The following is a 55,462-nucleotide window of genomic DNA, read 5'->3' as shown; positions in this document are numbered from 1 at the left end:
CTGCTCGACAAAACGGACATAAGTTACTTAGAGTTCATTTGTGCGTTTCTTGGTCGCCCTGTTGGGCGCGATCCTCATCCTCGTCACCGCTTCGCCGGCCGACGCCGCGCCGACCGGCCCGGTCGGCGTCGTCCACCAAGATGCCGACACCCGTCCCGCCGCCTGACGGGTGCGGCTCCGGGCCGGTGGCGGTCGCCTGAGAGTCCGGTCCGGTCCGCAAGGGGATGGCGGACCGGACCGGCACCCGCCTCAGGCCAGCGCGGTCTCCGCTGCCGCCAGGAAGGCGTCGTTCTCGGCCGGGGTGCCGATGGTGACCCGGACCCCGTCGCCCGCGAACGGCCGGACGATCACGCCGCGCGCCTCGCACGCCTTGCCGAAGTCCACCGCCCGGTCGCCCAGCGGCAGCCAGACGAAGTTCGCCTGGCTGTCCGGCACGTCCGGGACGAGCTTGCGCAGCGCCTCCGTCACGCGGTCGCGCTCGGTCACCACGAGGGCGCACCGCCGCCGTACCTCGTCCTCCTGGGCCAGCGCGGCGAGCGCGCCCGCCTGCGCGGCCATGTTGCTGGAGAACGGCGTCACGACCTTGCGGATCGCCGCCGCCACCGCCGGCTGGGCGACCAGGAAGCCGATCCGCAGGCCGGCCAGGCCCCAGGCCTTGGAGAGCGTGCGCAGCACGACCACGTTCGGCCGGTCGAGGTAGGTGAGGCCGTCCGGCACGTCCGGGTCGGTGACGAACTCGCGGTACGCCTCGTCGATCACGACCAGCACGTCCTCGCCGACCGTGTCCAGGAACCGGTCCAGCTCCGCCCGGCGCACCGACGTCCCGGTGGGGTTGTTCGGGTTGCAGACCACGATCAGCCGGGTCCGGTCGGTCACCGCCGCCGCCATCGCCGCCAGGTCGTGCCCGTGTGCGGCGTCGTTGGGCACCCGCACGCTGGTCGCGCCGCTGGTCGCCGCGATGATGGGGTACGCCTCGAAGGAGCGCCACGCGTAGAGGAACTCGTCGCCGGGCAGGCAGGTGGCCCGGACGAGGTGCTCGGCCAGCGCCACCGACCCGCAGCCGGTGGCGATCTGGTCGACGTGCACGCCGTACCGCTCGGACAGCGCCTCGCGCAGCGCGAGCGCGCCCATGTCCGGGTAGCGGTGCACCCCGGCGGCGGCACCGGCGACGGCCTCCACGACGCCGGGCAGCGGCCCGTACGGCACCTCGTTGCTGGCCAGCTTGATCGCCTCGGGGAGGCCGAGCTCGCGGGCCAGGTCGGCCGGGCTGCGGCCGGGCACGTAGTTGGGCAGCGCGTCCAGGTCGGGGCGGGTCAGCCGCAGCTCCGGCTGGTGACGTCCGGGGTCGGTCATGGGGTGTCTCCCGAGGGGTCGGTGCGGTCGTCGGGGGTGCGGTCGTCCGTGGTGGTGGGCTCGCGCGTGCTGGTGCGGTCGTCCGGCGTGCCGCGCTCGCCCGTGGTGCCGCGGTTGCCGCGGGGGAGCTGGACCACCACGGTCTGCGCCCGCTTGTCGTGCAGCGCCTGGCGCAGCGGGTGGTCGAAGAGCGGGGAGAGCGCGTCGACGAGCTGGAGCAGCAGGCCCAGGCCGCAGCAGTACCAGAGCAGGGTGGGCAGGCCGAGGGTGTTCCACCGGCGCAGCGCCCGGCCGAAGCCGAGCGGCTCGTCCGCGCTCACCGGCAGCACCTTGACGCCCACCAGCCGCTTGCCGAAGGTCTGCCCGCCCGAGGCCGTCGTCGGCACCTCGTACGCGAGCCAGAGGGCGGTGGCGATCAGCAGGATGACGACCTGGAGGCCGCCGGCCTGCTCGCTGGGCTGCGGCAGGTTGTCGGTGGAGCTGTCGCCCGCCATGGCCCGCCGGAACACCTCCCGCCAGTACGGCGTGACCTCCTCGACCAGCCGCCAGACGAACCAGCCGTTCACCACGGCGTTCAGCGCGAAGACGACCGTGAAGTCGATCAGCCGGGCGACCAGCCGGGCGCCGAACCCTGCCAGCGGGAGCCCGTGCGGGCGCGGCTCCGGCGGCCGTCCGGGCCAGCCACCGGGCGGCCAGCCGGGCGGCGGACCGCCACCGGGCGGCCAGCCGGGCGGCGGTCCCTGCGGGTGGCCCGGCCCTTGCGGGTGGCCGTGCCCCTGCGGCGGCTGCCAGGGGTAGGGCTGCCCCTGCTGCGGCTGCCCGGGGTGTGGCTGACCCGGGAGGGGTTGCCCGCCGGCGGGGGCGCCCGACGCGGGCACCGGGGCCGCGGGTGACGTCGGCTCGGGTGCGGGTGGCGGCTCGGCCGGCGGCGGCCCCTCGGGCGGGGTGGCGTCGACGGGGATCGGTGCGCCGATCCAGCCCTCGCCGTCCCAGTAACGTCGGGTCTCCGGATCAGCCGGGTCGACGTACCATCCCGGTCCGACACTCATGGCCTGGCCTCGCTGCGCTCGCTCACGCAGACACCTTAACGACGACGGTGCCGGCGAACTTGTCGTGGAGGCACTGCTGCCAGGGCTTGTCCCACAACTGCCAGAGCCCGTCGAGGTAGCTGAGGCCGGGCAGGAACATGGCGGCGACGTACTGCACGGCGTACCGCTTGCCGGCGATCCGCCGGTCCAGCGTGGCGGCCGGGTCGAGCGGCACGACCCGCAGCTTCATCACCCGCTTGCCGTACGTCTGCCCGGTGCGCTTCATGTACTCCACGTGGTAGAGCCAGTAGAGCCCGAGCATGACCACCATCAGGCCCAGTTCGAGCAGCAGGATCGGCAGCATGAAGTCGGTCAGGAACGACGCGGGGTCGGGATCGGCGAGGGTGCCGTCCGGGTTGGTCCGGGTCAGGTCGTCCATCATGTTCCAGATCAGGATCAGGAACGGCGGCAGGAAGAGGACCATCGCCACCGCCGTGCTCAGCGCGACGTCGATCAGCGCGGCGAGCAGCCGGTCTCCGAAGCTGGCGAGCGGCTGGCCGCCCGGCCCGAGCGCCGGGGCCGGACGGGGCGGCCCAGCCCAGCCCGGGGGCGGCGGCCTCCAGCCCGGGGGCGGGACCTGACCGGGCGGCGGGGCGTGTTGCGGTGGCACCGCGTACCCCTGACTGGAGGGACCGGAAGGCGGCGCGAAGCCGCCGGCGGCGGGCGGAGGCCCACCGGCCGGCGGCGTCGGGTACGTCGGAGGCTGCGTCACGCTCGTCAGTGTTACAGGTTGCCGCGCGCTTCCTGCTCCCGCTCGATGGCCTCGAAGAGCGCCTTGAAGTTGCCCTTGCCGAAGCCGAGCGAGCCGTGCCGCTCGATCAGCTCGAAGAAGACCGTCGGGCGGTCCTGCACCGGCTTGGTGAAGATCTGGAGCAGGTAGCCGTCCTCGTCCCGGTCCACCAGGATCTTGCGGGCCTTCAGCTCCTCGATCGGCACCCGCACCTGGCCGATCCGGGCGCGCAGCTCCGGGTCGTCGTAGTACGAGTCCGGGGTGTCGAGGAACTCGACGCCGGCGGCGCGCATGGCGTCGACGCTGGCCAGGATGTCGTTGGTGGCCACGGCGATGTGCTGGGCGCCCGGGCCCTGGTAGAACTCCAGGTACTCGTCGATCTGCGACTTCTTGCGGGCGATCGCCGGCTCGTTGAGCGGGAACTTCACCTTGCGGGTGCCGTTCGCGACGACCTTGCTCATCAGCGCCGAGTAGTCGGTGGCGATGTCGTCGCCGATGAACTCGGCCATGTTCGAGAAGCCCATGACGCGCTTGTAGAACTCGACCCACTCGTCCATCCGGCCGAGCTCGACGTTGCCGACCACGTGGTCGACGGCCTGGAAGAAGCGCTTCGGCTGGAGGCCGGCGTCGATCATCGGCTGCCGGTCCACGATCGGCTTGCGGGCCACGAAGCCGGGCAGGAACGGGCCGGTGTAGCGGGAGCGGTCGACGAGCGTGTGCCGGGTGTCGCCGTACGCGGCGATGGAGGCCATCCGGACGGTGCCGTGCTCGTCGCTGACGTCGTGCGGCTCGGTCAGGCCGGTGGCGCCCTGCGCAATGGCGTGCGCGTACGCGGCGTCGACGTCCGGCACCTCCAGCGCGATGTCGGAGACGCCGTCGCTGTGCCTGGTCACGTGCTCGGCGCCCTCGGCGTCCGGGCGGACCGCGCCGGTCAGCACGAACCGCGCCGAGCCGCTGGTCAGCACGTACTGGGCGTGGTCCCGGTAGCCCTGCTCGGGGCCCCGGTACGCCACGCAGGTCATGCCGAACGCGGTGGAGTAGTAGTGCGCGGCCTGCTTGGCGTTGCCCACCAGGAAGTGCACGTGGTCGAGGCCCTTGACCGGGAACGGGTCGCGGCTGATGTCGTGGTCGACGGCGCCGACGAGCACGTCGACGTCGACGTCGTCGGACGCCTGGGGTCGGTCGATCGCCTGGGTCATCGCGGTCTCCCTCAAGTTCCGGTCGGCCCCGTGGCCGCCGCCGTCGGTCATGTGCGTGGTGCGGTGGTGCTGTGGCGAGGATCGCGGGGAAGGGCCGCACTGGGCAACTGTCGCGCCTATGCCTGGTCAGGTTGCGCATTCAGTAGGGTGATATGCCATGAGTACTGGTCAGGGTGTACAGCTCGACGCCCTCGACGCGCGGTTGATCGAACTGCTCGCCGAGGAACCGCGGATCGGGGTGCTGGAGTGCTCACGGCGCCTCGGGGTCGCCCGGGGCACCGTGCAGGCCCGGCTGGACAAGCTCGTCGAGCGGGGCGTCATCTCGGGCTTCGGGCCGGAGATCTCCCCGGCGGCGATCGGGTTCGGGGTGACCAGCTTCGTCACCCTGGAGATCAGCCAGCGGGACGGGCACGACCTGGTCGCCGCGCACCTGGCCGCGATCCCGGAGGTGCTGGAGGCGCACACCATCACCGGCTCCAGCGACCTGCTCTGCCGGATCGTGGCCCGCTCGAACACGGACCTCCAGCGGGTGATCGACCAGATCGTCTCGTACGAGGGCATCCGCCGCGCCTCGACGATCATCGCCCTGGCCGAGCAGATCACCTACCGCACCCTCCCCCTGGTCCGCTCCGCCGCCCAGCGCTGAGCAGGTGAGGGTGCAAGGAAGGGCCCCTTCGTCTACAGAAGGCGATAGGAAGGGGCCCTTCCTTGCACCCGGGGCGCGCGAGAAAGGGCGGCGACACGGCGGCGCGGGACGGCGGCGGCGCGGCGGTCGTCGCTACCGTGTCCGTGTGGCGAAGGCGGGCGGCCTCGGGGGGTGGCGTGGCGGGCTGCTGCTCGCGCTCGTCCTCGTCGTCGCGCTCGCCGCGACCGGAGTGTGGAACCCGTTCCCCGGGATGTGGGACTGGGTGAACCGGAGCCAGCCCATCTCCGAGCCGGACGTGGTCTGGCAGCAGCGCGTCGGCGGCACCCCGCGCAGCGTGACCATCGCCGGCGAGACAGTCGTGGTCGAGCAGCGTACCCGCGTGGAGGCGCGCAGCCTGGCCACCGGCGCCCAGTTGTGGGAGCGCAAGGCCGACTGGGCCGCGGTGGCCGGCGGCGACCGGGACTCCGTCGTCGTCGTGGGCAAGCTGCTGGTCAAGGGCTACGAGGTGCTGGACCCGACGACCGGCGCCACGCGGCGGCGCAACGGCGACGCGGTGGCCGTCTGGACGTACCGCAACATGCTGCTCGACGCCCGTTGCGTCGAGGCCACCGACTGCACGGTGAGCGCCTGGGACGCGCGCGGCACCGCCCCGCTCTGGACTGCCTTCGTGCCCGGGGTGCGCAGCGGGCTGCTCGGCGACAACCCGGGGCTGCTCGACACCCGCCGGCTCGACGCCGTCCGCATCGACGACGAGGTGGCCGGCCCGGAGCCCGTACCGCCGCTGCTCGGCTTCCCCATCGACGGCCGGGTGCACGTCCTCGACACCGCCACCGGGCGGGTGCTCCAGGACGTCGAGCCCGGCCGCGACGAACGGCTGTCCGTGGTCGGCGGCCGGCTGTTGCGGATCACCGCCCGCTCCCAGGACGGCACCTGCTACTTCGCCATCTCCGGCCGGGACGCGGCGACCGGCCAGGAGACGTGGCAGCGGGCCGGGATCAACCTGCGGACCGCCGACAACGCCGGCTGCGTGCAGCGGGAGGACCCGCACGGCGCGCGCAACGTGCTGATCGGGGTGGCCCCGGACGCCCGCGAGGCGGTCCTCGACGGCTACGACGGGCGGCTGCTGCTGGTCACCTCCGCCGGGGAGAAGCTGCTCGCGGTCGACGACCGGTACGCCCTGGTCCGGCCGGCCGACAAGCGCGCGGTGGTCGGCCGGGAGTTGGGCGCCGGGCGCGTCCGGTGGACCCGCCCGACCGGGCCGAAGGCCGGCGCGGCGCTCACCCCGTACGCGGCCGTGATCGCCGACGAGAAGCCGTCCCGGCTGATGGCGCTGGACCCGCGTACCGGGCGGGAACTGGCGAGCCTGCGCACCTCCGCGAACGCCCTCGCGGTCGGCCCGAGCGGCATGATCATCGGCGAGGGGCGGGAGATCGGCTACGTCCGCTTCGGCGGCGCGCGGGGCGCCCCCGTCCCGCCGCGCGACGGCGGCGTACCCGGTCCCGGCGGCACGGCGGGCGTACCCGGGCCGGAGGACAGCTGCGGCCCGAAGCGGGAGCTGTGCCCCGGGTGAGAGCGACGTCCCAGGACCCACCCGGCGGGTGGGACTGATCGACCCTTCTGCCCTAGGCTTTCCGCTCATGAGCAGTGCCGCCGCGTTCTCGTACGCTCCCTTGCTGCCGACCGGCCCGGACCAGACGGAATACCGCCTGGTCACCGACGAGGGCGTCGACGTCGTCAACGGGCCGGGGGGTCGCCGGTTCCTCACCGTGGAGCCGACCGCGCTCACCGCGCTGACCGCCGAGGCGATGCACGACATCGCGCACTACCTGCGCCCCGCGCACCTGGCCCAGCTGCGGGCGATCATCGACGATCCGGCGGCCTCGCCGAACGACCGGTTCGTCGCGCTCGACCTGCTGCGCAACGCCAACATCGCGGCCGGCGGCGTGCTGCCGATGTGCCAGGACACCGGCACCGCCATCGTGATGGGCAAGCGCGGCCGGCACGTGCTCACCGACGGCAGCGACGCCGAGGCCGTCTCGCGCGGCGTCTACCAGGCCTACACCCGGCTCAACCTGCGCTACTCGCAGCTCGCCCCGCTGACCATGTGGGAGGAGCGCAACACCGGCAGCAACCTGCCGGCCCAGGTCGAGCTCTACGCGGAGGACCCGGACGGGCAGCCCGACGCGTACAAGTTCCTCTTCATGGCCAAGGGCGGCGGCTCGGCGAACAAGTCGTACCTCTACCAGGAGACCAAGGCGCTGCTGAACCCCACGCGGATGATGCAGTTCCTGGAGGAGAAGCTGCGGCTGATCGGCACCGCCGCCTGCCCGCCGTACCACCTCGCCATCGTCATCGGCGGCACCTCCGCCGAGTACGCCCTGAAGACCGCCAAGTACGCCAGCGCCAAGTACCTCGACGCGCTGCCCACCTCCGGCTCGATGACCGCGCACGGCTTCCGCGACCTGGAGCTGGAGGCGGAGGTGCTGGAGCTGACCCGCAACTTCGGCATCGGCGCGCAGTTCGGCGGGCGCTACTTCTGCCACGACGTGCGGGTGGTCCGGCTGCCCCGGCACGGCGCCTCCTGCCCGGTGGCGATCGCCGTCTCCTGCTCGGCCGACCGGCAGGCGGTCGCCAAGATCACCCCGTCGGGCGTGTGGCTGGAGCGGCTCGAGACCGACCCGGCGCGCTTCCTGCCCGACGTCACCGACGAGACGCTCGACGCGTCCGAGGTGGTCCGCGTCGACCTCAACCGGCCGATGGACGAGATCCGCGCCGAGCTGTCGAAGTACCCGGTGAAGACCCGGCTGTCGCTGACCGGCCCGCTCGTGGTGGCCCGCGACATCGCGCACGCCAAGATCGCGGAGCGGCTGGACGCCGGCGAGCCGATGCCGCAGTACCTGCGCGACCACGCGGTCTACTACGCCGGCCCCGCCAAGACCCCGGAGGGCTACGCGTCCGGCTCGTTCGGTCCGACCACCGCCGGCCGGATGGACGCGTACGTGGAGAAGTTCCAGGCCGCGGGCGGCTCGCAGGTCATGCTCGCCAAGGGCAACCGTTCCGCCCAGGTCACCCGCTCCTGCCAGCAGCACGGCGGCTTCTACCTCGGCTCGATCGGCGGCCCGGCCGCCCGGCTCGCGCAGGACTGCATCAAGCACGTCGAGGTCCTCGAATACGCGGAGCTGGGCATGGAGGCGGTCTGGAAGATCGAGGTCGAGGACTTCCCGGCCTTCATCGTGGTCGACGACAAGGGCAACGACTTCTTCGCCGAGGTCACCAAGCCGGTGCTGACCGTCGGTCGCCGCTGATCCACGCGTACGCGAAGGGGCGCCGGGCCACTGCCCGGCGCCCCTCGTCGTCTTCCTACGTCAGCTCGCCCGGCTGACGTAGAACGTGCCGCTGAAGGTCTCCGACACGGTCCCGTCGCCGGTCCGCGTGTAGACGGTGACCCGGCGGATTCCGGCGGTCATGGGGGTGTAAGCCACCGACGCCGACCCGTCGGCGCCCGCCGCGACCGTCTCGGCCGGGCGGCCGTCGAGGGAGTAGACGAACTCCGTCGCCCCGGGCATGCCGGCCTCGAAGACGAACGTTCCCGGCGTGCCGGCGACCGCCCCCTGGAACTTGTTGATCGGGTACTCGACCGAGCTGACCGTGGGCTTGGTCGCCAGGTGGAACCGGTAGCTGCCCTCGCCGGACGGCAGGTCACCGGCCGTCCGGCTGCGCACGTACACGGTGGTGTAGCCCGGCTTCGCCGGCGTGATCGTGACCGTGGCCGTGCCGTCAACGGCCGCCGGCACGGTCTGCTCCGGCCCGTCGTCGAGCCGGTACGTGTACTCGACGACGTCTTCCATGCGGGGCGCGAACGTCAGGGTGCGCGGCTGGCCGTACCCGGCCGTCGGGTTGGCGTCGGTGATCGTCGGGCTGGTGGTGCGCACCCGGAACACGTAGCTCGTGGCGGGGGAGCGGTTGCCCGCGAGGTCCATCGCCTCGACGGTGAGCGTCCTGGGTCCGTCCCGGTCCGGGGCGATGGTGACGGCCGCCGAGCCGCCCGGGACGTCGGCCGCCACCTCGGTCGTCGGCTGCCCGGACAGGCTGTAGCGGAACTTCACCGTGTCGGTGTCGCCGCCGGCCGAGAAGGTGAACTGGCCCGGGATGCCGGGACCGCCGTACCAGCCGTCGTCGGCCGGGTAGTCCGTGGAGCTGACCGTCGGCGGGGTGGGGCTGGTGGTGTCGACGGTGAACCGGCACTCCGCCGACCAGGCGGAGGTGTTGCCGACCCCGTCCGTGGCGCGGACGGCGAAGGCGTACCTCCCGTCGGCCATCTGACCGGCCGGAACGTCGTACCGGAAGATCGACCCGGCGGCCTTGGCCGGGGATGTCCACTCGGTCCGCATGGTGGGGTCGTCCACCGGCCACCAGGCAAAGGTGGCGGTCACCGGCTCGGTGTTCGACGGTGCCGCGTCCGGGTCGGTGACCTTCGCCGCCAGGTACGGCGTGGTCGTGCCGATCTGTAACTCGCAGGCGTACGGGTACCCGTTGATTCCCAGCTCGGTCGGTACGTCCGGCGGCGTGTTCGCCTCGATGGAGATGCCGAGTTCCCTGATCCAGCGGCCGTAGGGCAGCTTGCTCTCGTGGTGGCCGGCGATCCGTGTCATGAAGGTGATCGAGGTCTGTCCGGCCTCGACCGCCTGCCGTACCGCCTCGGTGAGCAGCACTTCCAGCTGGCCCTGACAAGGAGCGCTCGGCGCGATGTCAGCGACCTTCTCTCGAACCGCCGGTGACGTCTCCCAGGTCGGTGCGCTGGTCGGTACGTCGGTCCGCCACAGCTCGATCTCGCGTGGCTTCGAGCAGTCGTTGACCGCCGTCTCCTCGGTGACACCGAGGGCACGGATGATGTGCTTGCCCTGGAACGGAGCAAGGTTGTAGGTGAAGTAGGCCCGCGAGGTGTGTTTGTCGTCGCCGGACTTCCAGGTGCCGACCGGCACGGTGCCGTCGGTCTCCACAGTGGCGGTCGACGGCTGGTGGGCGTCGGTCCAACTGCCGCTGGTCGGCAGGATGAACCGGCTCGGCCCGGCGGTTGCCGGCGCGGCCGTCACGACCAGGACGCTGGTGGCGGTGAGCAGGGCGGCGAGGCCGGTGGCCAGGAGCCGGCGCGGAGCGCGCTTGCGGCGTACGGCGGGCACGCCGGTGGAACCCCGTTCTTCGTGCAAGGTGAAAGGCCCTCCGATGGGAGTGGAGTCGATTCCACGATCCTAGGCGTGTGACCACGCGGAACGCGCTCCACTTTCGAGCGCCCGGTACGAGCAGGCCCGGGCGTTGGACGGGATCGCCCGCCGCCTGCGGGCGGACGACCCGGCTGCGGCCCGGTCGCACTGGACCCGGGCGCTCGCGTTGTTCCGGCAGATGGAGGCGCCGGAGCGGCACGAGGTTTCCCGGATGCTGGCCGAGCTGCGCTGACCCGGCTCGCCGCGATCATCTGCACGTCGGCGCGCGGCGCGGCAGGATGGTACGCGTGACGACTCCAGAGGCGACGGGTTACCGGATCGAACGCGACTCGATGGGCGAGGTGGAGGTGCCCGCCGAGGCGCTGTGGCGGGCGCAGACCCAGCGTGCGGTGCAGAACTTCCCGATCTCCGGCCGGGGCATCGAGCCGGCCCAGATCCGGGCGCTGGCCCAGATCAAGGGGGCGGCGGCCGAGGTCAACGGCGAGTTGGGCGTGATCGACGCGAACGTGGCCGCGGCCATCGCCGCCGCCGCCGCGCACGTGGCCGGCGGCGGCTACGACGACCAGTTCCCGATCGACGTGTTCCAGACCGGTTCCGGCACGTCGTCGAACATGAACACCAACGAGGTCATCGCCACGCTGGCCAGCCGGGAGCTGGGCCGGGACGTGCACCCGAACGACGATGTGAACGCCTCGCAGTCCAGCAACGACGTCTTCCCGTCCTCGATCCACCTGGCCGCCACCGAGGCCGTCGCGCGGGACCTGCTGCCCGCGCTGGCCCACCTGGCGGAGGCGCTGGAGGGCAAGGCGGCGGAGTTCGAGACCGTGGTGAAGGCCGGGCGTACGCACCTGATGGACGCCACCCCGGTCACCCTCGGGCAGGAGTTCGGCGGGTACGCCGCCCAGGTCCGCTACGGCATCGAGCGGTTGGAGGGGGCACTGCCCCGGCTGGCCGAGCTGCCGCTGGGCGGCACGGCGGTGGGCACCGGCATCAACACCCCGCTCGGCTTCGCCGCGAAGGTCATCGAGAAGCTGCGTGGCTCGACCGGGCTGCCGCTGACCGAGGCGCGCAACCACTTCGAGGCGCAGGGCGCCCGGGACGCGCTGGTGGAGACCTCCGGGCAGCTGCGTACGGTCGCCGTCGGTCTCTACAAGATCGCCAACGACATCCGCTGGATGGGCTCCGGCCCCCGCGCCGGCCTGCGCGAGCTGCGCATCCCCGACCTCCAGCCCGGCTCGTCGATCATGCCGGGCAAGGTCAACCCGGTGGTCGCCGAGGCGGTGCGGCAGGTCTGCGCCCAGGTCATCGGCAACGACGCCGCCGTCGGGTTCGCCGGCTCCCAGGGCGACTTCGAGCTGAACGTCATGCTCCCCGTGATGGGCCGCAACCTGCTGGAGTCGGTCCGCCTGCTCGCCGCGTCGAGCCGGCTCTTCGCCGACCGACTGGTGGTCGGCCTGGTCGCGGACGCCGAGGTCTGCCTGGCGTACGCGGAGGGCTCGCCGTCGATCGTCACCCCGCTCAACCGCTACCTCGGGTACGACGAGGCCGCCTCCATCGCCAAGGAGGCACTGGCGAAGCAGGTATCGATCCGCGAGGTGGTCGTCTCCCGGGGGCACGTCGACTCGGGCAGGCTGAGCGAGACCCAGCTCGACGAGGCACTCGACCTGCTCCGGATGACCCACCCCTGACCGCGCGCCCGGTGCCGCCGGCTGGTCCGGCCCGGTGGGGTTCGGCACGTCGGCGGCGCTGCGGAAGGCGATGCCGGCGGGGCCGGGCCGAGGCGAGCTGGCGGCGACCTTGATGCCCAGCGGGGCATGCTGCCGCGAGCCTTTGGAGCTGAATCGTCTACGACATCACGGCCCTCGCGTCGCCGACGTGTGGTGCCGTCCGGTGTGCTCTCGCCCTCGGCGCCTGTTGTCGATCCAGCGTGAGTCGTCTGCGACATCAGTTCCACAGGTCGGGGCAGCCGGTCCCGGGCCGTGCCGTAGCCGCCCTCCCACTTGAGCGCGGCGGCGACCATGTCGTCGATGTCGCTGACGAGTCCCCGCTTTCGGTTCAGCGCCCGTCCGCGGCCTTGCGGGCGCGGTAGGCGGTGACGGCGGCGCGGTTGCCGCAGCCCGCGTCGCAGAACCGTCGGGACCGGTTCTTGGACAGGTCGACCAGCACGTTCTCGCAGTCCGGGTGGTCGCAGATCCGCAGCCGGCGCAGCTCGCCGGTGCGTACGAGATCCGCCAGCGCCATCGCCGCCTCGACGGCCATCCGGGTCGCCAGCGGCGCGTCCCGCGGCACGGCGTGGATGTGGTACGGCTCGTCGTCGTGCGTGATGAGCTGGGGCAGCGCGTCGTTTTCGCGCAGCAGCCCGTTGACGATGGCGACGATCCCCTCGGTGTCGGCGTACCAGAGGCGGCGCAGCCGGGGTCGGAGGTCGCGTACCGCCCGCAGTTCGTCCTCGCTGTGCTCGTGCCGCCCGCTGTAGGTGTGGGCGACGAAGAACGCGTCCAGGGCGGCGACGTCGGGCAGGCCCTCACCGGCGCGGCCGTCGGTGTTGACCAGCGCGGCCACGGCAGTCAGGGAACATTCCGTGTCATGGGTGAAGAGCAACTTGACTCCTGTCGTGGCGCCCGCTTAGCGTCATGAGCATAGTGGCAGTTTACCAATGACAGTGGGAGTGGATCGATGCGTCAACCACCCGCCGCCGGGCTCGGTCTCGGCCTCGCCCTGCTCTCCGCAGTCACCTTCGCCACGTCCGGCACGTTCGCCCGGTCCCTCATCGACGCCGGCTGGTCGGCCGAAGCCGCCGTGGCCGCCCGGGTCGGCGTCGCCGCGCTGGTCGTGGCGGTCCCGGCCGTGCTGTCCCTGCGCGGCAGGTGGGGTGTGCTGCGCCGCAACCTCGCCGCGATCGGCGTGTTCGGGCTGCTCGGGGTCGCCACGGCCCAGGTCTGCTTCTTCAACGCGGTCCGCTACCTGCCGGTCGGCGTCGCGCTGCTGCTGGAGTACCTCGGGATCGTCCTGGTGGTGGGCTGGATGTGGCTGGTCCACCGGCAGCGTCCCCGCCGGCTGACCGTCGTCGGCTCGGTGGCGGCCCTCGCCGGCCTGTTCTTCGTCCTGGACCTGACCGGCGCCGGCGGGCTCGACCCGGTGGGCGTGCTCTGGGGGCTCGGGGCGGCGGTCGGCCTCGCCGGCTACTTCGTGCTCGCGGGGCGGGTCGACGAGGAGTTGCCCTCGGTGGCCATGGCCAGCGGCGGCATGGCCGTCGGAGCCGCCATCCTGCTGCTGCTCGGCGCGGTCGGCGCGCTGCCGCTGCGGGTGTCCCTCGGCGAGGTCACCTTCGCCGGGCAGCGCACCAGTTGGCTGGTGCCGGTGATCGGGCTGTCGCTGGTCGCCGCCGTGGTCGCGTACCTCGCCGGGATCGCCGGCACCCGGATCCTCGGCGCCCGGCTGTCGTCGTTCGTCGGGCTGACCGAGGTGATGTTCGCCGTGCTGATCGCCTGGCTGGTGCTGGGCGAACTGCCCACCGTGGTGCAACTGCTCGGCGGCGCTCTGATCGTCGCCGGTGTCGCCCTGGTGCGCGTCGACGAGCTGCGCGCTCCCCGTGCTGACGACCCGCGGCCGGAGGTCGCCGAGCCCGCCCTGCCGTGACTCGAACGGGCCGTCCGACGGCGCCCACCACGGATGAAAGACAGATTCACGCCACAGCCGACGTTGCTATGGCGGAAAGTGCCGCGGTGTTGTCTGATGGCTGCCACGTCCCTCAACGAGAGGATCCGATGTGGTGAGCAAGCGCTTCACCGCCGGTGCCGTCGCGTCCGCGACGGCGCTGGCACTTGCGGTGACAGGCATGAGCGTGCCGGCCAGCGCCGAGCCGAGCAGTGCCCGTACCTTCACCGTCGTCGCCGAGGACGGCGTCTCGGCGGACGCCGCGATCGCCGCCATCCGGTCGGCCGGCGGCACGGTGGTCTCCCGCTCCGACGACGTCGGCATGTTCCGGGTGACCAGCGACCGGGCCGACTTCGCGACGAAGGCCACCGCCGCGACCGCGCTGATCGGCGCCACCGAGCAGAGGGCCATCGGCCGCAAGCCCAAGCTGGACCGGGTCGAGCAGGAGCACCTGCTGGCCGCCGCCGCGGCCAAGGGCGCGGGCGCCAAGCGTGGCAAGAAGATGGATCCGCTGGACGACAAGCTCTGGGGCCTGGAGATGATCCGGGCGGACCAGGCCCGCAAGGTCGAGCCGGGCGACCGCCGGGTCACCGTCGGCGTGCTGGACACCGGCGTCGACGCCAGCAACCCCGACATCGCGCCGAACTTCAACTGGGCGCTGTCCCGCAACTTCGCCCCGGACATGGTGGACGTCGACGGCCCGTGCGAGGTGGCGAGCTGCCTCGACCCGGTCGGCACCGACGACGGCGGGCACGGCACCCACGTGGCCGGCACGATCGGCGCCGCCGCAAACGGCTTCGGCCTCTCCGGCGTCGCCCCGAACATCTCCCTGGTGGAGCTCAAGGGCGGCCAGGACTCCGGCTACTTCTTCCTGGAGCCGGTGGTCAACAGCCTGCTGCACGCCGGCAAGGTCGGCCTGGACGTGGTCAACATGTCCTTCTACGTCGACCCCTGGCTCTACAACTGCACCGCCAACCCGGCCGACTCCCCCGAGGACCAGGCCGAGCAGCGGGCCACCATCAAGGCCATGAAGCGGGCGCTGAACTTCGCCCACGACCGGGGCGTCACGCTGGTCGGCGCGCTGGGCAACAACCACGAGGACCTGGGCGCCCCGCGCACCGACGTGTCGAGCCCGGACTACGGCGACACCGCGCCCTACCCGCGCGAGATCGACAACGACAGCTGCTGGGACCTGCCCACCGAGGGCCCCAACGTGATCAGCGTGTCGGCGGTCGGGCCGTCGGGCAAGAAGTCGGACTTCTCGAACTACGGCACCGAGCAGACCGCCGTGGCGGCACCCGGCGGCTGGTTCCGTGACGGCTTCGGCACGGACACTTTCCGCACCGACGCCAACATGATCCTCTCGACGTACCCGAAGAAGGTGCTCCAGGAGGAGGGCTCGGTCGACGCGAACGGCAACATCGTCGCCGGGTTCGAGGAGACGGTCTTCAAGCAGTGCAAGGCCAACGGTGAGTGCGGGTACTACACCTACCTGCAGGGCACCTCCATGGCGGCCCCGCACGCCTCCGGCGTCGCCGCGCTGATCGTCAGCAAGCACGGCAAGAAGGAGCGGCACGGCGGCTTCGGCATGGCGCCGAAGCTGGTGGAACAGCACCTCTACCGGACGGCGGCCGAGCACGCCTGCCCGGAGCCGCGCCTGCAGTCGTACGCCAACGAGGGCCGGGACGCCGAGTTCGACGCCTACTGCGCCGGAGGGCTGAACTTCAACGGCTTCTACGGTTACGGCATCGTCGACGCGTACGCGGCGGTGAAGACCCCGCTCAAGCCCAACGCCCGCCCGTAGGGCAGGACGGCAGGGGCCCGGCCGACTCGTTCGGCCGGGCCCCTCGCATGTCCGGCGGTGGGCGGCCGACCCGCCGGACGGTGGCGGAAGCGCCCCGGTCACGGGCGCCAGCCCCGGGCCCCGAGCGCGGCGCGAACCTCGCGCAGGACACCGGGAAAGTCCTGACGCAGTCGCCTGCCGGTCACGGGCAGCACGAGCCAGCCGGCACCGACAAGTGTGGCGATCCGGTCGAGGTGCCCGCCACCGGCCTCGGCGTGCTGCCCGTCCTGGGCGACGGCGACGCGGTACGCCGGCCACGCCAGGTCGACGTGCAGCACCAGCCCGGAGGCGACCCGGACGGGGTGCCGGGCGGCGGGGCGCGGCAGCCCGGCCAGCACCAGCCGCACCCGCAACTCGGACTCGGCCGGCGACCGGGCGCCCGGATCCGCCAACCCGAACACCCAGCGCGCCCGGCGGCCGCCGGGCCGGTCGGCGTTGCGGTCGGCGACGTCGGCGAGGGCCTCGCGGCTGGTCGACCCCTGCCGGAGCAGCGAGTCGACGATGCCGACCGCACGGAGCGGTTCCAACCAGACCGCCGTCTCCCACGCCGCCGAGGTCGGATCCGTGGCGACCGGCACGCCGGCGGTCCGCAGGTCCGCCACCCGCAGGCCGCCCGGGGACGGGCGGACCGCGGTGCGCCGGCTGCCCGAGGGCTGACGGACCGCCGGGCCGCCTTCAGGCTGACGGATCGCCGTGCTCGGGCGGCCGTCGGGCGGGCGGGCTGCCGTGCTCAGGCTTCCAGCGGCCGGGCGGACCGGGACGTCCCGGTGGACGGCGGGCTGGCGGACCGCGACGCCCAGGCCGTCTGAGGGCCGGCCGAACGCCGTGCCCAGGCTTCCAGCGGGCTGGCCGACCGCCGGGCCCGGACCGCCGCCCGCCTTTCGGGACCGGGCGGACGCGTACGTCGGCGAGGTGGCCGGGCCCGTGGAGTGCACGCGCAGGCCCCGCTGCGGGCCGAGGCGCATCGCCCTGGGGACGAGGACGTGCACGTCGTCGGCGAAGGAGGCGGCGTGCTCGACGCCGTGCAGGTAGGCCGCCGAAGGGCCGGCGACGACCGCCTCGGGCGGCAGCCGCAGGGCGGCGGCCCGGCAGGCCAGGGCGTGGTCCCGGTCCAGCCGGGCGTCGGCGTAGACGTCGTGGCGCAGGCGCAGCCAGGCCGAGCTGCGCAGCTGGTGCTCGGTGACCAGTCCCTGTCGGATCGCGTCTGAGCCGCGGAAGACCTGCCAGGCCAGAACGCCGGGCCGGTGCGGTGGAGGTGGCATGTGGGCAGCGTGCCCGCCGTCCGGTCCCGCCCGACAGCCCTGTGGACAACCGGGGCCGCCCCGAGGAATGCCGCCTGTGGACAACCGGCACGGCGGGGCGCGGATGTGGTAGGGCACCCGTCCGCGCCCGAGGGCGGGCGGTGGCTCGGAAAGGGCCGGGGGCTCCGAACAGGGCGGTGGCTCAGGACAGAGTGACGGCTCAGGAGAGGGCGGTGGCGATGGCGGTGGCGGCGGTGAGGACCTGCGCGCCGACCACCTCGGCGTCCAGCGGGGCCAGCGCCACCACCCCGACGCTCGCCTCCAGGCCCGGCACGCCGAGCACCGGGGCGGCCACGCCGTACGCCCCGGATTGCAGTTCCCCGGCGGTGCTCACCAGGCCGGCGGCGCCCGCCCGGCCGGCGAGGATGGCCCGCCCGGCCGCCCCGCGCTCCAGCGGGTGCCGCGCCCCCGTCCGGTACGCGACGTGGAACGACGTCCAGCTCGGCTCGACCACGACGAGCGCGACCCCCTCGCCGCCCTCGACCACCGTCAGGTGGGCGGTCGCGCCGGCCTGCTCCGCGAGGCGGCGCAGCGCGGGCAGCGCCCCCTCGGCGAGCAGCGGCTGGGCCCGCCGGGCCAGGTGCAGCACCCCGGCGCCGAGGCGCAGGCGGCCCTCGCCGTCGCGGCGCAGCATGCCGTGCGCGGCGAGCGCGCCGACCAGCCGGTACACCGCCGCCCGGCCGACGCCCAACCGGTTCGCCGCCTCGGTGACCGTCAGCCCGCCCGGCGCGTCGGCGACCAGGTGCAGCAGTCGCAGCCCCCGGTCCAGGGTCTGCGCCGTCTCCCCGCCCCGCGCCGTCGTCTCCACGCCCAGCAGCGTACGACCCGGCTCCGGACAACCCAGGAATGCGGGGACGGCTACCCTTGTACGGTGACGCTACGCCTGTATGACACCGCCACCCGATCGGTGCGGGACTTCGTCCCGCGGGAAGCCGGCAAGGTGGGGGTCTACCTGTGTGGTCTCACCCTCCAGGCCCCGCCGCACATCGGTCACCTTCGCTCCGGCGTCAACTACGACGTGCTGCGCCGCTGGCTGCTCGCCGCCGGCTACGAGGTCACCTTCATCCGCAACGTGACCGACATCGACGACAAGATCCTGGTCAAGGCGATGGAGCGGGGCCAGCCCTTCTGGTCGATCGCGTACACCAACGAGCTGATCCTGGCCGAGTCCTACCGGGCGCTCAACGTGCTGCCCCCGACGTACGAGCCGCGGGCCACCGGGCACATCCCGGAGATGCACGAGCTGATCGCCAAGCTCATCGCCGACGGGCACGCCTACCCGGCCACCGACGACTCCGGCGACGTCTACTTCGACGTCTGCTCCTGGCCGGCATACGGATCCCTGTCGGGGCAGTCGCCGGACGCGATGCAGTCGGCCGGGGACGCGCCCGACCGGGGCAAGCGCGACCCGCGCGACTTCGCGCTCTGGAAGGGCGCCAAGCCCGACGAGCCGGCGGACGCCTACTGGCCGTCGCCGTGGGGGCGTGGCCGGCCGGGCTGGCACATCGAGTGCTCGGCGATGTGCCGGCGGTACCTCGGCGCCGAGTTCGACATCCACGGCGGCGGACTGGACCTCACCTTCCCCCACCACGAGAACGAGATCGCCCAGTCGCAGGCCGCCGGGCTGCCGTTCGCCCGCTACTGGGTGCACCACGGGCTGCTCAGCATCGGCGGCGCCAAGATGGGCAAGTCGCTCGGCAACGCCCTCGACCTGACGTACGTCGACTCGCTCGGGGTGCGCCCGGTGGAGCTGCGTTACTACTACGCCGCCGCGCACTACCGGTCCCGGATCGACTACTCGGAGGACGCGCTGCGCGAGGCCGCCGTCGCGTACCGCCGGATCGAGGGCTTCGTGCAGCGGGCCGTCGAGCGCGTCGGCGCCGGCCAGCTCGGCGAGCTGCCGGGCGCGTTCGCGGCGGCCATGGACGACGACCTGAACACCTCCGCCGCGTTCGCCGTCCTGCACGAGGTGGTCCGCGACGGCAACACCGCGCTGACCGGCGGCGACGATGTGACCGTCCGCACGGCGCTGGCCTCCGCGCGCGCCATGCTGGATATCCTCGGGGTCGACCCCCTCGACCCGGCGTGGACCGGTGGCGGCCGCACGGACGACCTGCGCGGCGTGGTGGACTCGCTGGTCGCGCTGGCCCTGGAGCAGCGCGCACAGGCCCGCGGTCGCAAGGACTGGGCCGCCGCCGACGCCGTACGCGACCAGCTCAAGCAAGCCGGCGTGGTGGTCGAGGACACCCCCCAGGGCCCCCGTTGGACTATTGGAGAGCAGGACTGATGGCCGGCAACTCGCAGCGCCGTGGCCGGCGTCTGACGCCGAAGGCGGGAGCCCCGAAGGGCTCCGGTGGCAAGAACAAGGACTCCCTCGCCGGGCGGGGCAAGACCCTGCCCGCCGACGAGCGGCCCTGGCACAAGGCCTACTCGGGCACCGAGAAGCTGCCCCAGCGCACCGCATGGAAGCAGGACAAGGAGCGCCGGGCGGCGGCCGAGGAGGGGCGCGCCCCCAAGATCGGCCAGCCGGGCAGCAAGGACACCACCTGGGGCAAGGGCGGTGGCCGGGGCGTGCCGACCGGCGGCGGGCGCGGTACGGGCGGCCGGGGCGCCAGGCCCACCGGTCGCGGCGGCCCCCGGGTCGCGCCGGGCCGCAAGTCCAACCCGTCCAAGGACACGCCGGAGCTGCTGGTCGGGCGCAACCCGGTGCTGGAGTCGCTGCGCGCCCAGGTGCCGGCGACCGCGCTCTACACCGCCCAGGGCATCGACGCCGACGACCGGATCAACGAGATCGTCCGGACGGCCGCCGACCGGGGCATCGCGATCCTGGAGGTCAGCCGGGCCGAGCTGGACCGGATGACCGGCGGCGTGCTGCACCAGGGCATCGGACTCCAGGTGCCGGCGTTCGCGTACGAGCCCTTCGAGGACCTCGTCGCGGCGGCGCTGGAGCAGACCGCCCCGCTGCTGGTGGCGCTGGACGGGGTGACCGACCCGCGCAACCTCGGCGCGGTGATCCGGTCCGCCGCCGCCTTCGGCGCGCAGGGTGTCTTCGTACCGGAGCGGCGGGCGGCCGGGATCACCGCGACCGCCTGGCGGACCAGCGCCGGTGCGGCGGCGCGGGTACCGGTCGCCCAGGTGACCAACCTGACCCGGTCGCTGAAGGCCTGTCAGGACGCCGGCTTCCTGGTGGTGGGCCTGGACGCCGACGGCGAGACCGACCTCTACGACCTGGAGGCCGCCGTCGGCCCGCTGGTCGTGGTGGTCGGCTCCGAGGGTCGGGGGCTCTCCCGGCTGGTCGGCGAGACCTGCGACCTGACGGTCAGCATCCCGATGGTCTCCGACGTCGAGTCGCTCAACGCCAGCGTCGCCGCGGCCGTCACCCTCGCCGAGGTGGCGCGCCGCCGGGCCGCCGAGGGCTGATCCACAGACACGAAGAAGGGGCGGTCCGCCGATGGCGGGCCGCCCCTTCGCCTGTCCGGGGGCCTTCAGCCGGAGACGACGATGGGGGCGCCCGCCGATCGGCGGGCACCCCCATCTCGTCGTACGTCAGATGCGGTGGCCGGTGCTCGCGTTGAAGACGTGGCTGCGGCCCTCGCGCGGCTTGACGAACACGGTGTCGCCCATGTTCGGCATGGTGCGCCGGTCGGTACGGACCACGAAGCGCTCGTTGCTGCCCTCGAGCGCGGCGTGGCCGTAGATGTTGGCGTCCGAGCCGAGGTCCTCGACCAGCTCGACGACGACGGGCATGCCGCCCTCGGTCGGGCTGACCAGGTCGCAGTCCTCGGGGCGGAAGCCGACGGTCACCTTGTTGTCGCCGCCGTCGGCGCGGGCCGCCTCGACCTGCTCACGGGTGAGCGGGATGTGGAGGTCGGCGAAGGCGGCGCCCCGCTCGTTCAGCGGCACGGTCTTGATGTTCATGGCGGGGGAGCCCATGAAGCCGGCGACGAAGACGTTGGCCGGGGTGTCGTAGAGCGCCCGCGGGGTGTCCACCTGCTGGAGCTCGCCGTCGAGCATGACCGCCACCCGGTGGCCCATGGTCATGGCCTCGACCTGGTCGTGGGTGACGTAGACGGTGGTGACGCCCAGCTTCGCCTGGAGCGACGCGATCTGGGTACGGGTCTGCACACGCAGCTTCGCGTCGAGGTTCGACAGCGGCTCGTCCATGAGGAAGACCTGCGGCTCGCGGACGATCGCCCGGCCCATGGCCACCCGCTGGCGCTGACCGCCGGAGAGGGCCTTCGGCTTGCGGCCCAGGTACTCCTCCAGCTGGAGCAGCGCCGCCGCCTCCTTGACCCGCCGGTCGATCTCGGCCTTCGAGGTCTTGCGCAGCTTGAGCGCGAACGCCATGTTCTCGTACACCGTCATGTGCGGGTAGAGGGCGTAGTTCTGGAAGACCATCGCGATGTCGCGGGCCTTCGGCGGCAGGTGGGTGACGTCCCGGTCGTCGATGTGGATCGAGCCCTGGTCGACGTCCTCCAGGCCGGCGAGCATGCGCAGGCTGGTGGACTTGCCGCAACCGGAGGGGCCGACCAGGACGAGGAACTCGCCGTCGCCGATCTCCAGGTCGAGCTGGTTGACGGCGGGACGCTCCGTGCCCGGGTAGATCCGGGACGCCTTGGAGTAGGTGACCGTAGCCATGATGGGGTGCTTCCTTTCACCGGCAGGAACGTGCCGGACGATCCGAGTGAAGGAGCGGCCGGCACGGGACGCGCCGGCCCACGGGCAGCCTCTCGGTGATCGAGATGTCGTCCGTGTCACTGCACGGTAAACGGCTTTCCGCCACCTGCCAAGGCGGGGCGCACGGGATGGGACGGACCGCATAGACATTCCGGTCACTCGGGCACGGGCGGACATCAATCGACCGTCAATGTCGGTCCGCCGCAGGAGGGCGGAGACGTTTCCGGTGGTCGGGGGGCCTGCCGCGGCGGAAATCCGGACGTCAGTCGCTATGCTGGCGTCGGCACCACACGCCCCTGTAGCTCAGCTGGCCAGAGCACTCGCCTTGTAAGCGAGATGTCGCCGGTTCGATCCCGGCCGGGGGCTCCAAATTTCATCAGGCATCTCTTGCCGGGCACCGTCGCGAGCCGGCCGGTTGACCGTCGCCGTCGGCGTGCCGTCGGTCTGCGCGGATCTCGCATCAGGGCGTCGTGTCGAAGTGGACCTCCACGTCGTAGATCAGGCGGAGAGGCTTGCCGTTGGTGACGCCGACGAAGACCGGCTCGGCGGCTGGCGTGCGGCCGTGCCGCCAGACCTCGCTGCGGGCGGCGTCCCGGGACTCGTGGTGGTGCTTCCCTGCCCGGTGCAGGGCCAGGACCCGGCGGGCGGTCGTCGGGTCGGTGTCTAGATGGATCCGCATCAGGGGCATGCCCAGGCCTCCTCTGTGGCGCCGTCACCTAACGCGTGTCGAGCAACTTACCACCGTTAAGTCGCCCGAGCACCGTAATAGAGTGGTCGGGTGACCACCAACCGATCCGGCCGGACGCCGCGCGAGGAGCCGGCCGGCCGGCCCGATGCCGTCAGCTCGGTGTGGCTCCGTGCGGAGTCCGCCCGTCCGCGCCGTACGCCGCCGCTGAGCCGGCAACGCATCGTCGACGCCGCAGTGGCCCTGCTCGACGGGCACGGCATGGACGGCCTGACGATGCGTCGCCTCGCCCAGCAACTCGACGTCACGTCCACCGCGCTGTACTGGCACGTGAAGACGAAGGACGACGTGCTCGACCTGGCCGTCGACCAGATCTTCGGCGACGTCCGGCTCCCGCACGAGGTGGGCGACTGGCGGGACGACGTACGCGCGCTGGTCCGGGACTGGCGGACGGCCATCCTCCGGCACCCCTGGGCGGCGAGCCTGATCGGGCGACCCATGCTCGGCCCCAACGTGCTCGCGCGCACCGAGTTCCTCCAGTCGGCACTGGTGCGCGGCGGCTTCTCGGGCCGTCGACTGGCGGTGGCGACCCGCCTGCTCGCCAACTACGTCATCGGCGCCGCGCTCACCGAGGCGACCTGGCGGCGGACCGCTGATCCGCACGCGCGCGGCGAGGCCCGGCGGCACATCACGGCGAATCCCGCCGCCTATCCGACCCTCATCGACTCCGGTCACCTCGACGACGCCCGATGGAGCGACGACGAGCTGTTCGACCAGGGCCTCGACGCGATCCTGGCGACCGCACCGAGGTAGCGGGGTCCGGCGTGACGGCACCCTATGCTGGGCGGTGTGAGCAGGGCGACGGAGGAGTCGAACCGGGCCATGCTGCGCGCCCGGGACGCGATGGACCGCGCGTACGACCAGCCGCTCGACATCCCCGCCCTGGCCCGGATCGCGTACGTCTCCGAGGCGCACTTCATCCGCACCTTCCGGGCGACCTTCGGCGAGACCCCGCACCGCTACCTCCAGCGGCGCCGGGTGGAGCGGGCGATGTACCTGCTGCTGCACACCGGCCGGGACGTCACCGACGTCTGCTACGCGGTCGGCTTCGCCAGCCTGGGCACGTTCAGCCGCACGTTCCGACAGATCGTCGGGGAGTCGCCGTCGGAGTACCGCCGGCGCAAGGCACCGACCGCCGCCGTGCCGGTGTGCTTCACGAAGGCCTGGACCCGGCCCAGCAGCTTCGGACAGCAGAGGTCAGTTTTGGATAAGCAGCAGGTCAGGGGAGCCCCGTAGCGTTCCGGGCATGACGATGAACGCGATCAGCCGCTCCCAGATCTACGTGCTCGACCAGGACGAGGCCCTCGACTTCTATGTGGGCAAGCTCGGCCTGGAGGTCAACACCGACCAGGACCTCGGCTTCATGCGCTGGTTGACGGTGAACCTGCCCGGCGACCCGGAGCGCGAGATCCTGCTGGAGAAGCCGGGCCCGCCGGCGCTGGACCCGGCCACCGCCGAGCAGGTCCGTGAGCTGCTCACCAAGGGGGCGCTGGGCGGGTACCTCTTCATGACCACCGACGACGCGCAGAAGACGTACGAGGACCTCGTCGCCAAGGGCGTCGAGATCACCGACGAGCCGATGGAGCGCCCGTACGGGATCGACTTCGGCATCCGCGACCCGTTCGGCAACAAGATCCGCATCGGCCAGATGTTCCCCAGGGGCTGACCTGGCGGCAGGGAGCCATGATCGGGAGGCGTGCCGCCGGTGGCACGCCTTTCGATCGCGTACGAGGGGGGACGACGTGGGGACCCGCCTGCTCTACCTGGCCCGGCACGGCGAGCAGGACCGTCCGCCGGGCACCCCGCCGGGCGTCGACCCGCCGGAGACCGGCCTGTCCGACCGGGGCCGTCGGCAGGCGACCCTGCTCGGTGAGCGGCTGCGCGGCGTGCCCGTCGACGCCGTCCACCACGGCCCGCTGCGGCGCGCCGTCGAGACCGCCGAGATGGTCGCGGCGTCGCTGCCCGGGATCGGCGTGGACGCCGCCGAGGAGGTCGGCGACCACCTGCCGCACGACACCGATCCGACCGGCCTGCCGCCCGCGTACGCCCGGCTGCTGGCGGGTTTCTCCCCGGCGGAGCGGGCCGACGGGCCGCGACTGACGGCGGCGGCCGTGCGGCGGTTCGCCACCGCCCCGGACGACGGCGAGCGGCGGGATCTGGTCGTCACGCACACGTTCCTGATCGCCTGGTTCGTCCGGCACGCGCTCGACGCGCCGGAGCGGCGCTGGCTGGGCTTCAACGCGCACCACTGCGGGCTGACGGTGATCCGCTACGGCCCGGGCGGTCCGCCGACGCTGCTCGCGGTCAACGACGTCGCCCATCTGCCGCCGGAGCTGCGCGCCACCGGCCTGCCGGAGGACTACCGGTTCTGACCCCGACCGACGGGCCTGTGCTCGCTCAGCCCGTGGCCCCGAGCAGGAGTTCCACGACCGCACGGGTCGCGGCCGGCGCGGCACCGTCGGCCGGGCAGTCCACGTAGCCGGTCTCCACCTCCCCGATCGTCAGCCGGTAGCTGAAGGCGTCCTGGCAGGCGGTGGGCGCCGACGGGCGGCCCGCCTCGGCGGCGAGGGCCGGGTCGACGACGAGCCGGCGCAGCCGGTCGAGATCCGCGCTGGAGAGCCGGCCGGTGCGTGGGGATCCGGTGCGGTCGACGACCGTCCACCGGCCGTCGTGCTCCACCGTCACGGTGTCGCCGCGTCCGGCGAACCCGCCCGACCGGGTCAGCATGATCCGGGCCGCCGTGGCCGCCGGCCCGGGGGAGCGCGGCGCGGTCGTCGGCTGCGGGGACGGCGCGGCGGTCGTCGGTGTGGCCGGCGTCCGCGCCGGACCGGGCGGGACGGCCGGGTCCGCGGGTCCGGTCGGCGCGCAGCCGGCCAGGAGGGTCGCCGCGAGCGCGATCCCGGCGCCGGCCATCGAAGCTGATCTCATGTTCGTCGGACGCTCGGGGTGGCGATCCGGTTCCCACCAGCGTCGATTCCACCGAACGGCCATTGTCTCAAGCGGAAATCCGATCAACCCTTCTCTTTTTGGCTGGCGCATCGTTGTATTTACATGTGTGACTACCCCCGTCACGCATTCCTGTCCAGGAGGGCACGTGAAGAGACCCCTTGCCGCCGTCGGTGCGGCCCTGCTAGCCGGCGGTCTGCTGACCGGCGTCGGTACCCCGACGCTCGCGGCACCTGCTGCCGCCCCCGCCCCGGGCGGCCCCGCCGCCGCGGCGGCGAGCGTCCTGCGGGCCAACCCCGGTGCCGTCCAGGGCACCGGCGCCGAGTCCTACCAGGTGCACAGCACCAAGGTGGACGCCAACGGCGCCGCCCACACCCGCTACACCCGGACCTACCAGGGCCTGCGGGTGTACGGCGGTGACTTCGTCATCCACACGACCCCGAACGGTGGCTACGCCGGCTCCTCGGTCGGTCTGGACGCCCCGCTGACCCTCCCCACCACGGCGAAGGTCTCCTCCGCCGCCGCGAAGAAGGCCGCCCGCGCCGAGTTCTCCGGCACGCTCACCGCGGTGGGCACCCCGGAGCTCTTCGTCGACGCCAGCTCCGGCAAGGGCCGGCTCGCCTGGGAGACCGTCGTCACCGGCTGGCACCCGGACGGGCAGACGCCGTCGCGGTTCCACGTCGTCACCGACGCCACCACGGGCAAGGTCGTCGGCTCGTACGACGAGATCGAGGCCGTCTCCGGCACGGGCAACAGCGTCTACTCGGGCACCGTCACCGTGGACACCACGCTCTCCGGCAGCACGTACCAGATGATCGACCCGCTGCGCGGCAACGGCTCCACGTGCGACATGAACAACGGCACGTCGACGTGCACCACGTTCACCGACGCCGACAACACCTGGGGCACCGGCGCCGCCTCCAACCGGCAGTCCGCCGCCGTGGACGCGCACCACGGCGCCGCCAAGACCTTCGACTACTTCAAGAACGTGCACGGCCGCAACGGCATCTTCGGCGACGGCCGGGGCGTGCCGAGCCGGGTGCACTACGGCAACAACTACGTCAACGCCTTCTGGGACGGCTCCCGGATGACCTACGGCGACGGCAGCGGCAACTCCCGGCCGCTCGTCTCCATCGACGTGGCCGCCCACGAGATGAGCCACGGCGTGACCGAGAACGTCGTCCCCGGCGGCCTGACCTACTCCGGCGAGTCCGGCGGCCTCAACGAGGCCACCAGCGACATCTTCGGCAACATGGTCGAGTTCTACGCCAACAGCTCCGCCGACCCGGGCGACTACCAGGTCGGTGAAAAGATCAACATCAACGGCAACGGTACGCCGCTGCGCTACATGTACAACCCGTCCCTGGACGGTTCGAGCGACAGCTGCTGGTCCACCTCGACCAGGAGCAAGGACGTGCACTACTCGTCCGGTGTTGCCAACCACTTCTTCTTCAACCTCGCCGAGGGCACCGGGGCCACCTCGTACGGCACCTCGCCGGTCTGCGGCTCCGCCCCGGCGGTGACCGGCATCGGCCGCGCCAAGGCCGAGAAGATCTGGTGGCGGGCGCTGGACGCGTACTTCACCTCCAACACCTCGTACGTCAACACCAGCAACCCGGCCAACACCGCCCGGGCGTACAGCCTGCGCGCCGCGACCGACCTGTACGGCAGCTGCTCCACCGAGTACAAGACCGTCCAGGCGGCCTGGACCGCGGTGAACGTGGCCGGCAACGACGCGCCGTGCTCGACCGGCAACGACTTCTCGGTCTCGCTCTCGCCGACCTCCGGCGCGGTGAACCCGGGCAGCTCGGTCTCCACCACCGTGGCCACGGCCACCACCAGCGGGTCGGCGCAGACCGTGACGCTGTCGGCCTCCGGCCTGCCGAGCGGGGCGACCGCCTCGTTCAGCCCGGCCTCGGTGACCTCGGGCGGCTCGTCGACCCTGACCGTCGCCACCACGGCCGCCACGGCGCCCGGCACCTACACGGTCACCGTGAACGGCGCCGGCTCGGTCACCCGCAGCGCCACCTACACGCTGACGGTGAACGGCACCGGCGGCGGCTGCACCAGCCCGGGTCAGAAGCTCGCCAACGCGGGCTTCGAGTCCGGGGTCACCGCCTGGACGCAGTCCTCGGGCGTGATCGGCCAGCACGGCACCGCGCAGCCGGCCCGCACCGGCACGTGGAGCGCGTGGATGAACGGGTACGGGACCACCCGCACCGAGACGCTCTCCCAGTCGGTGAGCCTGCCGGCCGGGTGCACGTCGTACAACTTCAGCTTCTGGCTGCACATCGACTCGGCGGAGACCACCAGCAGCACCGCGTACGACACGCTGCGGGTGCAGGTGCTCAACTCCTCCGGGACGGTGCTGGCGACCCTCGCCACGTACTCGAACCTGAACAAGGCCGCGGGCTACAGCCAGAAGTCGTTCTCGCTGGCCGCGTACAAGGGCCAGACCGTGACCCTGAGGTTCACGGGCACCGAGGACGTGTCGCTCCAGACGTCCTTCGTCGTGGACGACACCGCGCTCAACGTCTCCTGACGTAGCCGTACCGTCGCCGGCCCGGCGACCACCCCGCCAGGGTGGTCGTCGGGCCGGCGCCGTTATGGTCGCCGCACGCGTCGCCGCTCCCGGCGGCCGGGCGGGACGTCGAAGGGGTGGTGACGGTGGCGGACGCGGAACTCCTCGTCGAGGTGGCCGGGCCGGTGGCGACGGTGGTGATCCGTAATCCGGCGCGGCGCAACGCGATGACCACCGCCATGTGGCGACGGCTGCCGGAGCTGCTCGACGGGCTGGAGGCCGACCCGGCCGTCCGGGCGCTGGTGCTCACCGGCGCGGGGGACACCTTCTGCGCCGGCGCGGACCTGGGCGACCTGGACGAGCTGCTGGACGCCGGTGACGCCAGCATCGCGGTGGCCGCCGAGGAGCGGCTCGCCGCCTTCGCCAAGCCCACCGTCGCCGCCGTCCGGGGCGCGTGCGTGGGCGGCGGCTGTCAGCTCGCCGTCGCCTGCGACCTGCGGGTCGCCACCACCGACGCGCGGTTCGGCGTGCCGCCGGCGCGGCTGGGCCTGGTCTATCCGGCGCCGACCACCCGCCGGCTGGCCCGGCTGGTCGGCCCGGCCGCGGCCAAGCACCTGCTCTTCACCGCCGAGCTGATCGACGCCGAGCGGGCGCTGCGGGTGGGCCTGGTCGACGAGGTGCTGCCGGGCGACGGGCTCGCCGCCCGGGTGGACGAGCTCACCGCCGCCGTGGTCGCCCGGTCGCAGCTCAGCGTCGCCGCCGCCAAGGAGATCGTCGACGGGCGGGCGGACGAGGACCGGATCGCCTGGTGGCACGGGCAGGTCCGGGCCAGCGGCGAGGCCCGCGAGGGCGTTGCCGCCTTCCACGAGCGCCGCCCGGCCCGTTTCGGCTGGGCCCCGCCCGCCCGGCCCTGACCGCTCCACCTCCCGTACCGCCAGGCCGGGTGCCGCCCGGCAGGGACACGGCAGGCCGGGACCCGGCGGGTAGGTGCCGAGAGGTGAGGGGCCGACGGGTGCCGCGCCGAGGGCGTACCCCCGACGCGGCCCCCCGTTCCCGCCGGCCGGTCCGTCACCGCCCCGCCAGCGCCGCCCAGCTCGGCACGGCCGGCTCACGCCGCAGCGGCATGCCCGCCTCGGCCGGCGTCCGGTCGCCCTTGTGCTGGTTGCAGCCGTAGCAGGCGGCGGTCGTGTTCCGCCAGGTGTTCCGGCCGCCGCGCGAGCGGGGCAGGATGTGGTCGATGGTGCCGGCCGGCCCCCCGCAGTACGCGCAGCAGCGCCCGTCGCGGCGCAGCACGCCGGCGCGGGACCAGGCCGGGCCGGCGCTGAACCGCCACCGGGTCACCACGTAGCGGACCAGGCGCACCACCCGGGGCATCGGGAACACCCCGATGACCCGGTCCGGCTCGGCCTCGTGGATCTCGGCGACCCGCCGGCAGAGCATCCGGATCGCGTGCTGGACGGTGACCCGGTGCAGCGGGCCGAGGTCGGCGTTGACGACGAGGACGGCGTCCACCGGTGTCTCCCTTCGTGGCGGTGACGATCTGGACGGGCCGGAGCGCGAAAGAGCCGCCCGGTCCGGGTTACGGACGGGCGGCTCGACGTCGTGCGGGCACGCGTCAGTCGGGCCGGCCGCCCCCGGGGTCTTCGGCACGGTGACGACCGCCGCCGGCCGGCGATGCCGGACGCGTGGGCAGGCACGACGGCACACCGGTGACGTGCGACATCGACATGACCAGCTCCCGCGGCGGTGGTTGACCTTGCGCGATCACGGTAGGTCCGCGGGGGACAGAGGGGCAACGGATTTCGATCGAGGCCCCGGCTCGTCGGGGCGACGCTGCCGGCGGGCCCGGCCGGCGGCCCGCGCGGCGGCCAGCGGCCGGTCGATGCGTACGGCCATCCGCGCCGTCAGCTCGCTCTCCAGCAGCGGCCGGTTGACCTCCCCGGCGACCGCGAGCGCCGGCCCCGAGACGGTGCGCCAGATCGCGGCCAGCCCGGCGCCCAGCCCGAGCAGGGCCACGGCGGCCCGGGTCACCGGCGGACCGGCGGCGGCGAGCGCGCTCACCCCCACCACGGCGAACAGCACGGCGAGCAGCGGTACGAGCACCGGCCAGAAGATCCCCCGGACGGCCTGCACCACCAGCCTCCGGTCCCGCACGATCAGGTTCCGGGCGACGATGGCGTAGTCCTCCTCGTCCAGCAGGTCCCTCGGGTGCAGCCCGCCGGTGAGCACGCCCTGCCACAGCTCGCCCTGGTTGCGCAGCTCGCGGGCCAGCTCGGGCAGCCCCGCCTCGGTCGGGTCGCCCACGCCCGCCCTGGTGACCGCCGACGCCCACGCCGACAGCGAGTGGCGGACCACCGCGGCCGAGTACGGGGGCAGCACGCTGGCCAGCTCGCCCAGCCAACGGCCGATCTCGAACTGCCGCCCGCCGAAGCGCTGGGCCACCTGCCCGGCGTCGCCGTTCCGCACGGCGTCGCCGTACCGGACGGTGTCGGCCAGCGAGCGTCCCAGCCGGTACGCCAGCCCCACCCGCTGGTTGGTGGACATCGTCCAGCGCAGCAGTTCCACGTTCAGGTCGTCGAGGGCGAGCAGCAGGGCGTCGGCGGACCCGTCGGCCACCCGGCCCCGCGCGTCGGCGGTGGCGGGCACGGGGCCGACGCGCCGGGTCAGCTCGGCGATCTGGGTGAGGGCGACCTCCACGCCGTCCAGGTACATCTGCATGCGCCGCCGCCCCGACATCTCGGTCAGGTTGGAGAGCTTCGCCGGTGCGCCCGCCGGCCGGTCGGCTCCGGGGTCGCGCAGCTCGGCGGTCCGCGCGTGGTGGTAGGCGTCCGCCATCCACCAGCCGAGCCGCAGGGCGGTCACGACGCAGGCCCGCTCGTCGCGAATCAGCGGGTACGCGTCGTCCCGCGGCACGTCGGCGACGAGCGGGCCGTCGTCCGTGCGCGGCGACAATCCGACCTCCCGGCTCACCCCAGACGATCAGCCTAAGTGAACCGAACGGCCGATTTGCCCGGTTTGCTCCTCGTCGCTGGGCGGGCAGGCCCCGGGCCGGTCAGCCCGCCCGGCGCGCAGACCTCGGACCGGTCAGCCCGCCCGGCGCGCAGACCTCGGACCGGTCAGCCCGCCCGGCGCGCAGACCCCCGGCCGGTCAGCCCCGTCCGGCGAGCAGGCCTCGGGGCCGGATCGAGCAGACCCGTTCCGCCGCGCCGCCCTCGGCCCGCAGGACGTGGTTGGCGGCGATGATCCCGGTCGCCGCCGACCGCTCCATCAACGCGCTCGGGAAGTCCGTCCGGATGCCGTCGCCGGCCAGGTAGAGCCCGTCGGCGTCGGTGCGTACCCCCGGCCGCCAGGCGTGGCTGCCGGGCGTGAACGCCGGCGCCTGCGCCTCCACCCGGGCGCGCAGCTCGCGGACCCGCAGCCGGGCCGCCTCCGGCCAGAGCGCGGTCAGCTCGACCCGCATCCGTTCGGCCAGCTCCTCGGCGGGCACACCCGCGTCGCAGGCGTACGCGTGCAGCTCCACGACCGAGCCGCCGGTGCGCTCGGCCCAGCGGCGGGACTCGTGCTCCAGCCGGTGGTAGAGGGTCACCGAGTCCAGGGTGGGCTGCCGGGACACCCCGCTGAACACCGCCCGGTCGGCGGAGACGTCCCCGTCGCACCAGAAGCGCGCCACCGCGTACGGCGGGCCGGGCCGGCCGAACGCGGGCATCCGCGCCGCCAGCCGGGGCGCGTGGTCCGCCAGGCCGGGCGAGGCGGCGACCAGCGCGGCCAGGGCGGGCGGGTCTACGGCGAGCACCACGTGCCCGGCCGGGTACGACGTGCCGTCGGCGGTCGCCACCCGCCAGCCCCCGCCGTCGCGGGTCACGGCGGTGGCGGCGGCGCCCGTCAGCACCCGGCCGCCGTGCTTCTCCACGTGCCGCGCCAGCGGCTCCCAGATCGCCGTCGCGTAGTCCTCGTCGGGGCAGTCGAAGGCCAGCCCCTCCGGATTGCCCAGCAGGTAGAAGTGGAACTGGGCGATCATCTCCGCCGCCGACATCTCCGCCTCGTGGTTGAAGAACGAGTGGGAGAAGACCTCGAAGAGCATCGCGCGGGCCCGGTCGGGCAGCCGCAGCGAGGCGAGCAGCGCGTCGGCGGTCGTGTCGTCGAACTCGGCGTAGGTGCGCCCCGGGTCGTAGGTGAGCAGCGGCAGCGCGGCGTCCCGGTCCATGCCCCGCAGGTCGCGCAGGCGCAGGCTGGGGCTGCGTAGCAGCAGCGCCAGCAGGTTCATCGGCGGCGCGGGCGGCAGCCTGCCGAACTCCTCGGTGGGCCACTGCTCGCTCAGGATCGGGTAGCCCGGGACCGGCTTGAGGAAGCCCAGCCCCGGGTCCGCGCGGCGCAGGATGGACCGCCAGTTGTAGTACTGCCGGAAGAACGCGTGGAAGCCGTGCTCGTTCATCTGCCGGCTGCCGTCGGCGAGCGTCTCCGGCCAGGCCCCGAGCCGGCCGCCGAGCGTCGGCGCGGCCTCCAGCACCGTCACCGCCACCCCGCGCTCGGCCAGCACCACCGCCGCCGACATGCCGGCGATCCCGCCGCCGACCACCACCGCCTCGACCCGGCCCGGCACGCGGGGGGCGCCACCACCGCCCGGGTCCACCTCGTGCTCGCGTACGCCGATGAGTCGACCGACCACTTTCGACAGCGCCATGTGCACCTTCCCGCCGGGTGGGTCTCCAGTCTGCCCGCTCAGCCATCGCGGGAACCCTTTCTCGCGGGAAGCGCCTGACGTGCCCCGCCATCACTCCGGCGGCGGGAGGCAGCGCCGTTCCCGGTCGGAGGCGGGCCAGACGTACTCCAGGTCGGGCGGGACGTCGTCGCCGAAGAGCGGCCCGTAGTGGCCGGGGTCCTTACGCAGCAGCGACGAGCGGTGGCTCAGGTGCAGGTCGTCGCGGCCCAGCCAGGGCGGCAACTCCCCGGCCTCGGCCAGCTCGACCTGGGTGCGGACCCGGGTCAGGCCGCAGGCGGCGGCGAGGTCGGCGGTCATCGTGGTCGCGCACGTGTCGGCCCGGCCGGGCTCGCACCAGACCGCGCAGACGTCCAACCCGTACCGGGTGAGGGCCTCCTCGTACCCGGCCCACATCTTCACCGCCGGGTGGTTGCGCCAGCCGTACGTGGGCCAGGTCAGCCCGCGCAGCACCTGGATGGTCTCCACCCGCTGCTTGCCCAGCCGCTTCTGGTCCAGCGTCCGGGCGCTGGCCAGGAAGTCCGGGTACGGCAGGAACGTCTGCATGCCGGTGCTCTACCCGTCGCCGGAAGGGACATGCCGGCGCGACCAGCGTTCATGATCACGGGGCTGCGTCCGGCGCGACCGGCTGACTACGATGCGGCACATGGCGGAGCCCCTGCTGGATCGTGCGCGGCGTGCCGGCCGGCGGCTCCGGGTCAACGGGGACGCGCGGGCGCACTACGTGATCTGTGGTCGCGACGCCCTCGCCTACTGGGTGGTGCGGGCGCTGCTCGCCACCGAGCTCCAGGCCGGCCGCGTCCGGATCACCCTGGTCGTGCCCGAACGACCGCGCTCGGACGAGCCCGACGGGCGGGACCTCCAGGGCGTCGAGGTCGTCCGCGCCGACCGGCTGGACGAGGTGACCTTCCGTCGGGCCGGGCTGGCCGGCGCCGACGGGCTGGCCCTGCTGCACCAGGACGACGTCGGCAACATGCACGCCGCGCTCTGCGCGCAGGAGGTCGAGCCCCGGCTGCGGCTGGTGGTGCGGATGTTCAACACCGGCCTCGCCAACGGGGTGCGGCAGATCTTCCCCGACTCGGCCGTGCTCTCCGACGCCTCCATGGCCGCCCCCGCCTTCGTGGCCGCCGCGTTGGGCGAGGTCGCCCCCACCCACTTCCGGCACGGCGGGCGCACCCTCTACGTGGCCCGCCGCGAGGACGTACGCCCGCCCGACGTGGTCTGCGGGGTCGCCGACACCCGCGACCCGCAGCAGGTCCGGCTGCTGCCCGCCGACGAACGCGCGGCCGACCTGGTGATCGCCGAGGCGACCGGGACGCCGCCGGGGACGGAACTGGCCGCCCGCCGGCTGGTGCGGGCCCGCCGGCGCCGCCGCCCCCTGACGGTGCTGCTGCGCGCGGTGCGCAGCTTCGCCACCCGCAAGATCGGCGTCGCGGTGATCGTGCTGCTGGCGGTGATCGGGGTGCTCGGCTCGCTCAACGGCTACGCCGCGCACGAGGACTGGGCCGACTCGCTCTACCTGACGCTGGTGACCACCCTGACCGGGCAGGATCCGAACCCCGACAAGTCGGCCGCCGAGCAGGTCATGCAGGTGGTGCTCAACCTGGCCGGGCTGGCGCTGATCCCGCTGATCACCGCCGTGGTGGTGGACGGCATCGTCAACGCCCGGCTGGCCCTGCACTCCGGCCGCATCCAGCCCGAGCGCTCCGGGCACGTGGTGGTGGTCGGGCTGGGCAACGTCGGCACCCGGGTGATGGCCCAGCTCTGCGACTTCGGCGTCGAGGTGGTGGCGATCGACAAGATGCCCGAGCCGCGCGGTGGCGCGCTGGCCCGGCGGCTCGGCGTGCCGCTGATCGTGGGCGACGCCGCGCTGGAGGAGACGCTCCAGTCGGCGTCCGTGGGCGGCTGCCAGGCACTGGTGGTGGTCTCCACCGACGACGAGACCAACCTCCAGGCGGCGCTCATCGGCCGGGCCGTCAACCCGGAACTCCAGGTGGTGCTGCGCCTCTTTGACGGCCACTTCGCCGAACGTATCCAGCAGGCGTTCGGCATCGGCGTCTCGCGCAGCGTGTCGTACCTCGCCGCGTTCTCGTTCTCCGCCGCGCTGCTGGACCGCGCCGTGATCGCCACCATCCCGGTCGGCCGGCACGCGCTGCTGGTCACCGAGGTCTCCGTCGCCGCCGGGTCGTCGCTGGACGGCAGGCCGCTCGCCGCCGTCGGGCGGGCCGAGAGCGTACGCCTGCTGGCGCACGCCCGGGCCGGCCAGCGCCTCGACTGGGCGCCCGATGCCCGGCTGGTGATCGTCGCGGGCGACCGGCTGACGGTGGTAGCCCGCCGGGCCGGCCTGAACGCCCTGCTCCGCGAGGCCGCGCCCCCGCCGGAGGACCCGGTCACGCCCGTGCCCCGCCAGCCGGAGGAGTGACGGCGCCCGGTCCGCCGTGCTGCGCGTCCCGGGAGCGGCGTCAGGCCCGGCGCGGGCGCAGGGCGTACCAGAGGGCGCCGACGGCGAGCACGGCGACGCCGGCGAGCACGCTGGCCGGCGGCAGGTTGACCGCGAGCAGCAGGCAGCCGGCCAGCCCCAGCACGGCCAGCGCCCGCACCGGCAGCCGCCGGCCCGGGTCCCGGCCCAGCGTCAGCGCGGCGGCGTTGGTGATCGCGTAGTAGACCAGCACGGTGCAGCTGGAGAAGCCGATCGCACCACGTACGTCGCCCAGCAGCACGATCGCCACCACCACGGCGGCCACGGCCAGCTCCGCCCGGTGCGGCACCCGGTGCACCGGGTGGACGGCGGCGAGCGCCCCCGGCAGGTCGCGGCGGCGGGCCATCGCCAACGCGGTGCGCCCCACCCCGGCGAGCAGGGAGAGCAGCACCCCGGTCACCGCCACCGTCGCCCCGGCCCGCACCAGCCACGCCAGGCCGGGCAGCCCGGCGGCGGTCACCACGTCGGCCAGGGGCGCGGCGGAACCGGCCAGCCGGTCGGCCCCGAGCACACCGACCGTGACCACGGCGAGCACCAGGTAGACCGCCAGCACCACGCCGAGGGCCAGCGGGACCGCCCGGGGGATGGTCCGCGCCGGGTCGCGTACCTCCTCGCCGAGGGTGGCGATCCGCGCGTATCCGGCGAAGGCGAAGAAGAGCAGCCCGGCGGCCGTGAGCACGCCCCGACCGCCGCCGCCGAGGTCGCCGAGCCGGTCGAGCGAGACGTCACCGCCGGCCGCGCCGGCCACCGCGACCAGGGCCAGCACCGCCAGCACCACGCCCACCAGGACCTTCGTCGCGGTCGCGGTCCTGCCGATGCCGCGCAGGTTCACGGCGGTCACCGCCGCCACCGCGCCGACGGCGACGAGCCGGGCCTGCCCCGGCCAGAGGTACGCCCCGATGGTCAGCGCCATCGCCGCGCAGCTCGCCGTCTTGCCGGCCACGAAGCCCCAGCCGGCCAGGAACCCGGCGAACGGGCCGAGCCGCTCCCGCCCGTACACGTAGGTGCCGCCGGACTCGGGGTAGCGGGCCGCGAGCCGGGCCGAGCTGGTCGCGTTGCAGAAGGCGATGAAGCCGGCCAGCACCAGCGCCGCCAGCAGGCCGGCCCCGCCAGCCGCCGCCGCGGCGGGCGCGAAGACCACGAAGACGCCCGCGCCGAGCATCGACCCCAGGCCGATGACCACCGCATCCCGTACGCCCAGCCGGCGTGCCAGTCGATCCACGGCGGGACCCTAGGGGGCGGAGATGAACGGACGGTTCCAGTCCCGCAGCGCTCCCGGCAGCGGCAGGTCGTCCCACGGCACCCGGTGCACCAGCCGGTCGAGGAGAAGCCCCAGCAGCAGCCCGGCGACCGAGTCGGTCAGCCAGTGCCAGCCGAGGTAGGTGGTGGTGCAGAGCACCACCACCGGCGGCACGACCCGGACCACGGTGACCAGCCGGGGCGGCACGGTCCGGCCGTACGTGCGCAGCAGCGGGGCGAGCAGCAGCGCGATGACGCCGTACCAGAGGATCGCGTTCGCGACGTGGCCGGACGGGTAGGACTGGGCGAACTTCAGCGGCAGCTCGTCCTGGAACAGCGGGAGGGTCTGCTCGGCGGGGAGGAAGGGTGCCTTGACGCTCGCGCTGGGCGCGGGCCGGGCGGTCCACACCTTGAGCGGGCCGATGGTCAGGTAGCTGAGGGCGAAGGCGAGCACCGGCGGCAGCACCGGGCGGACCGACCGCAGCCGCACCGCGAGCAGCACCCCGAGCCCCAGGGCGATCAACGTCAACGGGGTGCCCTGGCCGAGATAGTTGAGGACGACCGCCGTCCAGTGCGCGGCCGTGGGCCGGTGCGCCTGCGACCAGTCGGCGATCGCGCGGTCGATTCCGAACAACCGCTCGCCGGCGAGGGCCACGGTCAACCCGACGAGTGCGGTGAGCAGCAGCGCGTCGAACCACCAGCCGGCCGGCCGGACCGGCCGGAGCTGCACCTTTGCCCGTACCGCCGTGGTCTCCCGCACCCCGACCACGCTACCGGCCCCGTTCGGCGCCGGACCGGGACGGGCCGGGGTCGCCTGTGTGCCGAGCCACGAAGGGAGGCGCTCGGCGGGGGGTACCCGTCAGACTTGTCCCCGTGCGGATCACCTCGGCCCTCGTGGACCCGGCGCTGCTCGACCTACCCTGGTCGACCCCGCTGGAGGAGTGGCCTGCGCAACACCTGGTGGCGCTGCCCCAGGGCATCTCCCGGCACATCGTCCGCTTCGTCCGGCTGGGTGAGTACGTCTACGCGTTCAAGGAGACCCGCGAGCGGATCGCCGAGCGGGAGTACGACCTGCTCCGCGCCCTGGAGCGGATCGACTTCCCGTCGGTCGAGGCGGTGGCGATCGTCGCCGACCGGCAGACCGACGACGGGGAACCCCTCGAGTCGGTGCTGATCACCCGGCACCTGCAGTTCTCCCTGCCCTACCGGGCGCTCTTCTCGCACACCCTGCGCCCGGAGACGATGGGCCGGCTGCTCGACGCGCTGGCCGCCCTGATCGTCCGGATGCACCTGACGGGCTTCTTCTGGGGCGACTGCTCGCTGTCGAACACGCTGTTCCGGCGGGACGCCGGGGCGTTCGCCGCGTACCTGGTGGACGCCGAGACCGGGGCGCTGCACCACTCCCTCTCCAACGGCCAGCGCGGCGAGGACCTGGAGATCGCCCGGGTCAACATCTTCGGCGAGGCGCTCGACCTCCAGGCCGCCGGGCTGCTGCACGAGTCGATCGACCCGGAGGTCGTCTGCGAGGAGGTCGTGCAGCGCTACGAGCGGCTGTGGCACGAGATCACCTACGAGCAGCAGATCGAGCGGGAGGCCCGGCACGACATCGAGGGGCGGATCCGCCGCCTCAACGAGCTGGGCTTCGACGTCGCCGAGGTGGCGATGTCCACGATCGACAACGGGCGCTACCTGGTCCGGCCGAAGGTGGTCGACGCCGGCTACCACACCCGGCGGCTGCTCCGCCTCACCGGCCTCGACGCCGAGGAGAACCAGGCCCGCCGGCTGCTCAACGACCTGGACGCCTACCGGGCGGAGAGCTACCTGATGGACGAGCAGCAGGCCGCGCACCGCTGGCTGACCGAGGTCTTCGAGCCGGTGGTCCGGGCCGTGCCCGCGCACCTGCGCCGCAAGCTGGAGCCGCAGGAGCTCTTCGCCCAGATCATCGAGCACAAGTGGCTGCTCTCGGAGCGGGCCGGCCGGGATGTCGGGATGGCCCCGGCCGTGCAGTCGTTCCTCTCCGACGTGCTGGTGCACCGCCCCGACGAGCAGGCGGTGCTCGGCGACGTGGTGGCGGGCGGTGATGGTCCTTCCGGCGGACTCTCTCCGCGACCGCTGTCGAGCTGATGTCGTAGACGATTCGGCCTGTGCGCCCTGTGTGATGTCGTAGACGATTCAGCTCGACAGCGCGGACGTGAGCCCCTCCGCCCGGGTGGGCTGTCGCCTCGCTGCGTCACTCCAGCCAGGAGCCGCCGCGCATCACCCGGACCACGTTGAGGTCGTCGTCGAGCACCACCAGGTCGGCCCGGAGTCCGACCTGGAGCGCGCCCAGCTGGTCGCCGAGGCCGATGGCACGGGCCGGCGTGGTGGCCGCCATCCGTACGGCGTCCGCGATCGGGATCCCGGCGCCCACCGCGTGCCGCAGCGCGGCGTCCATGGTCAGGGTGCTGCCCGCGATCGCGCCGTCGCGGGCCAACCGGGCCACGCCGTCCGCCACCGTGACCGTCTGGCCGCCCAGGTCGTACTCGCCGTCGGCCATGCCGGCGGCGGCCATCGCGTCGGTGATCAGGGCGGACCGCTCGGGGCCCGCCGTCGAGGTGGCGAAGGCCAGCATCCCGTCGTGCAGGTGCACGCCGTCGGCGACCAGCTCGCAGACCACGTTCGGGGCGTCCAGCAGGGCCACCACCGGGCCGGGCTCGCGGTGGTGCACCGGCCGCATCCCGTTGAACAGGTGGGTGCCGACGCTCGCGCCCGCCGCGACGGCGGCGCGGGTCTCGTCGTACGTGGCGTCGGTGTGGCCGACCGCGGCGACCACCCGGTGCGCGGTGAGCAGCTTGATCGCCTCCAGGGCGCCGTCCCGCTCGGGGGCGAGGGTGACCATCCGGACCGCCCCGCCGCCCAGCTCGATCAGCTCGGCCAGCTCGTCGGTGGACGGGTCGCGCAGGTACTCGGGGTTCTGCGCGCCGCAGCGGGCCGAGGAGAGGTACGGGCCCTCGAAGTGGATGCCGGCCAGCACCCCCTCGGCGACCAGCGGGGCGAACGCCTCGGTGGCCGAGCGCATGAGCACGAAGGGCGAGCTGACCAGGCTGGCCAGCAGGGTGGTGGTGCCGTGCCGCAGGTGGAAGTCGGCGGCCTGTCGGGCCTGCTCGGCGTCGCCGGTGGTGAAGGTGTGCCCGCCGCCGCCGTGCGTGTGCATGTCGACGAAGCCCGGCACGATCCAGTGCCCGTCGCGGACCGACGGGTACTCGGCCACCGCCCGGATCCGACCCTCGTCGACCTCCACGCAGCCCTGCCGGATCACGCCGGTCGGGGTCACCACCTTGCCGTTCACCCGAAGAGCCATCACTTCTCCAGACTGTCGAGGGCGAGCAGGGCGGCGCCGAGGCAGCCGGCCTCGTCGCCGAGGGCCGCCGCGACCAGGCGCGGCTCCCGGTGGAACGTCATCCGCTCGTGCAGCGCGGCCCGCAGCGGGTCGAACAGCAGCGCGCCGGCCCGCGCCAGCCCGCCGCCGATCACGACGGTCTCCACGTCGAAGAGGGCCTGGCCGGTGGCGAGGCCGTCGGCGAGCGCCTCCACGGCCTCCCGCCAGACGTCCGCCGCCAGCGGCTCGCCGGCCGCCGCCCGGTCGGCCACCTCGGCGGCCGTCGCCGGGACGCCGGCCCGCGCCGAGTAGAGCCGGCCGATCGCGGAGGCGGAGGAGACCGCCTCCAGGCACCCGGGACGGCCGCAGCCGCAGCGCGGCCCGCCGGGGCGTACCAGAATGTGGCCGATCTCGCCGGCGGCGCCGTGCGCGCCGGTGGCCGCCGTGCCACCGACCAGGTGCGCGGCGGCGATCCCGGTGCCGATCGCGACGAAGAGGACGTGCGCGGCGTCGCTGCCCGCGCCGAGCCGGGCCTCGGCCAGACCGCCGGCGCGCACGTCGTGGCCGACCGCCGTCGGCAGTCCGAGCCGCGCCTGCGCCAGGTCCCGCAGCGGTACGTCCCGGAAGCCGACGTTCGCCGACCAGACGGCGACCCCGCGCGCCTCGTCGATCACCCCGGGTACGGCGATGCCGATCGCGACCGGGTCGAGCCCGTCGGCGCGGGCCTTGCCGGCCAGCCCCTCGGCGATCCCCAGGACCGTGTCGACGACGGCGTCCGGGCCGCGCTCCGCGTCGGTGGGGTGCCGCTCGGTGTGCAGCACGGCACCGTCGGCCCGGACCAGGGCGCACTTCATCCCGGTGCCGCCGACGTCCAGCGCGACGACGACGTCGGCTGGCCTCACGCGAGGACCACGGAACGGGTCAGGTGGCGGGGCGCGTCCGGGTCGAGGCCTCGGCTGGTGGCGAGCGCGACGGCGAAGCGCTGCGCCAGGATCAGGTCGGCCATCGGGTCGACGGGCGTACGGCCGGCGGCCCAACTGCCCAGCACCGTGCGGCAGCCGTGGGTGCGGCTGTGCACGAACGCCGCTCCGGTCGCCGCCACGTCCTCCGGCAGCCCGTCGGGCAGTTCGCCGAACGCCCAGACCAGCCGGCCCGGTGCGGCGATCGAGATCGGCCCGTGCCGGTAGTCCATCGCCGGGTACGCCTCGGCCCAGAAGGTGGCCGCCTCGCGGCACTTCAGCGCGGCCTCCTGGGCGAGCCCGACCGTCCAGCCCCGGCCGAGGAAGGTGGCCTGCTCGATGCGGGTCGGGTCGATCGGCAGCGGGGCGCGTACGGCCACCTCCGCGTCGGCGGCGAGCGCGTCGATGTTGTCGCCGAGGTGGGCGCGGAGCAGGGCCAGGGCGGTGGTCGCGAAGCGGGTCTGCACCACCGAGCGCTCGTCGGCGAAGGGCATGGTCACCGCCGCGTCGGCCAGCGCGACGGCGGGGGAGTCGGGGTCGCCGACCAGGACGGTGCTCGGCACCCGCCCGCGCAGGGCGGCGATCAGCTCGGTGACCTCGGTCGTGGTGCCGGAGCGGGTGATCGCGACGAGCCGGTCGTAGCGCCGGCCGGCGGGGAACTCGGAGGCCTGGAAGGCGTCGGTCTCGCCCTGGCCGAGGTGCTCGCGGCGGGCCGCGTACGCCATCGCCATGAACCACGACGTGCCGCAGCCCACGACGGCGACCCGCTCCCCGGGGCGGGGGAGGTGGTCCGTCGCGGTGGCGGCGAGTCGCGCCGCCTCCCGCCAGCAGTCGGGCTGGCTCGCGATCTCGGCGTCGACGTACGACATGAGAACTCCTACGCAGGGGAGCGGTGCGCAATACGGCTCGTTAGAGCCGCCTTTCGCGCGTTATTCTGCGCGAAAGCGGCTGGCTGTGGCAACCAGCCCCGGCATCGCGCAAGACAGGGTTTTGCGCCCTCGTAGTTTCGCGCACTACTGTGCACGCAATCAATCACCGACCGCGCAGTAACTGGAGGGCCCGGGTGGACCGGTACGCCAGATGGAACGCCCTGCTCGAGATGCTGACCGACAACGGCCGCGTCAGCGTCGAGGAGGCGGCCGAGCGGCTGGACGTCTCCCAGGCCACCATCCGGCGCGACTTCGACCAGCTCGCCCAGCAGCAGATGATCACCCGGACCCGGGGTGGCGCGGTCGCCAACGGCGTCTCGTACGACCTGCCGCTGCGCTACAAGACGGCCAAGCACTCGGCGGAGAAGCAGCGGATCGGCGCCGCCGCCGCGGCGCTCGTCTCGCCGGGCACCGTGGTGGGCCTCAACGGCGGCACGACCAGCACGGAGGTGGCCCGGGCCCTCGCCGTCCGGCCCGACCTGAACACCAGCGCCGAGGGCGCCCAGCTCACCGTGGTCACCAACGCGCTGAACATCGCCAACGAGCTGCTGGTCCGCTCCCGGATGAAGGTCGTGGTGGCCGGCGGCGTGGTCCGCCCGAAGTCGTTCGAGCTGGTCGGCCCGCTGGGCGGGGCGCTGCTGCGCGAGGTCACCCTCGACGTCGCCCTGCTCGGCGTGGACGCGATCGACCCGCAGCTCGGCGCCGCCGCCCACCACGAGGGCGAGGCGGCGATGAACAACCTGATGGTGGCCCGGGCCAAGCGGGTCGTCATCATCGCCGACTCGTCCAAGTTGGGCGGTCACGCCTTCGCCCGGATCTGCCCGGTGGACCGGGTGGAGACGCTGGTCACCGACTCCGGAGCCAGCCCCGAGGTGGTGGAGGCGTTCCGCGCCGCCGGCGTCACGGTCATCTGCGCCTGACGTTGAAAGGAAGGGCACCTTCCTGACGTCTGGTGCACAGGAAGCGCCCCTTCCTTTCACGCGTTCGGCGCGTCGCATGCATACCGGGTATTGCGGGGATCTACATACCGCGTATGGTGTCGCGTGTCATACACCCATCGGGGGAGGTGCAGCTTGCCAGCTGTCCTGGAGATCGAAGGTCTCCGCAAGACGTACAAGAGCCGTCGGCGCGGCACCCGCAACGCGCTCGACGGTTTCGACATGCGGGTCGAACAGGGGCAGGTGCACGGCTTCCTCGGCCCCAACGGGTCGGGCAAGACCACCACGCTGCGTACGCTGCTCGGCCTGATCCGGCCCAACGGCGGCCGGATGACGATCCTCGGCCACGAGGTGCCGGCGGCGCTGCCCGCCGTCGCCGGTCAGGTCGGCGCGATCGTGGAGAGCCCGCAGTTCTTTCCGCACTTCACCGCGCGGGACACCCTGTCCCTGCTCGCCGGCGCGGGCGACGTGCCGCAGCACCGGGTCGACGAGGTGCTGGAGCTGGTCGGGCTGCGCGACCGCGCCGGCGAGCGGGTCAAGACCTACTCGCTGGGCATGAAGCAGCGGCTCGCCGTCGCCTCGGCCCTGCTGAAGAACCCGAAGCTGCTGATCCTCGACGAGCCGGCCAACGGCCTCGACCCGGGCGGCATCCGGGAGATGCGCACCCTGACGCGCAACCTCGCCGAGTCGGGGATGACAGTGGTGCTCTCCAGCCACATCCTCGGCGAGATCCAACTGATCTGCGACTCGGTCACCATCATCTCGCTGGGCCGGCGGGTGGCCTTCGGCCCGGTCGAGCAGGTGCTCGCCCAGCACTCCTCGGGCGCGGTCCGGGTGCGGCTGGAGGCGGTCACCGACCTGCCGGTCGCCGCCGACGCGCTGACCCGGGCCGGGATCCGGGTGGCGGGCCAGGCCGACCACCTGATGCTCGCCGGGGTCGACAAGCCGGCCACGGTGACCCGGCTCCTCGCCGAGCAGGGTCTCTACGTCAGCGAGCTCGCCCCGGTCGCCGTCGACCTGGAGAGCGTCTTCCTCGAACTGACCGCCACCGCGCCGGTACCCGGCCAGCACCGGCAGGTCGACCAGTCCACGAAGGTCGGTGGCGCCGGGCAGCCCGGTCCCACCGGGGGAGGGTGGGGCGCGTGAGCCTCTACCGTACGGAGTTGCGCCGGCTCGCCAAGCGGCGCTTCACCCGCTGGATGGGCCTGCTGGGCCTGCTGGTGCTCGCGGCCGTGGTGGTCGGCGTCTTCTTCACCAACGAGAAGATCGACGCCAACGCGCTGGCGAAGGCCGAGCGCGCCGCCGAGCAGCAGTGGCAGCAGGACGTCCGCCACAACACGCAGTACCGCGCGGAGTGCGAGAAGGCGAAGGCGGCCGGCACGGCCCAGTCCGGGGAGTTCCCCGACGACTGCGCGATGATCCAGCCCCCGCCCCGGGACGCGATCCAGGCGGACTGGTTCCTGCCCTCCACGTTCGACTTCCGGGAGAACTTCGGCGACACGCTGCTGCCGCTCGCGGCGATCCTGGCGCTGGTCGGGTTCGTCGTGGGGGCCTCGTTCGTCGGGGCGGAGTGGAACACCGGCGGCATGATGAACCTGCTGCTGTGGCGGCCGAAGCGGCTGACCGTACTGCTGACGAAGCTGGCGGCGCTGCTCACCGGGCTGGTCGCCCTGGCGGTGCCCACGACGGCGCTCTGGTTCGGCAGCTTCTGGCTGGTCGCCACGTTCCGTGGCAGCACGGCGAAGATGACCTCCGGGGCGTGGCAGTCCTTCGCCCTGACCGGGCTGCGCGGGCTGGTGCTCGCACTGGTCACCGCGACCATCGGCTTCGCGCTCGCCTCGCTGGGGCGGCACACCGCGATGGCCCTGGGCGGGGTGATCGCCCTGATGGTCGTCGGCCAGTTCGGCCTCGGCATCCTGCTGGCGATGGCCGGCGTGCGCTTCGCCGAGGCCTGGCTGCTGCCGACCTACGCCCTGGCGTGGATGCAGAAGAAGGTGACCCTGGAGGACTGGAACACCTGCCAGGCCACCTACTTCGGCGAGTGCAAACCGGACACGCTGGACATCACCTGGCAGCAGTCCTCGGTGATGATGGCGGTCGGATTCGTGGTGATCCTGGGCGCGGCCCTCTGGGCGATGCGCCGGCGGGACATCTCCTGACCGCCGGCGGTGCGACCGGCGGCTCTCCCCGGCCCCGGTCGCACCGCCCAAGCCTGGCCCGGGGATGACGAACCGGCATAATCAGGGCAGAGCGTGGTGGGGTTCGCGGGCCGGACACGACGTGAACCGGAGCGGTCACGTTCCGGCACTGTCGTCCGATGCGAACCGGGTCTGCCCTGGTTAGGCTGGGGTCCCCCCACCGGTCGGCGTCGTGGTGTGCCGCCCGCCAGCCCCACGAGGAGCGCCATGCAGCCCGCCGACGCCGCCCCGGCCGCCACCGAGCCGCCCGCGCCGGGCCGGCCCGGCGAAGCCGGCGCGACCGTCGGGGCGGACCCCACCGGGGAGGCGCGGGACACCGGCAGCGTCGTTCCCCAGCCGCGTACCGGTCCGGGCGCCGGGACGCCGACGGTCCCGCAGCCCCGCTCGGCGCCGGAGCCGGACGCCGCCGTGGCGGCGCCCAGCGAGGCCGGCGCCCCGCCGAGCGTGGCCGGCACCGACGCCGACGCCCCGGCGGACGCCCGGCCCGAGAGTGGCCTCACCGAGCGTGAGCGCGGCATCCTCGCCTTCGAACAGCAGTGGTGGCGGCACGCCGGCGCCAAGGAACAGGCCATCCGGGACACCTTCGGCCTCTCGGCCACCCGCTACTACCAGTTGCTGAACGGGCTGCTCGACAACCCGGCCGCCCTCGCCGCCGAGCCGGTGCTGGTCGGGCGGCTGCGCCGGCTCAGGTCCTCCCGGGCCCGCAACCGCCGCCGCTGACCGCTGTCGTACTCCCCGACCGGTCCCGGCCCCGCCGACCCCGTTCCGACCGACCGGTCCGGTGCCGTCCGCGTGCCGGCACGCCCAGGCGGCCCGCAGCTCCTACCCCCGACGCCGGTACGGAATGTCGGCGATCCGCGCGGGTACGCGGCTGTCGTTCCGGGCCGCATCTCGCGGCCGGTTCACGTTCCGGGCCGTGTGACCTGCGGCCCGGGGCCGACGGAGGGAGCGGGCGATGACGCAGATCAACCCGAGCCGGCCACCGGACGGTGCGACCGGCACCGCACAGCAGACCCGGCAGGAGGCGTCCCGGGTCGGGCACCAGGCGGCCCAGACCGGCGGACACCTCGCGCACACCGCCGCCGAGAAGGGCGCACACGCTGCGCACACCGCCGCCGAGAAGGGCGGACACGTCGCGCACGCCGCTGCGGAACAGGGCGGACACGTGGCGTCGGAGGCCGGGCGGCAGGCGCGCCACCTGACCGGTGAGGCCGGCACGCAGTTGCGCGACCAGGCCCGGGCGCAGCAGCACCGGGCCGCCGACGGGCTGCGCGGCATCGGGCGCGAACTCAGCTCGATGGCGGAGCGGAGCGAGGACTCCGGAATGGCCGCCCAGGCGGTCCGCCGGGCCGCCGACGCCGCCCAGCAGGCGGCCGGCTGGCTCGACGAGCGCGAACCCGGGGCGATGCTCCACGACGTGCGGTCGTACGCGCGCCGGCACCCGGGCACCTTTCTGGCCGGTGCGGCCCTGGCCGGCATGCTGGTCGGGCGGCTCACCCGGAACCTGACCGCGTCGGGCGACGGGGCGCGGGGCGAGGGCCAGCCGTCGATGCCGCCGACCGGGCCGGGTACCGCGCCCACCGGGCCGACCGCCGCGTCCACCACGGCCGGGTCGCAGCCGTACGAGCGGACGGCCGAGGCGCCGTACCTGCCCGAGGGGGCGTACACCGGGACGGCCCGGGTGCGCAACGCCTCGCCGTCGGGTCGGCAGGGGCCGGACATCCCGGGCGGGGTGGCGCCGTGAGTGCCCCCGAGAAGGAGCGGACGCAGTCGGTCGGCGACCTGCTGGGCGACGTGACCCGGGACTTCTCCGTGCTGGTCCGCAAGGAGGTCGAACTGGCCAAGGCGGAGCTGCGCGAGGAGGCGGGTCAGGTCGGCAGGCTCGCCGGCATGTTCGGCGGGGCCTCGCTGGCCGGTTTCCTGACGGTGCTGTTCGTGTCGTACGCGCTGTGGTGGGGGCTGTCCAACGTGATGGACCAGAGCTGGGCGGCGCTGATCGTGGCCGTCATCTGGGGTGCCGTCACGGGTGTCCTGCTCGCCAGGGCGCGCAAGGAGAAGGAGCAGCTCCGCTCGGTGCTGCCCCGCACGAGGCAGACCGCACGGGAGATACCGGACGCGGCACGCGGCCGGTGAACCAGCCGGGAGGGAGCAGATCATGTCCAACGATCCGGACCGGATCCGGTGGGAGATCGAGAACACCCGGAACGAACTGAGCAGCGACGTCGACGCGCTGGCCGACAAGGTCAACCCGCGGCGGATCGCCGGTGAGCGCGTCGGGCAGGCCCGTGGCGCGTTCACCCGGGCCAGGGAGAAGGTGATGGGCGTGCAGTCTGACGGGCACGGCGCCGCACAGCGGATGTCGCAGGCGACAGGTCAGCGGATGTCGCACGCGGCCGATTCGGCGCGGGAGTTCGGCGGGCAGTCCCGCGAACGGGTGTCACACGCGGCCGATTCGGCGCGGGCGCTCGGGGAGCAGTCCCGGGAGCAGATGTCGCACATGGCCGGGTCGGTGCGGGAGGAGGCCCGCTCGCTCGGGCAGCAGTCCCGCCAGCAGGCGCAGGGCAACCCCCTGGCGGCCGGCCTGATCGCCTTCGGCGCCGGGCTGCTGGTCTCGTCGCTGATCCCGCCCAGCCGCCCCGAACGGCACTGGGCCGGGCAGGCCAAGGACATGGTCGGCGAGCATTCCGACCAGCTGCGGGCGCAGGCCAGACACCTGCGGGAGCAGGCCGGCGAGGTGGGCCGCGAGATGGGCCACGAGGTCAGCCACAACATGCGCGGACCGGCGCAGGAGGCGGCCCGGGCGGTCGGTTCGACGGCCGCCAGTGGCGCGTCCGCCGTCCGGGATCAGGGCCGGTCGGCCGCCCACCAGATGCAGGGGCAGGCGCATGAGACCGCCGACGACCTCCGTCGCCGCTGAGGCGACCCGGGTGGTCGGGGCGGCGCGGACGATGCGGGTACGCTCCGCGTCCGCGCCGCCCCCCGGCCGGGCGGTCAACGAGGACCTGGTCCTTCGGTTCGGGCCGCTGGTCGGCGTGCTGGACGGCGCCAGCGTGCCGGAGGGCTTCGACACGGGCTGCGCGCACGGCACCGCCTGGTACGTCCGGCACCTCGCGGCCCGGCTCGGGCTGGCGGAGGCGGTCCGCCCGACGGCGACCCTGATGAGCAACCTGGCGGCGGCGATCCTCGCGGTCCGGGCCGACCACGGCGACGAGTGCGACCTGGACCATCCGGGCACCCCGTCGAGCACGGTCTGCCTGCTGCGCGACGGGGGTGACCACCTCGACTACCTCGTGCTCTGCGACAGCCCGCTGGTGCTCGACGCCGGCGGTCGGATCAGCGTCGTCACCGACGACCGACTGGACGCCGCCACGGCGGAGCTGCGGGCCATGGTCGAGGCCCTGCCGGCCGGCGGGGCCGATCGGGTCGCCCGGATCCGGCAGGCGGTCGACATGCAGCGGGCGCGGATGAACCGTACCCACGGTTACTGGGTGGCGGCCGCCGACCCGGACGCGGCGTTCCACGCGGTGACCGGGACCCTGCCGCTGCGGGGGCCGGGCGCGGTACGCCGGGCGGCGCTGCTCAGCGACGGCGCGTCGGCCCTGGTGGAGCAGTTCGGCGTCCTCGACTGGGCGGGGCTGCTGGACGTGGCGACCGCCGAGGACCCCGGCGCGTTGATCGACCGGGTACGCGTCGCCGAGCGGGACCATCCGGACCGGTTGCGCCGGCACAAGCCCGCCGACGACGCCTCCGTGGTGCTCTGCGAGTTCGACGCCGAGACATCCTGACCGGCCCGCGGGCAGGCGGTCCGCCAACCCGTCACCCCGGGTCGGCCGGGCGGTTGACAGCGGAGCGTGAGGCAGAACACGATGCGGGCCGACCGGCCGGTACCTTCCGCCGGACCGCCAGTCGGGGCCCGATGGGGTGGACTTGGGCCGGTGGGGCCGGCAGACTGCGGCACGTGGCGGGAACGGTGCGGCTGGAGCCGGTGGACGAGCAGAACCTGGAGCCATTGCTCTCCGTAGCGGCTGCGGAAGCGGAGCCCGGCGACGTGATGCCGCCGGTGGAGGCCCCTGCGGGCTGGTCGTGCGCCCGGCGGGAGGCGTTCCGGGAGTTCCACCGGGCGAGCTTCGGAGGTCTGGACGGCCCGACCGGCACCTGCATGTACGCGATCCTGGCCGGCGGCGAGGTGGTCGGCATGATCCGGATGACCCGCCGTGACGAGCCGGGCACGGTCGAGACCGGGATGTGGCTGGGTCGCTCCGCACGGGGCCAGGGAATCGGCGCGGGCGCCCTGCGCGAACTGTTGAACGAGGCGGCGGCGGCCGGAATGCGACTGGTCGTCGCGGAGACCACCGTCGACAACCACGGTGCCGTTTCCGTGCTTCAGAAGTGCGGCGCAAAATTGCGCGAGAGCGGCAGCGTGGTGCACGCCGAGATATGCCTCGATTCGACGCTGCCGGCCCTGTGACGGCCATTCCGCAATTATTTCCTTCCTGAGGTTCTTACTGCTCAGCGCTGCCTTGGTGTCGGCTTTGCGCGTTTTATGAGGGCACGCGCCCCGACCCCGGTGAATGGCGTCGACAACGCGCGGGAGTGTTTCGCCGATAGGCCAACGGGTACTGCCCGTCGGGTCCGATCAAACGGGACACCTGATGTGCGGTCCGGCGCGTGCTGATCCCCGGCGGCCATTCTTTCGACCATTGCCGTCAGGTGTCCGGCGCTCCGGGGAGCGAAGGAGAACTGATGAAGAGCGGAGCACGAATCGGGCTCGCGGTCGGCTTCGGCTACCTGCTGGGCCGCCGGCGCAAGCTGCGTACCGCCCTCACCCTGGCCGCCGCGGTCGCGGCCGGTCGGGCCAGTCGGGAGCCCGGCGGACTGCTGAAGGCGGGCGGCAACCTGCTTCAGTCGTCTCCCCACTTGAGCAACCTCGGCCGCCTGGGCGGCCCGCTCGCCGCCGCCTCGAAGGCGGCCGCGACCGCCGCCGCCGGCAGCGGCATCGATGCCATCAGCGGCAAGCTGCGCGGTTCGGCCGACGCGCTGCGCCGAAAGGGCGGGACCGGCGCCGGCGGCGCCGGCGACCGGCCGGACCGGGACACCGACGCCGAGCACCAGGAGCGCGACGACGGCGGGCAGGACCGCGACGACGATGGCGGGCAGGAGCGTGACGACGACGGCGGGCGGGACCGCGACGACGACGGCAAGCAGCGGAACCGCGACGCCGGCGACCAGCGGCGGGGGCGGTGACCATGCCGGACACGACGAACCCCGGTGGACTCGGGGACAAGGTCCGGGGTCAACTCGCCGGCGAGGCGCGCAATCTGGCCAGCGCCATCGGCGAGCGCGCGATGCGGGTGGTGACCGAGCGGATCACGGGCGCGACCGGCCGGCTCAGCGACTACGCGAAGCAGGGCGGCGGTCCCGGCCTGATTGCCGCTACCACCGGCGCGCAGAAGCTCGCGGAGGGCGGTTCACCGGTGAAGGCGATGGTCCATGCCGGGCTGGCCGGCGGTAAGGAGAAGATCATGTCGGCGCTCGGCAAGGGCGGCAAGGGCGGCAAGGGCGGCGGCAAGAAGGTCAAGGTCACCAACATCGTCGAGGCGATCGAGGTCGGCGTGCCGGTCCGGGTCGCGTACGACCAGTGGACCCAGTTCGGCGACTTCCCGAGCTTCATGAAGAAGGTCGAGAACGTCGACACCGAGTCGGACGAGAAGCTGACCTGGAAGGCGCAGGTCTTCTGGTCGCACCGCACCTGGGAGTCCACCATCGTCCGGCAGATCCCGGACAAGCTGATCCACTGGCGCTCGCAGGGCGAGAAGGGCTCTGTCGACGGCACAGTCAGCTTCCACGAACTGTCGCCCGACCTGACCCGGATCCTGGTGGTGCTGGAGTACCACCCGCAGGGCCTCTTCGAGCACACCGGCAACCTGTGGCGGGCCCAGGGCCGCCGCGCCCGGCTGGAGCTGAAGCACTTCGTCCGGCACGTGATGACCCGGACCGTCCTCGACCCGGATTCGGTGCAGGGCTGGCGCGGCGAGATCGAGGACTCTCGGGTGGTCCGCGACCACGAGACCGCGCTGCGCGAGGAGCAGGAGGAGCGCGAGAAGCAGGAGCGCGAGGGGCAGGAGGAGCGCGAGCAGCGCGGCCGGCGGGAGCCCGAGCCCGAGGAGGAGGCGGAGGAGGCCGAGGAGGAGCCGCGCGAGAAGCGCAGGCCCGCCGAGCGTGGCCGCCGCCGACCGCCGCAGCGCCGTCGCCCGGCCGAGGACGAGGAGTACGAGGACGAGTACGACGAGGGCGACTACGCCGAGTACGAGGAGGAGGAGCCGGAGGAGGAACAGCCCCCGCCGCGCCGCCGCGCCCCGGAGCGGGCCCGCCGCCCGCAGCCCCGCGAGGAGCCGCGTTCCCGTGAGGAGCCCCGGGCCCGCCGTTCCCCGGAAGCGCCCCGGCGACCCGTGGTCCGCCGTCGACGGGAGGAGCGGGAGTGACCATCGCGACGAGTGAGGGTCAGGGCGGCGGCGCCCTGCAACGCGGCGGAGGGGGCTCCGGCCTGGCCGATGTCGTGGAGACCGTGCTGGACAAGGGCGTCGTGATCGACGCCCAGGTTTCGATCGCGGTGGTCGGCATCCAGCTGATCGAGATCAACGCCCGGATCGTCATCGCCAGCGTGGAGACCTATCTGCGCTTCGCCGAGGCGGTCGACCGGTTCGACATCACTCCAAAGGGCCAGAAGGGGCTGCCCGACCTGGTCGAGGGAGCCTCGGGGGCGGTCGGCGCCGGCAAGGCGGTCTCCGGGGTCGGCAAGACGGTCGGCGCGATCAAGGACGCCGTCGGCGAGCTGGGCTCGGACGACCAGGACCGGGACCGCGATCGGGACCGGGACCGGGATCGCGACCGGCCCCGGCGGCGACGTGACGAGGAGCGGTGAGCATGGCCGAGGAGACGGGACTGTTCATCTACGGCATCGTGCCCTCCGACGTGGAGCCGACCCCGGACGCCGCCGGGGTCGGCGACCCGCCCGGAGAGGTGACGGCGGTGCGGCACGAGGACCTGGCCGCGCTGGTCAGCGAGGTGAGCCTGACCGAGCCGCTCGGCCGGCCGGCGGACCTGACCGCGTACCAGGAGCTGGTGGACGGCACGGCGGCGGTGGCGCCGGTGCTGCCGGTGCGTTTCGGCACGGTCGTCACCGGGCCTGACGCGGTCGCCGACCTGCTGGACGCGCACCACGACCGGTTCGTCGCCGCGCTCGACGAGTTCGAGGGGCGGATCCAGTACACGGTGCACGGGCGCTACGACGAGGCGAACCTGATCGCGGCGGTGCTGGCGGAAAACCCGGGCGCCGCCGACCTGGCGGACCAGGTGCGTGGGCAGCCGGAGGCGGCCACCCGGACGCAGCGGATCCGACTCGGCGAGATCATCAGCCAGGCGGTGGAGCTGCGTCGGGAGGCGGAGAACCGGCAACTGGTCGACACCCTCGGTCCCCTCGTCGTGGCGAGCGCGCCCCGGCCGCCGAGCAACGAGCTGGACGCGTCGAACGCCGCCTTCCTGGTGGAACAGGACCGGGAGGACGAGTTCGTCTCGGCGGTCGAGGAGTACGCCGAGCAGCGCCGGGAGCTGATCCGGATGCGGCTGCTCGGCCCGCTCGCGCCGTACGACTTCGTCAGCGCCCACCAGTTGATGGGGTGACCGGTGGACATCCTGTGGACGCTGCTGACCCTGCCGTACGCGCCGGTGCGGGGGCTGACCGCGGTGGTGAAGGTGATCGCCCGGGAGGCGGAGTCGCGGCAGCGCAACCCCGTCGACGTCCGGCGCGAGCTGGAGGCACTGGACGCGGCGGCAGCTGCGGGCGAGATCAGCGCCGCGGAACGGGACCGGGGGCAGCAGCAGGTGCTGGAGCGGCTGACCGGCGGCGTCCAGCGGCCGGCGCCCGCCCAGAGCCGGGCTCCGGCCCGGGACGGCCCCGGGTCCCGTCGGGAGAACGGCGGGACCCGGCACGAGCCCGGCGCGGACCGGGCGCGGCAGTCCGCTTCCGGCCGCCGCCGGCAGTCCGGCGCGGAACGAGCGTCGCGGTCCGGCGAGGGCCGGGCGCGGCGAACCGGTACGGAACGGGCGCGGCAGGTCGGCACCGAACGCTCGCGGCGGGTGTCGCGCGGCGGCGGCGAGGGAGGTGAGCGCGATGGGGGGTCTGATCCGCGGCGACGGCGATCGGGCGCGTAGGAGCGAGCCCGTCGACGACGACCGGTACGACGACGAGGAGGAGTACCTCGAACCCATCACGGCCGCCGAGGCGGCGCGCGAGGGGATGCGGCAGATCGTCGAGTTGACCGGCCGGGATCCGGTGGGGACCACCTCGCTGAAGTCGTCGCGGGACGGCTGGCTGATCGGGGTGGAGGTGATCGAGGACCGGCGCATCCCCAGCTCCACCGACCTGCTCGGCCTCTACGAGGTGGAGCTGGACCTGGAGGGTGGCCTGCTCGGCTACCGGCGGGTGCGGCGCTACCAGCGCGGGAAGGGCGAGGTGGGTTGAGGTGAGCGTGCAGCCGCCCCCGGTGGTGCAGAACTCCGGCCAGGTCCTGCCCGCCGGGCACGAGCCGGCCAATCTCGGCGACATCCTGGAACGCGTGCTCGACCGGGGCATCGTGATCGCCGGCGACATCCGGGTCAGCCTGCTCGACATCGAGCTGCTGACGCTCAAGCTGCGACTGGTCATCGCCTCGGTCGACACGGCCCGGCAGATCGGCATCGACTGGTGGGAGCACGACCCGTGGCTCAGCTCCCGGGCGAGGCCGCCGGTGGAGCCCGGCCCACGGGACCCGGAGCAGGTGGAGGCGGAACGCCGCCCCCGGGTCGCCCGGACGGCCGCTCGCAGGGAGGAGCGGGATGAGTTCGACGGCTGACCTCGCGCCCGCCACCGGGCCGGCGAGCCCCGGCGTCGGGGTGTGGCTGCACGGCGTGGCGCGGGAGGTCGATCCCGCCCTGCTCGCCGCGACTGCCGGGATGGACGGCGCTCCGGTGCGCGCGGTGCGGGCCGCCGGCCTGGTCGCCGTCGTCAGCGCCGCGCCGCTGTCCGAGTACGGCGAGGAGGCGCTGCGCCGGAACCTGGAGGACCTGGCCTGGCTGGAGCGGGCGGCCCGGACGCACCACGCGGTGGTCGCGGCCCTGTCCCGCGACGGCGCCGTGGTGCCCGCCCGGCTGGCCACCGTCCACCACGACGACGCCCGGGTGGCGGGGCAGCTCACCGCCCGCCGGGTCGAGCTGACCACCGTCCTGGACCGGCTCGCGGGCCACGACGAGTGGGGCGTCAAGGGGTACGTCGTGCCGGGCGCGACGCCCCGCACGGCGGAATCCGTTGGGTCGGGCGGCGCCGGGGCGGCGTACCTGCGGCGGCGCCGGGCCCAGCTCACCGCCCGCGAGGAGGGGCAGCGGATCGCCGCCGACGCCGCCTCCGCCGTGCACGAGGCACTGGCCGGGCACGCGGTGGCCGTCCGGCGGCACCCCCCGCAGGACCGCCGGCTCTCCGGTGCGCCCACCGCCATGGTGCTCAACGGGGCGTACCTGGTCGGCCAGGGGTCGGTCGCCGGATTCCGCCAGCTGGTCGGCGCGCTCGCCGGTCGGCACCCGGAGATCCGGCTGGAGCTGACCGGCCCGTGGCCGCCGTACTCCTTCGCCGAGGAGCGGCCCGCTGAGCCGGCGCTCACCGTACGGGAGTCGGCGTGCTGACGGCCCGGGGGCCGGCGTGGTGACCACGTCGCTCGCCCCCAGCAGCGCCGACGACCCGCTGGCCTACCGGCCGGTGGCCCTGGTCGACCTGCTCGACCGGGTCCTCGCCACCGGCGTGGTGATCAGCGGCGACATCACCATCGCCATCGCCGACATCGACCTGGTCCGGATCTCCCTGCGCGCACTGGTCGCCTCCGTCGGCGCGCTCGCCCCGCCGGAACTGCGGGATGCCGCCCCGGGCGCCGCCGCCGGGACGCCGGGGACGTGGCCGTGAGCGCCCCGGACGGCCGCCCGGACGGCGCGACCGGCCCGGGCCGCGGGGGAGTGGGCGTGGGCAGACCGGGCGGCGGTGGCACCTGCCGGGCCGAGCCGGGCGGCGGTGGCGGCCGGCGGGACGAGGCGGCCGAACTCGCCGCCGCGCTCGGCGACACCCGGTGGCAGCCGCCCCGGGTGACGCCGCTGGACCGCCGGCTCGCCGTCGACCGGGACGGCGTCGAGCGGGGGCTGGCCAGCCTCGTGCTCACCGTGATCGAGCTGCTGCGGCAGCTCATGGAGCGACAGGCGCTGCGCCGGGTCGACCTCGGCGACCTGACCGAGGAGCAGATCGAACGGATCGGCACCACGCTGATGGCCCTGGAGGAGCAGATGGCGGGGCTGCGCGACTACTTCGGCCTCACGCCCGAGGACCTCAATCTCGACCTCGGGCCCCTCGGCCCCCTCCTGCCCACCGACTGACGAGTCGTCCACGACATCAGCCCGACAGCGCCGGTCACCCCGGGGCGCGGGCGCTCAGCCGGCCCGCTTCTCGGCGTACGCGGCGAGCCAGGCGACCTGGGTCGGGTCCAGGGACGGGCGGACCCGGGCGCGGGCCGCCGCCACGTGCGCGGCCGTGACGGTGGACGCCGTCAGCGACTCCCGCATGGCGGCCAGGGCCGCCTCGCGCACCAGCGCGGCACAGTCCGCCGCCGAGAAGCCGTCCAACTCGCCGCCCAGTTCCACGAGG

The 55,462-nt window shown here is 73.7% G+C and carries 58 protein-coding genes and 1 tRNA gene (1 of these 59 running past the window's edge); 38 read left to right on the top strand and 21 right to left on the bottom strand.

Annotated elements, in window-relative coordinates; translation table 11 throughout:
- Positions 1-40: 40 nt before the first annotated feature.
- Complete coding sequence (locus tag ACLQ20_RS07525) at positions 41-166, top strand: hypothetical protein (RefSeq protein ID WP_327029813.1); 126 nt, start codon at positions 41-43, stop codon at positions 164-166.
- 83 nt (positions 167-249) lie between these two features.
- Here the strand turns inward: ACLQ20_RS07525 and hisC are convergent, their stop codons facing one another.
- The 4 genes from hisC to hppD form a co-directional block, all read right to left on the bottom strand.
- A complete protein-coding gene (gene hisC / locus ACLQ20_RS07520) occupies positions 250-1,353 on the bottom strand; it encodes a histidinol-phosphate transaminase (protein WP_151454123.1) in 1,104 nt (367 codons plus the stop codon).
- Positions 1,350-2,402: an RDD family protein gene (locus ACLQ20_RS07515; protein ID WP_425854672.1), complete on the bottom strand. Its 1,053-nt coding sequence runs from the start codon at positions 2,400-2,402 to the stop codon at positions 1,350-1,352. Before ACLQ20_RS07515 ends, hisC begins: the two co-directional genes overlap by 4 nt.
- Before the next feature lie 22 nt (positions 2,403-2,424).
- Positions 2,425-3,051, bottom strand: coding sequence for an RDD family protein (locus tag ACLQ20_RS07510; protein ID WP_327029812.1), 627 nt, complete (start codon positions 3,049-3,051; stop codon positions 2,425-2,427).
- 113 nt (positions 3,052-3,164) lie between these two features.
- The gene (gene hppD, locus ACLQ20_RS07505) at positions 3,165-4,370 is read right to left on the bottom strand and encodes a 4-hydroxyphenylpyruvate dioxygenase (protein ID WP_425854670.1); all 1,206 of its coding nucleotides are present in this window, start codon (positions 4,368-4,370) and stop codon (positions 3,165-3,167) included.
- 157 nt (positions 4,371-4,527) lie between these two features.
- Here hppD and ACLQ20_RS07500 point away from each other — a divergent pair, with 157 nt between their 5' ends.
- From ACLQ20_RS07500 to ACLQ20_RS07490, 3 genes are all read left to right on the top strand, one after another.
- Positions 4,528-5,016, top strand: coding sequence for an Lrp/AsnC family transcriptional regulator (locus tag ACLQ20_RS07500; RefSeq protein ID WP_425854668.1), 489 nt, complete (start codon positions 4,528-4,530; stop codon positions 5,014-5,016).
- Between the two features lie 145 nt (positions 5,017-5,161).
- Positions 5,162-6,586 (top strand): PQQ-binding-like beta-propeller repeat protein, encoded by a 1,425-nt coding sequence (locus tag ACLQ20_RS07495; RefSeq protein WP_327029811.1) that lies wholly within the window; start codon positions 5,162-5,164, stop codon positions 6,584-6,586.
- Positions 6,587-6,653: 67 nt separating this feature from the next.
- On the top strand, positions 6,654-8,321 hold the full coding sequence (locus ACLQ20_RS07490) for a fumarate hydratase (RefSeq protein WP_151455297.1): 1,668 nt from the start codon (positions 6,654-6,656) through the stop codon (positions 8,319-8,321).
- A 60-nt stretch (positions 8,322-8,381) separates the two neighbouring features.
- Here the strand turns inward: ACLQ20_RS07490 and ACLQ20_RS07485 are convergent, their stop codons facing one another.
- Positions 8,382-10,196: a hypothetical protein gene (locus ACLQ20_RS07485; protein ID WP_425854666.1), complete on the bottom strand. Its 1,815-nt coding sequence runs from the start codon at positions 10,194-10,196 to the stop codon at positions 8,382-8,384.
- A 133-nt stretch (positions 10,197-10,329) separates the two neighbouring features.
- Between ACLQ20_RS07485 and ACLQ20_RS07480 the strand changes: the two genes are divergently transcribed.
- Together ACLQ20_RS07480 and ACLQ20_RS07475 are read left to right on the top strand one after the other, a co-directional pair.
- A complete protein-coding gene (locus ACLQ20_RS07480) occupies positions 10,330-10,470 on the top strand; it encodes a hypothetical protein (RefSeq protein WP_192581440.1) in 141 nt (46 codons plus the stop codon).
- Between the two features lie 46 nt (positions 10,471-10,516).
- Entirely contained in the window at positions 10,517-11,926 is a 1,410-nt protein-coding gene (locus ACLQ20_RS07475; protein ID WP_425854663.1) for a class II fumarate hydratase, read from the top strand.
- A gap of 367 nt (positions 11,927-12,293) precedes the next feature.
- On the opposite strand, the gene ACLQ20_RS07470 is transcribed toward ACLQ20_RS07475, so the two are convergent.
- Positions 12,294-12,839, bottom strand: coding sequence for a CGNR zinc finger domain-containing protein (locus ACLQ20_RS07470; RefSeq protein WP_151455300.1), 546 nt, complete (start codon positions 12,837-12,839; stop codon positions 12,294-12,296).
- A 75-nt stretch (positions 12,840-12,914) separates the two neighbouring features.
- Here ACLQ20_RS07470 and ACLQ20_RS07465 point away from each other — a divergent pair, with 75 nt between their 5' ends.
- Both ACLQ20_RS07465 and ACLQ20_RS07460 read left to right on the top strand, forming a co-directional pair.
- The gene (locus ACLQ20_RS07465) at positions 12,915-13,877 is read left to right on the top strand and encodes an EamA family transporter (protein WP_151455301.1); all 963 of its coding nucleotides are present in this window, start codon (positions 12,915-12,917) and stop codon (positions 13,875-13,877) included.
- A 133-nt stretch (positions 13,878-14,010) separates the two neighbouring features.
- Positions 14,011-15,699, top strand: a complete 1,689-nt coding sequence (locus ACLQ20_RS07460) for a S8 family serine peptidase (protein WP_327029808.1) — start codon at positions 14,011-14,013, stop codon at positions 15,697-15,699.
- A gap of 98 nt (positions 15,700-15,797) precedes the next feature.
- Here ACLQ20_RS07460 and ACLQ20_RS07455 read toward each other — a convergent pair whose 3' ends face one another.
- The gene (locus ACLQ20_RS07455; protein WP_425854660.1) at positions 15,798-17,000 is read right to left on the bottom strand and encodes a hypothetical protein; all 1,203 of its coding nucleotides are present in this window, start codon (positions 16,998-17,000) and stop codon (positions 15,798-15,800) included.
- 199 nt (positions 17,001-17,199) lie between these two features.
- Complete coding sequence (locus ACLQ20_RS07450) at positions 17,200-17,847, bottom strand: IclR family transcriptional regulator (protein ID WP_425854658.1); 648 nt, start codon at positions 17,845-17,847, stop codon at positions 17,200-17,202.
- 63 nt (positions 17,848-17,910) lie between these two features.
- Here ACLQ20_RS07450 and cysS point away from each other — a divergent pair, with 63 nt between their 5' ends.
- Entirely contained in the window at positions 17,911-19,326 is a 1,416-nt protein-coding gene (cysS, locus tag ACLQ20_RS07445; RefSeq protein ID WP_425854656.1) for a cysteine--tRNA ligase, read from the top strand.
- On the top strand, positions 19,326-20,459 hold the full coding sequence (gene rlmB / locus ACLQ20_RS07440; protein ID WP_151455305.1) for a 23S rRNA (guanosine(2251)-2'-O)-methyltransferase RlmB: 1,134 nt from the start codon (positions 19,326-19,328) through the stop codon (positions 20,457-20,459). Before cysS ends, rlmB begins: the two co-directional genes overlap by 1 nt.
- Positions 20,460-20,585: 126 nt before the next feature.
- On the opposite strand, the gene ACLQ20_RS07435 is transcribed toward rlmB, so the two are convergent.
- Positions 20,586-21,677: an ABC transporter ATP-binding protein gene (locus tag ACLQ20_RS07435; RefSeq protein ID WP_151455306.1), complete on the bottom strand. Its 1,092-nt coding sequence runs from the start codon at positions 21,675-21,677 to the stop codon at positions 20,586-20,588.
- 331 nt (positions 21,678-22,008) lie between these two features.
- On the opposite strand from ACLQ20_RS07435, the gene ACLQ20_RS07430 reads away from it, so the two are divergent.
- Positions 22,009-22,085, top strand: a tRNA-Thr gene (locus tag ACLQ20_RS07430).
- Between the two features lie 91 nt (positions 22,086-22,176).
- Here ACLQ20_RS07430 and ACLQ20_RS07425 read toward each other — a convergent pair.
- Positions 22,177-22,404 carry a hypothetical protein gene (locus ACLQ20_RS07425; RefSeq protein ID WP_121401525.1) on the bottom strand — a complete coding sequence of 76 codons (228 nt, stop codon included), beginning with the start codon at positions 22,402-22,404 and terminating at the stop codon, positions 22,177-22,179.
- A 90-nt stretch (positions 22,405-22,494) separates the two neighbouring features.
- On the opposite strand from ACLQ20_RS07425, the gene ACLQ20_RS07420 reads away from it, so the two are divergent.
- The 4 genes from ACLQ20_RS07420 (at position 22,495) to ACLQ20_RS07405 (ending at position 24,833) form a co-directional block, all read left to right on the top strand.
- Positions 22,495-23,214, top strand: coding sequence for a TetR/AcrR family transcriptional regulator C-terminal domain-containing protein (locus tag ACLQ20_RS07420; RefSeq protein WP_225852270.1), 720 nt, complete (start codon positions 22,495-22,497; stop codon positions 23,212-23,214).
- A gap of 36 nt (positions 23,215-23,250) precedes the next feature.
- Positions 23,251-23,697 (top strand): AraC family transcriptional regulator, encoded by a 447-nt coding sequence (locus tag ACLQ20_RS07415; RefSeq protein ID WP_327029806.1) that lies wholly within the window; start codon positions 23,251-23,253, stop codon positions 23,695-23,697.
- A 10-nt stretch (positions 23,698-23,707) separates the two neighbouring features.
- Positions 23,708-24,127: a VOC family protein gene (locus ACLQ20_RS07410; protein ID WP_151455308.1), complete on the top strand. Its 420-nt coding sequence runs from the start codon at positions 23,708-23,710 to the stop codon at positions 24,125-24,127.
- A gap of 76 nt (positions 24,128-24,203) precedes the next feature.
- Positions 24,204-24,833 (top strand): histidine phosphatase family protein, encoded by a 630-nt coding sequence (locus ACLQ20_RS07405; RefSeq protein WP_425854655.1) that lies wholly within the window; start codon positions 24,204-24,206, stop codon positions 24,831-24,833.
- 25 nt (positions 24,834-24,858) lie between these two features.
- Here the strand turns inward: ACLQ20_RS07405 and ACLQ20_RS07400 are convergent, their stop codons facing one another.
- Entirely contained in the window at positions 24,859-25,389 is a 531-nt protein-coding gene (locus ACLQ20_RS07400; protein ID WP_425854653.1) for a hypothetical protein, read from the bottom strand.
- Positions 25,390-25,555: 166 nt separating this feature from the next.
- Here ACLQ20_RS07400 and ACLQ20_RS07395 point away from each other — a divergent pair, with 166 nt between their 5' ends.
- Together ACLQ20_RS07395 and ACLQ20_RS07390 are read left to right on the top strand one after the other, a co-directional pair.
- On the top strand, positions 25,556-27,949 hold the full coding sequence (locus tag ACLQ20_RS07395; protein ID WP_425854652.1) for a M4 family metallopeptidase: 2,394 nt from the start codon (positions 25,556-25,558) through the stop codon (positions 27,947-27,949).
- A gap of 119 nt (positions 27,950-28,068) precedes the next feature.
- A complete protein-coding gene (locus tag ACLQ20_RS07390) occupies positions 28,069-28,842 on the top strand; it encodes an enoyl-CoA hydratase/isomerase family protein (protein WP_327029802.1) in 774 nt (257 codons plus the stop codon).
- A gap of 154 nt (positions 28,843-28,996) precedes the next feature.
- Here ACLQ20_RS07390 and ACLQ20_RS07385 read toward each other — a convergent pair whose 3' ends face one another.
- The 4 genes from ACLQ20_RS07385 to ACLQ20_RS07370 all read right to left on the bottom strand — a co-directional run bounded on the left by ACLQ20_RS07385 (position 28,997) and on the right by ACLQ20_RS07370 (position 33,191).
- The gene (locus tag ACLQ20_RS07385; protein ID WP_151454751.1) at positions 28,997-29,440 is read right to left on the bottom strand and encodes an HNH endonuclease; all 444 of its coding nucleotides are present in this window, start codon (positions 29,438-29,440) and stop codon (positions 28,997-28,999) included.
- A gap of 252 nt (positions 29,441-29,692) precedes the next feature.
- Entirely contained in the window at positions 29,693-30,880 is a 1,188-nt protein-coding gene (locus tag ACLQ20_RS07380; RefSeq protein ID WP_327029801.1) for a hypothetical protein, read from the bottom strand.
- Between the two features lie 196 nt (positions 30,881-31,076).
- On the bottom strand, positions 31,077-32,609 hold the full coding sequence (locus tag ACLQ20_RS07375; RefSeq protein ID WP_425854648.1) for an FAD-dependent oxidoreductase: 1,533 nt from the start codon (positions 32,607-32,609) through the stop codon (positions 31,077-31,079).
- 90 nt (positions 32,610-32,699) lie between these two features.
- A complete protein-coding gene (locus tag ACLQ20_RS07370) occupies positions 32,700-33,191 on the bottom strand; it encodes an MSMEG_6728 family protein (RefSeq protein WP_151454749.1) in 492 nt (163 codons plus the stop codon).
- Between the two features lie 91 nt (positions 33,192-33,282).
- Between ACLQ20_RS07370 and ACLQ20_RS07365 the strand changes: the two genes are divergently transcribed.
- Positions 33,283-35,067, top strand: coding sequence for a potassium channel protein (locus tag ACLQ20_RS07365; RefSeq protein ID WP_151454748.1), 1,785 nt, complete (start codon positions 33,283-33,285; stop codon positions 35,065-35,067).
- A gap of 40 nt (positions 35,068-35,107) precedes the next feature.
- Here ACLQ20_RS07365 and ACLQ20_RS07360 read toward each other — a convergent pair whose 3' ends face one another.
- Positions 35,108-36,346: an APC family permease gene (locus ACLQ20_RS07360; protein WP_425854644.1), complete on the bottom strand. Its 1,239-nt coding sequence runs from the start codon at positions 36,344-36,346 to the stop codon at positions 35,108-35,110.
- Between the two features lie 9 nt (positions 36,347-36,355).
- Complete coding sequence (locus tag ACLQ20_RS07355) at positions 36,356-37,093, bottom strand: phosphatase PAP2 family protein (RefSeq protein WP_425854842.1); 738 nt, start codon at positions 37,091-37,093, stop codon at positions 36,356-36,358.
- A 143-nt stretch (positions 37,094-37,236) separates the two neighbouring features.
- On the opposite strand from ACLQ20_RS07355, the gene ACLQ20_RS07350 reads away from it, so the two are divergent.
- Positions 37,237-38,487, top strand: coding sequence for a DUF4032 domain-containing protein (locus ACLQ20_RS07350; protein WP_425854643.1), 1,251 nt, complete (start codon positions 37,237-37,239; stop codon positions 38,485-38,487).
- 106 nt (positions 38,488-38,593) lie between these two features.
- Here ACLQ20_RS07350 and nagA read toward each other — a convergent pair whose 3' ends face one another.
- The 3 genes from nagA to ACLQ20_RS07335 are packed head-to-tail and all read right to left on the bottom strand — an operon-like array spanning position 38,594 to position 41,549.
- Positions 38,594-39,703, bottom strand: coding sequence for an N-acetylglucosamine-6-phosphate deacetylase (gene nagA / locus ACLQ20_RS07345; protein ID WP_327029796.1), 1,110 nt, complete (start codon positions 39,701-39,703; stop codon positions 38,594-38,596).
- The gene (locus ACLQ20_RS07340; RefSeq protein ID WP_151454744.1) at positions 39,703-40,623 is read right to left on the bottom strand and encodes an ROK family protein; all 921 of its coding nucleotides are present in this window, start codon (positions 40,621-40,623) and stop codon (positions 39,703-39,705) included. The genes nagA and ACLQ20_RS07340 overlap by 1 nt, the downstream gene beginning before the upstream one ends.
- Complete coding sequence (locus tag ACLQ20_RS07335) at positions 40,620-41,549, bottom strand: SIS domain-containing protein (protein ID WP_151454743.1); 930 nt, start codon at positions 41,547-41,549, stop codon at positions 40,620-40,622. Before ACLQ20_RS07335 ends, ACLQ20_RS07340 begins: the two co-directional genes overlap by 4 nt.
- 194 nt (positions 41,550-41,743) lie before the next feature.
- Here ACLQ20_RS07335 and ACLQ20_RS07330 point away from each other — a divergent pair, with 194 nt between their 5' ends.
- The 19 genes from ACLQ20_RS07330 to ACLQ20_RS07240 all read left to right on the top strand — a co-directional run bounded on the left by ACLQ20_RS07330 (position 41,744) and on the right by ACLQ20_RS07240 (position 55,194).
- Positions 41,744-42,529, top strand: a complete 786-nt coding sequence (locus ACLQ20_RS07330; RefSeq protein WP_425854641.1) for a DeoR/GlpR family DNA-binding transcription regulator — start codon at positions 41,744-41,746, stop codon at positions 42,527-42,529.
- Between the two features lie 153 nt (positions 42,530-42,682).
- Positions 42,683-43,693 (top strand): ATP-binding cassette domain-containing protein, encoded by a 1,011-nt coding sequence (locus ACLQ20_RS07325; protein ID WP_151454742.1) that lies wholly within the window; start codon positions 42,683-42,685, stop codon positions 43,691-43,693.
- A complete protein-coding gene (locus ACLQ20_RS07320) occupies positions 43,690-44,706 on the top strand; it encodes an ABC transporter permease subunit (protein WP_425854639.1) in 1,017 nt (338 codons plus the stop codon). The genes ACLQ20_RS07325 and ACLQ20_RS07320 overlap by 4 nt, the downstream gene beginning before the upstream one ends.
- A gap of 246 nt (positions 44,707-44,952) precedes the next feature.
- On the top strand, positions 44,953-45,465 hold the full coding sequence (locus tag ACLQ20_RS07315) for a DUF3263 domain-containing protein (RefSeq protein WP_151454740.1): 513 nt from the start codon (positions 44,953-44,955) through the stop codon (positions 45,463-45,465).
- 235 nt (positions 45,466-45,700) lie between these two features.
- Positions 45,701-46,489, top strand: coding sequence for a hypothetical protein (locus tag ACLQ20_RS07310; protein ID WP_358121229.1), 789 nt, complete (start codon positions 45,701-45,703; stop codon positions 46,487-46,489).
- On the top strand, positions 46,486-46,878 hold the full coding sequence (locus tag ACLQ20_RS07305) for a phage holin family protein (protein WP_151454738.1): 393 nt from the start codon (positions 46,486-46,488) through the stop codon (positions 46,876-46,878). The genes ACLQ20_RS07310 and ACLQ20_RS07305 overlap by 4 nt, the downstream gene beginning before the upstream one ends.
- Before the next feature lie 22 nt (positions 46,879-46,900).
- Complete coding sequence (locus ACLQ20_RS07300) at positions 46,901-47,662, top strand: DUF3618 domain-containing protein (RefSeq protein WP_327029790.1); 762 nt, start codon at positions 46,901-46,903, stop codon at positions 47,660-47,662.
- Complete coding sequence (locus ACLQ20_RS07295) at positions 47,631-48,530, top strand: hypothetical protein (protein ID WP_425854637.1); 900 nt, start codon at positions 47,631-47,633, stop codon at positions 48,528-48,530. The genes ACLQ20_RS07300 and ACLQ20_RS07295 overlap by 32 nt, the downstream gene beginning before the upstream one ends.
- A 173-nt stretch (positions 48,531-48,703) precedes the next feature.
- Entirely contained in the window at positions 48,704-49,213 is a 510-nt protein-coding gene (locus ACLQ20_RS07290; RefSeq protein WP_327029788.1) for a GNAT family N-acetyltransferase, read from the top strand.
- 275 nt (positions 49,214-49,488) lie between these two features.
- Entirely contained in the window at positions 49,489-49,989 is a 501-nt protein-coding gene (locus ACLQ20_RS07285) for a hypothetical protein (RefSeq protein WP_327029787.1), read from the top strand.
- A 2-nt stretch (positions 49,990-49,991) separates the two neighbouring features.
- Entirely contained in the window at positions 49,992-51,227 is a 1,236-nt protein-coding gene (locus tag ACLQ20_RS07280) for an SRPBCC family protein (protein WP_425854636.1), read from the top strand.
- The gene (gene gvpJ, locus ACLQ20_RS07275; protein WP_151454732.1) at positions 51,224-51,667 is read left to right on the top strand and encodes a gas vesicle protein GvpJ; all 444 of its coding nucleotides are present in this window, start codon (positions 51,224-51,226) and stop codon (positions 51,665-51,667) included. The genes ACLQ20_RS07280 and gvpJ overlap by 4 nt, the downstream gene beginning before the upstream one ends.
- A 2-nt stretch (positions 51,668-51,669) precedes the next feature.
- Positions 51,670-52,425 carry a GvpL/GvpF family gas vesicle protein gene (locus ACLQ20_RS07270; RefSeq protein WP_425854634.1) on the top strand — a complete coding sequence of 252 codons (756 nt, stop codon included), beginning with the start codon at positions 51,670-51,672 and terminating at the stop codon, positions 52,423-52,425.
- 3 nt (positions 52,426-52,428) lie between these two features.
- A complete protein-coding gene (locus ACLQ20_RS07265; RefSeq protein WP_425854633.1) occupies positions 52,429-52,956 on the top strand; it encodes a gas vesicle protein GvpG in 528 nt (175 codons plus the stop codon).
- Positions 52,916-53,266, top strand: coding sequence for a gas vesicle protein (locus tag ACLQ20_RS07260; RefSeq protein ID WP_151454729.1), 351 nt, complete (start codon positions 52,916-52,918; stop codon positions 53,264-53,266). Before ACLQ20_RS07265 ends, ACLQ20_RS07260 begins: the two co-directional genes overlap by 41 nt.
- Position 53,267: 1 nt before the next feature.
- On the top strand, positions 53,268-53,636 hold the full coding sequence (locus tag ACLQ20_RS07255; RefSeq protein WP_225852198.1) for a gas vesicle protein: 369 nt from the start codon (positions 53,268-53,270) through the stop codon (positions 53,634-53,636).
- Complete coding sequence (locus tag ACLQ20_RS07250; protein ID WP_151454728.1) at positions 53,620-54,459, top strand: GvpL/GvpF family gas vesicle protein; 840 nt, start codon at positions 53,620-53,622, stop codon at positions 54,457-54,459. The genes ACLQ20_RS07255 and ACLQ20_RS07250 overlap by 17 nt, the downstream gene beginning before the upstream one ends.
- Before the next feature lie 16 nt (positions 54,460-54,475).
- Complete coding sequence (locus ACLQ20_RS07245; RefSeq protein WP_192581397.1) at positions 54,476-54,733, top strand: gas vesicle protein; 258 nt, start codon at positions 54,476-54,478, stop codon at positions 54,731-54,733.
- Between the two features lie 56 nt (positions 54,734-54,789).
- Positions 54,790-55,194 carry a gas vesicle protein K gene (locus ACLQ20_RS07240; protein ID WP_425854631.1) on the top strand — a complete coding sequence of 135 codons (405 nt, stop codon included), beginning with the start codon at positions 54,790-54,792 and terminating at the stop codon, positions 55,192-55,194.
- Positions 55,195-55,248: 54 nt separating this feature from the next.
- Here the strand turns inward: ACLQ20_RS07240 and ACLQ20_RS07235 are convergent, their stop codons facing one another.
- A protein-coding gene (locus tag ACLQ20_RS07235; protein ID WP_425854628.1) for an AAA family ATPase crosses the window boundary here: on the bottom strand, positions 55,249-55,462 show its final stretch. The gene runs 2,090 nt beyond the window's last position; only the last 214 of its 2,304 coding nucleotides appear in the window; its start codon lies off the right edge, out of view — the gene reads right to left on this strand; the stop codon is at positions 55,249-55,251.

Source organism: Micromonospora sp. DT46 (assembly GCF_049841735.1).
Classification (GTDB): Bacteria; Actinomycetota; Actinomycetes; order Mycobacteriales; family Micromonosporaceae; genus Micromonospora; species Micromonospora reichwaldensis.
This window is presented reverse-complemented; position numbering and strand designations above follow the sequence as displayed.

What these genes read in the sequence shown, in the direction of transcription:
- ACLQ20_RS07410 (WP_151455308.1), top strand. Translation starts at nt 23,708, where the DNA reads ATGACGATGAACGCGATCAGCCGCTCCCAGATCTACGTGCTCGACCAG.
- ACLQ20_RS07475 (WP_425854663.1), top strand. Translation starts at nt 10,517, where the DNA reads ATGGTACGCGTGACGACTCCAGAGGCGACGGGTTACCGGATCGAACGC.
- ACLQ20_RS07490 (WP_151455297.1), top strand. Translation starts at nt 6,654, where the DNA reads ATGAGCAGTGCCGCCGCGTTCTCGTACGCTCCCTTGCTGCCGACCGGC.
- ACLQ20_RS07400 (WP_425854653.1), bottom strand. Translation starts at nt 25,389, where the DNA reads ATGAGATCAGCTTCGATGGCCGGCGCCGGGATCGCGCTCGCGGCGACC.
- nagA (WP_327029796.1), bottom strand. Translation starts at nt 39,703, where the DNA reads ATGGCTCTTCGGGTGAACGGCAAGGTGGTGACCCCGACCGGCGTGATC.
- ACLQ20_RS07455 (WP_425854660.1), bottom strand. Translation starts at nt 17,000, where the DNA reads ATGCCACCTCCACCGCACCGGCCCGGCGTTCTGGCCTGGCAGGTCTTC.
- ACLQ20_RS07300 (WP_327029790.1), top strand. Translation starts at nt 46,901, where the DNA reads ATGTCCAACGATCCGGACCGGATCCGGTGGGAGATCGAGAACACCCGG.
- ACLQ20_RS07310 (WP_358121229.1), top strand. Translation starts at nt 45,701, where the DNA reads ATGACGCAGATCAACCCGAGCCGGCCACCGGACGGTGCGACCGGCACC.
- ACLQ20_RS07425 (WP_121401525.1), bottom strand. Translation starts at nt 22,404, where the DNA reads ATGCCCCTGATGCGGATCCATCTAGACACCGACCCGACGACCGCCCGC.
- ACLQ20_RS07285 (WP_327029787.1), top strand. Translation starts at nt 49,489, where the DNA reads ATGAAGAGCGGAGCACGAATCGGGCTCGCGGTCGGCTTCGGCTACCTG.
- ACLQ20_RS07370 (WP_151454749.1), bottom strand. Translation starts at nt 33,191, where the DNA reads ATGCAGACGTTCCTGCCGTACCCGGACTTCCTGGCCAGCGCCCGGACG.
- hppD (WP_425854670.1), bottom strand. Translation starts at nt 4,370, where the DNA reads ATGACCCAGGCGATCGACCGACCCCAGGCGTCCGACGACGTCGACGTC.
- ACLQ20_RS07465 (WP_151455301.1), top strand. Translation starts at nt 12,915, where the DNA reads ATGCGTCAACCACCCGCCGCCGGGCTCGGTCTCGGCCTCGCCCTGCTC.
- ACLQ20_RS07435 (WP_151455306.1), bottom strand. Translation starts at nt 21,677, where the DNA reads ATGGCTACGGTCACCTACTCCAAGGCGTCCCGGATCTACCCGGGCACG.
- ACLQ20_RS07250 (WP_151454728.1), top strand. Translation starts at nt 53,620, where the DNA reads ATGAGTTCGACGGCTGACCTCGCGCCCGCCACCGGGCCGGCGAGCCCC.
- rlmB (WP_151455305.1), top strand. Translation starts at nt 19,326, where the DNA reads ATGGCCGGCAACTCGCAGCGCCGTGGCCGGCGTCTGACGCCGAAGGCG.
- hisC (WP_151454123.1), bottom strand. Translation starts at nt 1,353, where the DNA reads ATGACCGACCCCGGACGTCACCAGCCGGAGCTGCGGCTGACCCGCCCC.
- ACLQ20_RS07260 (WP_151454729.1), top strand. Translation starts at nt 52,916, where the DNA reads ATGGGGGGTCTGATCCGCGGCGACGGCGATCGGGCGCGTAGGAGCGAG.
- ACLQ20_RS07365 (WP_151454748.1), top strand. Translation starts at nt 33,283, where the DNA reads ATGCGGCACATGGCGGAGCCCCTGCTGGATCGTGCGCGGCGTGCCGGC.
- ACLQ20_RS07280 (WP_425854636.1), top strand. Translation starts at nt 49,992, where the DNA reads ATGCCGGACACGACGAACCCCGGTGGACTCGGGGACAAGGTCCGGGGT.
- ACLQ20_RS07295 (WP_425854637.1), top strand. Translation starts at nt 47,631, where the DNA reads ATGAGACCGCCGACGACCTCCGTCGCCGCTGAGGCGACCCGGGTGGTC.
- ACLQ20_RS07335 (WP_151454743.1), bottom strand. Translation starts at nt 41,549, where the DNA reads ATGTCGTACGTCGACGCCGAGATCGCGAGCCAGCCCGACTGCTGGCGG.
- ACLQ20_RS07270 (WP_425854634.1), top strand. Translation starts at nt 51,670, where the DNA reads ATGGCCGAGGAGACGGGACTGTTCATCTACGGCATCGTGCCCTCCGAC.
- ACLQ20_RS07315 (WP_151454740.1), top strand. Translation starts at nt 44,953, where the DNA reads ATGCAGCCCGCCGACGCCGCCCCGGCCGCCACCGAGCCGCCCGCGCCG.
- ACLQ20_RS07500 (WP_425854668.1), top strand. Translation starts at nt 4,528, where the DNA reads ATGAGTACTGGTCAGGGTGTACAGCTCGACGCCCTCGACGCGCGGTTG.
- ACLQ20_RS07375 (WP_425854648.1), bottom strand. Translation starts at nt 32,609, where the DNA reads ATGGCGCTGTCGAAAGTGGTCGGTCGACTCATCGGCGTACGCGAGCAC.
- ACLQ20_RS07515 (WP_425854672.1), bottom strand. Translation starts at nt 2,402, where the DNA reads ATGAGTGTCGGACCGGGATGGTACGTCGACCCGGCTGATCCGGAGACC.